Raw genomic sequence first — 57,092 nt, 5'->3', positions numbered from 1 at the left:
GGAGACGGCCAGTGTGGTGGAATCCGCCTTGGTATCATTCAGATCGGTACGTTTCACCCCGCCCTGCAGCAGATAATATTGCTCCAGCGGACTTTTCAGCAGCGGCACCTTGTAGCTGAAATCGAGTTGCTGTTCCGGTGCCGAGATATTGGCGCTGGTGGCGAAGCTATGGCCGCGCGAGTTGACCCACGGCTTTTTCCAGGTGGCTTTAACGCGCGGGCCGACGTCAGTGGAGTAGCCGACACCGGTTTCAATGGTGTTTTCGGTACGTGGCGAGACCACGCCATTTAGTGGCAACACTTTGCTTTCACGCGCCTTTGCAAACTCAGGCGCGACCACGACGGAGTTAAACCAGCCGGTCGCGGATAAGCGGCGATTCAGTTCGGCCAGATCGCGCGAGCTGTAGTAATCGCCTTTTTTAAACGGCACCAGATTTTGCAAATACTCTTCGCGGATCTGCGAGCCTTCAAAACTAACATCGCCGAAGCGGTAACGCTGACCGCTGTCATAATCTATATCCCAGAATGCTTCGTGGCGCTCTGGCGAGACGCCCAGCTGGCTTTTGCGGAAGTCGCCATCAAAATAGCCATTACGCAGCGCGAGATTGGTGAAGTTACTTTTGAAGCTGTCGTATTTACCGTGATTTAAAATAGTGCCGTTGGCGGGTTTACCCTCGCGCACCATTTTCTGGTAATCCTCATCATTACGCGCGTCACCGCGCACAATTACCGTCGTCCCGGCGATTTTCACCGGTTCCCCCGCTTTAACCCGGGCGATCAAAACCGGACGGCCGCCCCCCGCAGGCGCGGGACGCATTTCAAAATCGATATCGGGTTCGTAGTAACCCAACGCGCGCAGCCCCTCCTGAATCGCATTCGAGACGCGTGCACGAAAGCGCCCGTCAGCCGTCACTTCATCGGTGCTGATAGTCGAAAGACGCGCTCTGACGTTTTTTTGTAAATCCCCGGTTAAACCTTCAACCTGCAAGCGGATATTCGCGGCCTGTGTTACAGGCGCGACAATCAGCAGACAGTACATGCAGTACACATGAATTCGTGGCACGCTTACTCCTGTTTCTCTTGCCAGCCCTTGTTCCAGATGGGCGAATCGTTTTTTATGAATAGCAAACCCTTGTACTGCCGGGATAAATTGAGAAAGACGTATCATTTCTTTCCGATCCCGTGCAGCTAACTATTCGCTAAAATGCAGCATAAACTCAAATTTTACGCTTTATTGTCTGAAAACTCATGACAGTACACAACAGCGGATCGCAAACCGCAACCCACAGGAGTGTAACGTGCGAATGTCATTAGACAAGGCTGAAAGTAGAGCGTAAAGCGATACGTTGATGAGGCAATAACATTATTGTCTAATTTCTCACCACACGCGTAACCACTAGCCGCCCGATATCGCCTGCTGCTATAATGCACACCGAAGATCAGACCAGTGTCTGATATAAATTCTGCCCCGACCGTACCACGTCTGTTATGGTCGTACTGGCGCAGACATTTTTGGCATGGATAGCCCTTTACTTAATGACATGTACAGGACGTACGTGGAATCCCGCGCTACACCACGCCAAAAATGACAAGAGAAACAAACCTACGGAAAATCTATGCTAGATAGCCTGCTTGTCATATTACTGTTAATCGCGATCAGCGCCTTTTTCTCCCTGTCGGAGATTTCGTTGGCTGCAGCCCGAAAAATTAAACTTAAACTGTTGGCCGATGAGGGCAACATCAACGCGCAACACGTGATGAAAATGCAGGAAACCCCTGGCATGTTCTTTACCGTGGTGCAGATTGGCCTGAATGCGGTAGCGATTCTCGGCGGTATTGTCGGTGATGCGGCTTTCTCCCCCGCTTTCCGCACGCTGTTTGAGCGGGTGGTCGCGCCGGAACTGGCGGAACAGCTCAGCTTTATCTGCTCGTTTACCCTTGTAACCAGCTTCTTTATCCTGTTTGCAGATTTAACCCCAAAACGTATCGGCATGATTGCGCCGGAAGCTATTGCGCTGCGCATTATCAATCCGATGCGCTTTTGCCTGATGGTTCTTCGTCCGCTGGTGTGGTTCTTTAACGGCATGGCAAATATGATTTTCCGCCTGTTTAAGATCCCGATGGTACGTAAGGATGACATTACTTCTGATGATATCTATGCGGTCGTGGAAGCCGGCGCGCTGGCCGGGGTGCTGCGTAAGCAGGAGCATGAACTGATTGAGAACGTGTTTGAGCTGGAATCGCGTACCGTTCCCTCTTCCATGACCTCACGCGAAAATATTGTCTGGTTTGATCTGCATGAAGACGAAAACAGTCTGAAAGAGAAAATTGCCCGCCATCCGCACTCGAAGTTTCTGGTCTGTAATCAGGATATTGACCATATCGTGGGTTATGTGGACTCGAAAGAGCTGCTGCTGCGCGTGCTGGGCAATCAAAGCATGACGCTGAGCAGCGGCGTGCAGATCCGCTCGGCATTAATCGTGCCGGATACCCTGACGTTGTCTGAAGCGCTGGAGAGTTTTAAAACCGCCGGTGAAGACTTCGCGGTGATCATGAACGAATATGCGCTGGTGGTAGGGATTATCACGCTGAATGACGTGATGACCACGCTGATGGGCGATCTGGTCGGTCAGGGCATGGAAGAGCAAATTGTTGCCCGTGACGAGAACTCCTGGCTGGTAGAAGGCGGCACGCCGATTGATGACGTGATGCGCGTGCTGGATATCGATGACTTCCCGCAGTCCGGTAATTACGAAACCATTGGTGGGTTTATGATGTATATGCTGCGCAAAATCCCGAAACGTACCGATTTCGTGAAGTTTGCCGGCTATAAATTTGAAGTGGTCGATATCGACAGCTATCGCATCGATCAGCTGCTGGTGACACGTATCGTGGAACGCCCTGTTTCTACCATCACGCTGCCAAAAGCACTTGAAACAGAAGAGTAAATCGGGCGGGGATAAAACACTAAGGGAGCCGATAATGGCTCCCCTGGGGTAGTTCAAAAACCCGTTTGCAGTGGCGGCATCATTGCCGCCGGTCTTAGTTAAACTCAGTCTGTAATCTCAGTACCTGGCGGTTAACTTCTGACATAACACTATAATGCTGCTTATCCTTGATGCGCGGGATAAGAATTTTGCCCTTATCAAATTCAAACGCACCCACATCCTTGATATACAACCGTCCTCTGAACAGCGTTTTTACATACTTTGCGACCTGCAATGGGTTGTAACGCTGGAATATTTTCATTCTGTACTAGCTCCTGAGAGTTAAATCCTTCACTACGCCTCGTCGCGGCCAAATTCGGTGCGAACTCCTGAAGCGCAAATTGCTGATAAACTATAGAACAAGATTGCTTGCCGTGTTTCCGAAAACCGAATTTTTTTACTGAACTGACATAACATTACAGAATAGTCTGTTAATTACGTCATGGTATTCAGTATAAACCTTCAGTCAGCAGGGATTTGTGCTGCATGCCGCAAAGCTGACAGTTCAATGCGACAGACGCATCATCCATGCTTATTATTGCAGAATCATGACCAAGTGGTCGGATCACCTGAAAAACGGAGTCGCCATGATAACTGTCCGCTGTTTAACCCTTACGCTGTCACTGTTACTGCCGCTTAGCGCTGCGGCGCATAATTTTGTTGAGGGGCAGCGCGTGGCCCCGGTCGGTATCGCCGATAAAGGCGAGCTTGTCTGGCAACAAGATCAGTTTAGCTATAAAAACTGGAACAGCGCCCAGCTCAGCGGCAAAGTGCGAGTGATCCAACATATTGCGGGTCGATCGTCAGCCAAAGAGAAAAATGCGGCGCTGATTGAAGCGATCAAAGCGGCTCAGTTGCCACATGATCGCTATCAGACCACCACGGTGGTCAATACCGATGATGCGATTCCCGGCACCGGCATGTTTGTCCGTAGTAGCATTGAGAGTAATAAAAAACAGTATCCGTGGTCGCAGTTTATTGTCGACAGCAAGGGGGCGGCAAAGCAGGCCTGGCAGCTGGCAAACGGCGGCTCGGCCGTTGTGGTACTGGATAAACAAGGAGCCGTGCGCTTCGCAAAAGATGGTGCGCTAACGCAGGATGAAGTGAAGCAGGTGATCGCGTTACTGCATAACTTGCTGAAATAAAGTGGGTTAACCAGCGACAAGAACGCCATCAACGCGGGAGCCGAAAACGGCTCCCCTGGAGTATTGCAATAATATCAGTTGTCAGAAAATCGACACCCGGAAACCCGGATTCAGGAATGACTCGCGCGGCGTATAGTCCAGCGTCTGTCCTTTCCAGTCATGCACATGCGCTCCAGCGGCAATAGCCACCGCATGACCTGCGCCGGTATCCCAGATATTGGTCGGCCCAAACCGGGGATAAAGCTGCGCTTTGCCTTCCGCCACCAGGCAGAACTTCAGCGAAGAACCGATGGCAGTGGTCTGGTGCTCGCCCATCTGGTTCAGATACTCTTTCAGTTCTTCATCAGAACTGGCATGCGAACGACTAATCACCACCAGTGGCGGGCGCGCATCGCGCACCTGAATCTGCTCCTGATGGCCGCCCTCTTCCTTCCACGCCTTGCCTTCCGCAGCGGAATACATCACGCCAATGGCTGGCGCATAGACCACGCCCAGCACCGGGATTCCCTTATCAATCAGGGCAATATTCACCGTAAACTCGCCGTTGCGTTTAATAAACTCTTTGGTGCCGTCGAGCGGATCGACCAGCCAGTAACGCTGCCAGTGCTGGCGCGCCTCCCAGCCTGCCGGATCTTCCTCCGACAACACCGGAACATCCGGCGTCAGTGAATTCAGTCCCTGCATAATAACTTTATGTGCTGCGATATCCGCCGCAGTAACCGGTGAATCATCAGACTTGTGAGAAACATCAAGCGGTGCCTGGCCATCGTATACCTGCATAATAGCCTCGCCCGCTTCACGCGCCAGCTGGCAGATTTGCTCTAACATTTTTCACCTCATGATTTCATTCGTTGTCGCGAACATTCTGCAAAGAGTAGCAGTTAGTCACTGTTAACTGGATAAACTCAGTGTATTCCGTGACGGATACCATGACATATTTTTTTGTGGCAGATCACAATATTGTGAGATTAAACGTAATGTTTTCAGCGTATTTTGAGATCCTTACTGAATGATGTCGGATGTATTTAACAGGAGAATGGAATGTTTAAGCCTTGCATGACGCTACTGGCGGTGATGGTAGCCACCACGGTCAATGCTGCGACGGTCGATCTGCGTATTCTGGAAACCACCGATCTGCACAGCAATATGATGGACTTCGATTACTACAAAGATACCCCCAGCGAGAAGTTCGGTCTGGTGCGCACCGCCACCCTGATCGAAGCAGCACGTAAAGAGAGTAAAAACAGCGTGCTGGTCGATAATGGCGACATTATTCAGGGCAGCCCGCTCGGCGACTATATGGCGGCGAAAGGACTGAAGCAGGGCGACATTCATCCGGTGTACAAAGCGATGAATACTCTCGATTACAGCGTCGGTAACCTGGGCAATCACGAATTCAACTATGGCCTCGACTATCTGCACAAAGCGATTAGCGGTGCACGTTTCCCCTATATCAACGCCAACGTGATTGATGTTAAGAGCGGCAAACCGCTGTTTACACCGTATCTGATTGAGCCGGTTGACGTCACTGACCGCGAAGGGAAAACCCATCAGCTTAAAATTGGCTATATCGGTTTTGTACCACCGCAAATCATGGTGTGGGATAAAGCCAACCTGCAAGGCAGAGTGACGGTGAACGATATTACTGAAACTGCGCGTAAGTGGGTGCCGGAGATGCGTAAACAGGGTGCGGATATTGTGGTGGCGATTCCGCACTCCGGTCTTTCCAGCGAGCCCTACAAAGCGTTAGCGGAAAACTCGGTTTACTACCTCAGCCAGGTGCCGGGCATTGATGCCATTATGTTTGGTCACGCCCATGCGGTCTTCCCCGGCGAAGATTTCGCCAACATTAAGGGTGCAGATATCAAGCAAGGCACGCTGAATGGGATTCCGGCAGTGATGCCGGGTATGTGGGGCGACCATCTCGGTGTGGTGGATATGGTGCTCGATAACCACGACGGCAAATGGCAGGTCAGCAGCGCCAAAGCTGAGGCGCGTCCGATCTATGATAAAACCGCGAAAAAGTCGCTGGCGGCCGAAGATCCGGCGCTGGTGAAAGTGCTGGCTGACGACCATCGCGCCACCCGCGAATTTGTCAGTAAACCGATCGGTAAATCGGCTGATGTGATGTACAGCTATCTGTCGCTGGTGCAGGACGATCCTACGGTACAGATCGTTAATAACGCGCAAATTGATTACGTGAAGCACTATATTCAGGGCGACCCCGACCTGGCGAACCTGCCGGTATTGTCTGCCGCCGCGCCGTTTAAAGCTGGCGGACGCAAAAACGACCCGGCCAGCTATGTGGAAGTGGAAAAGGGTCAGCTGACCTTCCGCAACGCGGCCGATCTCTATCTTTACCCGAATACGCTGGTGGTGATGAAAGTCAGCGGCAAGCAGGTGAAAGAGTGGCTGGAGTGTTCAGCCGGGCAGTTTAATCAGGTCGATGCCAGCAGCAGCAAACCGCAATCGCTGATTAACTGGAATTTCCGCACCTATAATTTCGATGTGATTGATGGCGTGAATTATCAGGTTGATATCACCCAACCGGCGCGCTATGACGATGAGTGTCAGCTGATTAATGCCCGTGCGTCACGCATCAAACAATTGACCTGGCAGGGCAAGCCGGTCGATCCGCAGGCAACTTTCCTCGTGGCAACCAACAACTACCGCGCGTATGGCGGCAAGTTTGCCGGTACCGGCGATCAATATGTGGCGTTTGCTTCACCGGATGAGAACCGCTCGGTGGTGGCAGCCTATATTAGCGCTCAGACTAAAGCGCAGGGAGAGGTGAAACCGCAGGCGGATAATAACTGGCGACTGGCCCCGATTAACAGCCAGCAGCCGCTGGATATTCGTTTCGAAACTTCACCGAGTGAAAAGGCGACGGGATTTATTCAGCAGCACGCGCAGTACCCGATGACGCAGAAAGGGAATGATGACATCGGTTTTGCCATCTGGAGTCTGGACCTTAGCCAGCGCTGACCGGGCGGTCAGCATTGTGGGGGAGCCGTTTTCGGCTCCCCCACAACATCTGGTGCCAGAAATACTTACAGAATCTCTAACAGCTCAACTTCGAACACCAGGGTGCTCAGAGGTGGGATCGATGCACCGGCACCGCGCTCGCCGTAAGCCAGGTTGTGCGGGATCACCAGTTCCCATTTGGAACCGACAGGCATCAGAGTCAGTGCTTCAATCCAGCCCGCGATCACGCCGCTAACCGGGAATTCTGCTGGCTCGCCACGCTGTACGGAGCTGTCGAACACGCTGCCATCGATCAGTTTACCGGTGTAATGCACGCGTACGCGATCCTGACGCGATGGAATCGCACCGTCGCCCTGCTTAAGCACTCTAAATTGCAGACCTGACTCGGTGCTGCTGACGCCTTCACGTTTCAGGTTCTCTGCGAGGAATTTCTGACCTTCAACCGCCATTTCCTGCTGACGTTCGCGACGGACTTCATCCGCACGCTCGTGAACTTCGCGCAGTGCACGATGTACAACATCAACCGGAACTGCTGGCGCATTCCCTTCCAGCGCATCGCGCAGACCTGCCAGCAATGCTTCTGGCTGCAGACCCTGCAGTCCAGATTCCAGCAACTGCTGGCCAACCTGTAAACCGATACCGTAACTTGCTTGCGCTTCGACGCTGTCAAAAGAAGGGGTTGTCATGGATTTTCCTTTTATCATGGATATAACTGAAGGCAGAGCATAACAGCGCAAGCTCTGAGGGTAAAATCCCACGTGTCAGTGGATGACTTTTGCCGCAGAAACAGAAACAATAGCCTCTCATATAATTAATAACGCCCACAGTGTCACGTATCTGGCTTGTGCTTTTCACATCAAACAGTTAGCAGGCTATAATTAAAGTCTGCCGTTTACTGATGCGTCAGTCTGGGGTTAACGAGGTTATTTACATGGGGAGAATTGCCCCGCGGCAAAGGAAACGCCTGCCGTTTTACCATCCGTTGTTGAAGATGTGGATGGCAAACCGCAAACCATTTGCGCGTGCTGCGCAACAGGAGGATGAAATGATACCTGAGGGTTCTTCATCACGCAGCCAGTCGGTGCTGAGCAAAATCTGGCATGTCACCGATAACCTGCGCTTTATGGATCCGTTACCGCCCGCCCATCGCCGTGGCATTATCCTGGCGCTGATCGTGATGTTGCTGGCATTTCTCTGGCCATCTTCACCCTCCGTAGGCCCGGCATCGCGCCCTGCGCAACAAGGCAGCGGCAATGAAGTGCCGTTACAGGCGGATATCTACAATAATGACAGCAATCAGAGTGATCCTTCATCCTCACCACCCGCAGCCGATTCGCAGGGTGAATGGCGCAGCTTTCAGATAGCGTCCGGCCAGACGCTGGCTCAGCTGTTCCGCGATAATAATTTGCCGGTTAATGACGTGTTCGCTATGGCGCAGGTGGAAGGCGACGACAAGCCGCTCAGCACGTTGCGTACCGGGCAGAATGTGAAAATTCGGGAAGATGATCAGGGCGTGGTAACAGGCTTAACGGTGGAAACCGACAATGGCCCGATTCTGTTTACTCGTCAGCCAGACGGTTCGTTTATTCGCGCCCGGTAGCATGCCTGTTCTGGCGGAGCAGCGCACAAACAAAAACGCCGGCACAAGGCCGGCGTTCTCGCATTACTGAATCAATTAAGCTTCAGCAACTACATTCACGATCAGTTTCGCGAATACTTCGCTGTGAACCTGGAAGTCCACTTCGTGCTCACCGGTGGTGCGCAGAACGCCGTTCGGCAGACGAACTTCGCTCTTAGCCACTTCAACGCCAGCTGCAGTTACAGCGTCAGCGATGTCGCGGGTACCGATGGAACCGAACAGTTTACCTTCGTCGCCTGCTTTAGACGCGAGGTTAACGGTGCCCAGTGCATTGATTTTCTCAGCGCGTGCATTAGCTGCAGACAGAACGTCAGCCAGTTTGGCTTCCAGTTCTGCACGACGTGCTTCGAAGAACTCAACGTTTTTCTTGGTAGCAGGAACAGCTTTACCCTGTGGTACCAGGAAGTTACGAGCGTAGCCCGCTTTAACGTTGACCTGATCACCCAGGCTGCCCAGGTTTGCTACTTTATCAAGCAGAATAACTTGCATTACCATATCCTCTTAAAGTCGTTATTGGACAGTTGCCGATTACTGATGACGATCAGTGTACGGCAGCAGAGACAGGTAACGCGCGCGCTTGATAGCACGAGCCAGCTGACGCTGGTATTTAGCGCGAGTACCGGTGATACGGCTCGGTACAATCTTACCGCTTTCAGTGATGTAGTTTTTCAGCGTTGCGATATCTTTATAATCGATCTCTTGAACGCCTTCCGCGGTGAAACGGCAGAACTTGCGACGACGGAAATAACGTGCCATTTGGCTAGTCTCCAGAATCTATCAATCTAATCTGCTCGGCATGTAACACAATCTTGCTGAGGCCATTGCGCCCTTGATGGCAACTAATGAAACCTTCCACAGTGAGTTGCGTGCCGACCGTTATACTTTGAGTAATGACCTGATGCGTCGTGCCACTTAAAATGATGGGCATACGACACCAGGCTTGCCGAACGAATCCGGCTTCTTCCTGCTGCGAGCGGTGCTCAAGCACAAACTGGCAGTGTGGAATACCTGACGGGCTAATTTTTCGAACCGGTGTCTTGCACACAGTGCCAGACAGGCGCAGTCGATTGGCCGTCACGGTTAATTACTCTTCAGAATCCCCAGCATCTGCATCATCAGAGGTTTCGTTAGCAAAATCTTCACGACGCTCACGGCGCTCGTCTTTCGCTTTAACCATCGGAGATGCTTCGGTAACCGCGTTTTTAACGCGCATAACCATGCTACGGATAACGGCGTCGTTGAAGCGGAAGTTAGTTTCCAGCTCATCGATCACAGACTGAGGAGCTTCAACGTTCAGCAGAACGTAGTGTGCTTTGTGCAGTTTGTTGATCGGGTAAGCCAGCTGACGACGGCCCCAGTCTTCCAGACGGTGAATCGTGCCTTCTGCACCAGTGATAGCACCAGTGTAACGCTCGATCATGCCCGGAACCTGTTCGCTTTGGTCAGGGTGAACCATAAAAACGATTTCGTAATGACGCATCGAATTTGCTCCTTACGGATTATTCAGCCTCCTGTCAGGGTCAACCGCGGCCCATGGAAGCAAGGAACGTTGTTTAAGTGCGGCTGAAAAATTGACGCGTAATCATACTGGCGTAGCCCTGGAAACTCAAGGCACCTGATGAATTAAATATTACGGGGGATTCGGGGATAATGACTGTTCATTTTCTGCACAGCAACTAAACTCAATAATGGAGGAATAAACGGCCCTGACCTTCGCGTCAGGTTTAGTACGCAGCAACGGATATGGTGGAGTCGATGATAAACAACATCGCCATTGCCACTTTACTCGGTCTCTTCCTGTCTACCACCGCCCTTGCCAGCACCAACGACTGTGCGCAGCAGATTAGAAGTCACGGTAGCAAAGCGGCAGCAAATTATGAGTATATCAACCGTATCGCCACGCCGACCGGTAACCATGAGCGCGCCAATATCTCCGCGCCACGCCAGTTATCGCAACAGCTGTGATCCACGGGTAACAGGGCCGGAGCCGTTTCCGGCCTTTTTTCTGCTTGCCGTTACAGATGATGCTTAAAGAAAGCGACAATCGCGGTTAACGCCGGCGGTGTAATACGATGGCCAATACCCTTTTCAGTCAGAAAGGTCAGATGCTGATCGAGCGAGGCTTCGCGTAGCGCCTTTTCCAGCCGCACGGTTTCCGCTGCCGGGACCACCTCATCCGCCTCGCCGTGCCACAACAGTAATGGACGATTCGCCAGTTTCTCCAGCTGATGACTGACATCATACTCGGCCAGCGGCGCTAACCGCTGCGCCAGCGCCTGCTTTTGCTCCGGCGAACGCGCCTCCAGCGGCGTGAACAGCGAATGGCTTAGCGAGCTGAAATAGCCCGAACCCATCATGCAGGCGACGCTGTTAATCTGCGGATAACGCGCCATTGCGCCCAGCGCCGTCATGCCGCCCATCGATGCTCCGGCAACGCCAAACTGACCTTCGGCAATCAAATCCTGCTGACGCAGCGCCGCCTCAAGCTGTGGCAGCTCGTCAATATTGCTGCGCAGAATTTCCCAGAAATGCGTCAGCCGATAGTCGGTATCACCGTCATAGCGCGCGCCATGCAGATCGGCATCAGGCAGTATCACGCGAAAACCGGCCTGTGCCAGCGCAACGGCAAAGTATGAATAGACCTCTTTCGACGAGGTAAAGCCGTGATAAAAAATGATGGTCGGCAGCGCCTGCTGTCGTTTACCGGCGGGAGTGGCATGCAGACACTCAATACCCGCCAGCGACTCGGTTCCAATCTCAATCATTCTGCCTCCGTGGTCTCAGTGACCGCACTTTAGGTTTGACCTGTTACGCAGTGTAAGTTCTCACAGCGGATTATGCGCGCCAAATGCCGTTAATTTATAAGCTGTTGCAGCAGGTGATGATTGCCAATTCAATAAAACACCTTTTCCACATGCTTTGTAGGGTAAAACTTAGCCTTTTTATGCCGTTGTAACTTGCTCCAATAAACCATCTATAAGGCAATACTATGAAACGTCTTTCACTCAGCAAATGGAGTTTGGGCGTAAAGCTGTCTGTACTGACGTCATTTAGCGTGGCAGTTCTGTTTTTCATTCTCACGCTGTCACTCACCCACAACGCCGCAAAACAGCTGGAAACCTTAACCCTGGATAATATGCAAAACCAGGTCGCAGGTATCGGCGATATGGCCGGAATGTTTAACGCCACCCTGAGCGAAGAAGTGGCCAATTACACCCGCCTGTTCCAGAGTTTTCTGCCGGAAAAATTTAGCCGTGACAGCTCACAGATGATTGCCATCGGCGACGAAAACACGCCGACCCTGCGTGCCGGACTGAAAACCCTGAACCTTGATGAAAGTGCGGTGGATGATTTTCTACAGCGCACCGGCGCGATTTCGACGATTTTTGTCCGGCGCGGTGACGACTACATCCGCATCGCCACCTCATTGCGCAAAGAAGATGGCTCACGCGCCATGGGTACCCGGCTGGATCGCAGCAGCCCGGCGTGGGCGCTGATTAATCAGGGAAAAACCTTCCGCGGCCTTGCCCCACTGTTTGGTAAACGCTATATCACCCAGTATCAGCCGGTGCAGGATGACAAAGGTGAAGTGATTGGCATCCTGTTTGTCGGCGTGGATATCACTCCGCAATTCAATATGATGCGTGAAAAAGTGCTGAATAAAACGCTGGGCGACAGCGGTTATTTCAGCGTGATTAACGGTGCCGCCGGCAAAGCACAGGGACAGTTCCTGTTCCACCGCAGTCTCGAAGGCAGTAAGCCAGCCTGGTCTGCCGCTGACCAGCAGCAGCTATTACAGCAACCGCAAGGCACGCTGGAAATCCACGACCAGCACGGCGAAAGTCAGATTATTGCCTGGCAACAACGGCCCGGCTGGGACTGGATTATCGTCGGCGAAGTCAGTCAAGCCAGTCTGCTGGCGCCAATTAACGCCACACGCAATACCTTCCTGCTGATTGGTCTGGCGCTGGTGATGGTGTTCGCGTTGAGCTTCGTCTGGATTACCCGTCGCTGGTTAAGCCAGCCGCTGCAACAGGTGATTGCCCTGGCGCAGCATTACGCCGCAGGCAACTTGCAGGCGACGCTGGCCACGCAACGCCAGGATGAAGTCGGCCAGCTGATTAGCGCGATTAACGGCATTGGTGACGGCCTGGAGCGCATTGTCTCGCAGGTACGCCACGCCGCCGAAGAGATCAGCCTCGGGACGGATGCTATCGCCGCCAGCAGCGGAAATATCAGCGAGCAGATTTCACGTCAGGCCAGCAGCGTGGAAGAGACTTCCGCCAGCATGGAGCAGCTGGGTGCGACGGTGGAACAGAACGCCGATAACGTGTCGCAAGCGCTGACGCTGGTCGCTGAAGCGGCCAATGCGGTACACCACGGTGGTGATACGGTGACCCGTTCAGTCAATACCATGTCAGCGATTAAGGTCTCGTCACAGAGCATTGCCGACATCACTCATGTAATTGAATCCATTGCCTTCCAGACCAATATTCTGGCGCTGAACGCGGCGGTTGAAGCGGCGCGTGCCGGTGAGCACGGGAAGGGTTTTGCGGTGGTGGCAGCCGAAGTGCGGGCGCTGGCGCAGCGTAGTGCGCAGGCCGCGAAAGAGATCGATGGCCTGATTGAGGATTCGATCAGCAAGGTAACGGAAGGTCATAAGCTGTCGGAACAGACGCGTGAAGCGATGGAGAATATCGTCACCCGCATTGAGCAGGTCAAAGCGCTGATGGGTGAAATCGATGTGGCATCCCATGAGCAATCGGCCGGTATCGGCCAGGTGAATATCGCCATGTCGCAGATTGGTCAGGCGACGCATCATAATACCGAAATGGTGGCGCAGTCGGAGCAGACCGCCAGCGAGCTGAGTCAGAAAGGGCATCACCTCAATCATTTAGTCAGCGTATTTACACTTAAAGGGTAAATCTTGCGCGGGAATGGCATAAACTTAATGCCATTCCCGCCGGGAGAACCCTGTATGCGTATTACGATCCACCTGTTGCTGGCGCTGTTGCTAAGTGGTTGCAGCGCCTTAAATACCACTCCGCAGCCACCGCCCGTCGCGACATCTCAGGCGCAGTCAATTACCCGCGCCCAGAGTCTCAGCCTGACCCGACTTGGCAATATTACCGCCACCGTGCGCGGCTCACCGGATGATGCCGAACGCGCCATCGCGGCAAAAGCCAATGCGCTGGGTGCCAGTTATTACTACATCATTATGGTCAGTGAAACGGTAATTCCGGCGATGTGGTACGCCACCGCGACACTGTATGGCCCGTCAGCCGCCGGTAGCACGCAGCAATAGACGTGCGCAGTTATCCTCGCTCAGGGTGCTGGTGCCGCGTCTGTCCAGCATCTGGCGGCACCAGGCATCGGCCAGCGGGGGGTCGAGGCTTTTCAGCAGCTGCGCACCCTCTGCCAGCCGCAGCAGCAGGCTGGTGATCTCCCGCGCCTGTGCTTCCTGCGGTTTGCGCAGCCGCAGTTTCAGCTGTCGCCAGCCGCTGTCGAAGTGGCGATTGACGCCTTTTACCGCGTCAAACTCGCGGTTCAGCATCTCCATCACTCCGGGCTGTTTCGCCAGCACGCGCAGCACATCGAGACACATCACATTACCCGAGCCTTCCCAGATACTGTTGACCGGCATTTCACGATACAGGCGTGGCAGTTCGTTCTCTTCGCAGTAGCCAATGCCGCCCAGCACTTCCATCGCTTCGCCAACAAAATTAATGCCGTTTTTGCAGATGACATATTTGGCCGCCGGGGTGAACAGGCGGCTGAAAGCACGCTCGCTCTCATCCGCTGGCGATGACCAGGCGCGTGCCAGCCGCAACAGCAAGGCTGTCTGCCCTTCAAGTTGTAACGCCTGTGCGCTCAATACCTGGCGCATCAGCGGCTGATCGACCAGATTTTTCCCCATCACCTGGCGCTGATGCGCATGATACAGCGCAACCGACAATGCGCGCCGCATCAGCCCATGACTTCCCAGCGCGCAGTCAAAACGGGTATAGCCACCCATTTTCAGGATCTGCCGCACACCATCGCCCTCTTCACCCAGCAGCCAGCCGGTGGCATTACAGAACTCCACTTCGCTACTGGCATTGGAACGATTGCCCAGCTTCTCTTTTAAGCGCTCGATGCGAATCGCGTTACGGCTGCCGTCCGGCAGCAGACGCGGCAGAAAGAAGCAGCTCAGCCCGCCCGGACTCTGCGCCAGCACCAGGTGTGCATCGCTTTGCGGCACCGAGAAAAACCATTTGTGGCCGGTCAGACGATAGGCTTCGCCATTACCGCGGGAAGCCAGCGGTTGCGCCGAGGTGGTATTGCTCAGGACGTCGGTTCCGCCCTGCTTCTCAGTCATTCCCATGCCAATTAACAGACCGCGTTTTTGATCGCCCGGTTGCAAATGCGCATCGTAACGATCTGACAACAGTCCCGGCAACCAGTGGTGAAACGCCGCCGGCAGGCTCTGCTGTAATAACGGAATCGCGCCAAAGGTCATGGTAATCGGGCACAGAGTACCGGCTTCAACCTGGGCATGCTGAATAAAGCGCGCGGCACGGGCAACAAACGCCCCTACACGCGCATCTGCCTGCCAGCACAGGTTGTGGACGCGATTGGCACATAATCCCTGCATCAGTAAATGCCAGGCGGGATGAAAGCGCACCTCATCAAGCCGCTCGCCACAGGCGTTGTAACGGAGCAGCTCGGGCGGCCAGGCATTCGCCAGACGCCCCAGTTCAAGCGACTCGGCGCTGCCCAGCTGCTGTCCGACCGATGCCTGTAACTCGCTGTCCCACTCCGCGCCTTCACGGATCAGGGCTTCGCGCAGCGGCGTATCGGACAGAAACAGATTACTGTTGCTGAGCGGGCGTGGTTGATTAAAAACGGTGTGGGTGTTCCACGTCATTTTTTCTCCCTCATTATCCCTGGCGGGTGCGGACGACAAAATGCGCCCCTGAAGAGAAGTATGAAGCCTGAAGAAAAATATGCCCGAAACGGGAGAGAGATTCGGGGCGTGGGTCACGCCCCGGAGAGATTACTTACTGGTGCGTTGACGCACGGCTTCAAACAGACAGATACCGGTGGCAACGGAAACGTTAAGCGAAGAGACGCTGCCCGCCATTGGGATGCTGATCAGTTCATCACAATGTTCACGCGTCAGACGACGCATACCTTCGCCTTCCGCGCCCATCACCAGCGCCATCGGGCCGGTCATTTTGCTCTGGAACACGGTGTGATCCGCTTCACCGGCGGTGCCGACGATCCAGACATTCGCTTCCTGTAGCACGCGCATGGTACGTGCAAGGTTGGTGACGCGAATCAACGGCACGTTTTCTGCCGCGCCGCTGGCCACTTTTTTCGCCGTCGCATTAAGCTGAGCAGAGCGATCTTTCGGGACGATTACCGCATGAACACCCGCAGCATCGGCGCTGCGCAAGCAGGCACCGAGGTTATGCGGGTCAGTCACGCCGTCGAGGATCAGCAGAAACGGCTGATCAAGACCGGCAATCAGGTCAGGCAGGTCGCCTTCCTGATACTGACGGCCCGGCTTAACGCGTGCGACGATCCCCTGATGAACCGCACCTTCGACTTTGCTATCCAGCCACTGACGGTTGGCTACCTGGATCACGATACCCTGAGCTTCCAGCGCCTTGATCAAAGGTTGCAGGCGACGATCATCGCGCCCTTTCAGAATAAAAACTTCCTGAAAGCGCTGTGGATCGCTATCAAGCAGCGCCTGCACGGCGTGGATACCAAAAACAATTTCACTCATGTGTTTAACTCGATAATCAATTTGCGGGCGGCTTATTCGCCGCCCTTACAGGGTTCCGGGTTATCCGGACCGCGTGTTATGCGCTGGTGTCGCTGTTCTTTTTCGCTGCGCGTTTGGCTTTTGTCGCGGCGGCGATTTTACGGGTTTTATCTGACGGAGTTTTGGCTTTTTTATCTTTTTTCGCCTTACTGCCGCTTTTCGCTTTAGCCTCGCCCTCTTTAGCCGGACGGAACGCGCTGTCAGCTTCGAAATTCGCCCCTTTACGCACTTCACGACGACGTTGGCCACCGTTCTTCGGCGCGGCCTTTTTAGCACGATCGCGTTCGGTTTTGCCTTCGCCGCGTGGTTTACGCTGGCTTGAGATCAACGCAAAATCAATTTTGCGCTCATCCATATGCACCGCTTCAACCCGCACTTCAACGGTATCGCCCAGACGATAAGTCTGACCGCCAGACTCACCAATCAGGCGCTGGCCTACCGCGTCAAAGCGATAGTAGTCGTTGTCGAGCGTCGAGACATGTACCAGACCGTCAATAAACAGATCGATCAGGCGCACGAAGAAGCCAAATCCGGTGACGCTGGCAATCACGCCGGTAAAGGTCTGTCCGACCTGATCCTGCATAAAATCACATTTCAGCCAGTCGGCAACATCACGCGTGGCCTCATCGGCACGACGTTCGGTCATCGAACAGTGCTGACCCAGCTGCAACATCTGCTGCAGATCGTAGTGGTAACCGCCGGTTGGCGTGGTGTTACCGGTCAGCGTGCCCTGCTCACGCGCCAGCAGATACTTGATCGCACGGTGCAGCAGCAGATCGGGATAGCGGCGGATCGGCGAGGTAAAGTGCGCATAAGAGGCGAGCGCCAGGCCGAAGTGACCACGGTTTTCCGGATCGTATACCGCCTGCTTCATCGAGCGCAGCAGCATGGTTTGCAGCATTTCGTGATCGGGACGATCGGCAATCTGCGTCAGCAGCTCCGCGTAGTCGACAGGCTGCGGTTTTGCGCCGCCGCTTAACGACAGGCCGAGCTCGCTCAGCACGGTACGGAAACTTTTGATGTTGTCGTCACTTGGACGATCGTGATCGCGGAACAGTGCCGGTTCGTTATGCTTTTCAACAAAACGCGCCGAAGCAATGTTGGCCAGGATCATGCACTCTTCGATCAGTTTATGCGCATCGTTACGCACCGTGTGTTCAATGCGTTCAATGCGGCGTTCAGCGTTAAAAATAAATTTCGCTTCTTCGGAATCGAAAGAGATACCGCCGCGCTGGGTACGCGCCACTTCCAGCACTTTGTACATGCTGTACAGCTCTTCCAGATGTTTAACCTGCGAATGATACTGTTCACGCAGCGCTTGTTCGCCATCAAGAATATGCCACACCTTGGTGTAGGTCAGACGCGCATGCGAACGCATTACCGCTTCGTAGTGCTTATAGCCGGTCAGTTTACCCTGGGCGGAAATCGTCATCTCACACACCATACACAGGCGATCAACCTGCGGGTTCAGTGAGCACAGACCGTTGGACAGCACTTCCGGCAGCATCGGGACAACCTGCGACGGGAAGTAAACTGACGTGCCACGGTTAACCGCTTCGGTATCCAGCGCCGTGCCAGGACGAACGTAATAACTGACGTCGGCAATCGCCACCCATAAGCGCCAGCCGCCACCGCGTTTCTTCTCGCAATATACGGCGTCATCGAAGTCACGGGCATCTTCACCATCAATGGTCACCAGCGGCAGATCACGCAGATCCACGCGGCCTTTTTTCGCCTCTTCCGGCACTTCTTCGCTCAGTCTGGCGATTTCCGCCTCAACCTGCTCCGGCCAGCCGCTCGGAATCTCATGGGTGCGCAGCGCCATATCAACGGCCAGGCTGGTGCCCATATTGTCGCCGAGGACTTCGACGATCTGACCAATGGCTTTGGTCCGACGCGTTGGGCGTTGTGCCAGTTCCACGACCACGACGGAGCCCATGCGTGCGCCCATAATCGACTCAGGCGGGATCAAAATATCAAAGCTCAGACGGCTGTCATCCGGCACGACAAATCCGGCACCGGCATCGGTAAAGTAGCGGCCAACAATCTGGTTATTGCGCGGCTCAAGCACCCGCACCATCCGCGCTTCACGGCGGCCTTTACGGTCTGCACCCATCGCCTGCGCGAGGATCACATCACCGTGCATACAGACCTTCATCTGCTCAGCAGAGAGATACAGGTCATCTTTCTGGCCTTCAATACGCAGGAAACCATAGCCATCACGATGGCCAATCACTTTCCCGCGCAGTAAATCCAGACGCTCCGGCAGCGCATAGCACTGGCGACGGGTAAACACCAGTTGTCCGTCACGCTCCATGGCGCGCAGGCGACGGCGCAGTGCTTCAAGTTGTTCTTCTCCCTCCATTCCCAGTTCATTTGCCAGCTCTTCGCGGCTGGCCGGTTTCTCACGTTTATCTAAGTGAGAAAGAATAAATTCGCGGCTGGGAATTGGGTTTTCGTATTTTTCAGCTTCTCTTTCCTGAAAAGGATCTTGTGACATATCGGTTCCTCCGTTGTCATCAGCTACTGATTGAAGATCGTTCAACCAGCAGTAATTTGTAGAGCGGGTGATTATCTTCCACGAGGTCGGCAAGGGTATATTTGTCCAGCTCCTGCAGGAAGCACTGCACCGCATCGTGCAGCGCCTTTTTCAGCCTGCAGGCCGATGTGATATGACAGAACTCACTGCTGCAATTAACCAGCTGCAAGGGTTCCATCTCACGGACTACCTCACCAATAATAATCTCTCCGGCCGGTCTTCCCAGTCGGATGCCGCCGTTTTTACCGCGTACTGCGGCAACATAACCAGAACGGCTCAGTTGATTGATGATTTTGACCATGTGATTACGTGACACTTTGTACGTTTCGCTCACCTCAGTAATGCTGGTCATTTGGTCAGCAGGCAGTGATGCAAGAAAGATCAGTGCGCGTAGGCCGTAATCTGTAAAACTCGTTAGCTGCACATTTACCTCAGTGAATCACCGGCGTGGCATCATCCGCTCTGATGCATTTTCTCTAAATGATGATAAACCAGCCCATCAAATTCAGGGCATTTTTTTAAGCAAGTATCCCCATCATACTTCCGGCTAACAATACGTTGGCAGCAAGATGAAGGTTTTTGGGTATGTCGGTTGAAATGAAAATGGCAGGAACTGCAGGCAGAAGGGAGCAACAAGCCGAATAGACAAAGGCCGGACAATGTCCGGCCGGTGCTGAGATTATGCGTCAAACGGGTCGCGCAGAATCATGGTTTCGCTACGGTCCGGGCCAGTAGAAATAATATCAATCGGCACACCGGTAACTTCTTCAATGCGTTTGATGTAGTCAAGCGCAGCTTGTGGCAGACCGTCTACGGTTTTCACGCCAAAGGTGCTTTCGCTCCAGCCTGGCATGGTTTCGTAAATCGGCTCAATGCCTTCCCAGCCTTCAGCTGCCAGCGGAGTGGTGGTCACTTCGCGGCCATCTGGCATACGGTAAGCCACACAGATTTTCACTTCTTTCAGACCATCCAGCACGTCCAGCTTAGTCAGGCAGAAACCTGACAGGGAGTTGATCTGCACTGCACGGCGTACTGCCACTGCATCCAGCCAACCGGTACGACGACGACGGCCAGTGGTTGCACCAAACTCGTTGCCCTGCTTACACAGGAATTCACCGGTTTCGTCAAACAGTTCAGTCGGGAATGGACCTGCACCGACACGCGTGGAGTAAGCTTTGACGATACCCAGCACGTAATCAACATAACGCGGGCCAAGGCCAGAACCGGTCGCCACGCCACCTGCGGTGGTGTTGGACGAGGTGACATACGGATAAGTACCGTGGTCGATATCCAGCAGCGTGCCTTGCGCGCCTTCGAACATCACCAGGTCGCCACGCTGACGCGCGCCATCCAGCAGATCAGAAACGTCAACCACCATGCCGGTCAGGATGTCGGCAATTGCCATCACATCGTTCAGCACGGTATCGTAATCAACCGCTTCTTCTTTGTAGTAGTTCACCAGCGTAAAGTTGTGATATTCCATCACTTCTTTCAGCTTAGCGGCAAAGGTTTCTTTGTTAAACAGGTCGCCAACGCGCAGACCGCGACGGGCAACTTTGTCTTCGTACGCCGGGCCAATACCGCGACCGGTGGTGCCGATAGCTTTCGCACCGCGCGCTTTTTCACGCGCCACATCCAGCGCCACGTGGTATTGCAGAATCAGCGGACAAGCTTCTGAGAGCAGCAGACGTTCACGTACCGGGATACCACGATCTTCCAGGCCTTTCATCTCTTTCATCAGCGCAGCAGGAGACAGCACCACACCGTTGCCGATGATGCTGGTCACGTTATCACGCAGGATGCCAGATGGAATTAAATGGAGGACGGTTTTTTCACCGTTGATGACTAGCGTATGGCCAGCGTTATGACCACCTTGATAACGCACAACGTATTTCGCGCGCTCAGTCAGAAGGTCAACAATCTTACCTTTACCTTCGTCACCCCATTGGGTGCCCAGTACGACTACGTTCTTACCCATTTTCTCAAAATCACCGATTGCTTAAAAATGGATTCTACCATCGTAGTTTTCGTCTTTCAGCACTTTTAGCATACGATTGCGGAGTTTTTTTTCACCAGAGAGCGGTGATTAAGAAACCCCCTGGATATGGGTACTGATCATGTAATAGACCACTATACCTGCGACCACCAGCCCACCGCCAAAACGACGCAGCAGATGATCCGGCAACCGGGTCAATGCGTGGATCATGCTGCGCCAGCCGCGCGGAAATAACATCGGGCCCAGCCCTTCCAGTACCAGCACTAAAGCCAGCGCCAGCCATATTGTCGAATTCATAGTGATTCCAATAAAAAAAGGGCCGGAATATTTTCCGGCCCACAAAGTTGTTGCAGTAACGATTAACGCGTCGCGTTAGACGGTGACTTCATAAAGCGGAAGAAATCACTGTCCGGGCTCAGCACCATCACGTCACGGTTGCCGTTGAAGCTGCTGTCGTAAGCACGCAGGCTACGAATAAAGGCGTAGAAATCCGGATCCTGACTGAATGCATTGGCAAACAGTTTAGCCGCTTCGGCATCGCCTTCACCGCGGGTAATCAGTGCCTGACGCTGCGCTTCTGCCAGCGTACGGGTCACTTCATAATCCGAGGTAGCACGCAGTTTCTCTGCCTCTTCCTGACCTTGTGAACGCTGGCTACGCGCTACCGCTTCACGTTCAGCACGCATACGGTTGTAGATCGCGTCAGAGACTTCAGTTGGCAGGTTGATCTGCTTAATGCGCACATCCACCACCTGAATACCCAGCGCCGCCATACTGTTCGGATTGATCTCAGGCTCTTTGCTGTTGGTTTCAATCTCAACGCGTGCCGCTGCCGATGCAATCGCATCATCCGCTGCCGGGGTGGCGACTTCATCATCGTTACCCGCACTACCGGTGTTCAGCGCATCACGTACGTCGGTGGTCAGACGGCCACGCGAGTCGGTGACGATATCTTTCACATCCAGACGACCCATCTCAGAACGCAGACGGTCACTGAACTTACGTTTTAACAGCACTTCCGCCTGAGAAACGTCACCACCACCGGTTGCCAGGTAGTAGCGGCTGAAATCACTGATCCGCCATTTGATATAAGAATCAACGATCAGGTCTTTCTTCTCTTTGGTAACAAAGCGATCGGCCTGGTTATCCATGGTCTGGGTACGGGCATCCAGCGTCTTCACCGATTCGATAAATGGAATCTTAAAGTGCAGACCTGGTGACACCACCAGCGGTTTGTTTTCATCATCGCGCAGAACTTTACCAAAGCGCATCACAATGCCACGCTGGCCTTCCTGCACGATATACAGTGACGCGTACAGCACCACCAGCACAACAATCAATAGTACGATTAATGGCTTACGCATCGCTTACTCTCTCCCTTCGCGCTGGGTATCGTTGCGCTGAGCATTCGCCCGGCGCTGATCCATGATGTTTTCTGGACTGAACGACGAACTGCTACTGGCGCGATCGTTACTGTTGTTCGAGGCCGGCGGCAGGCGCAACAGGCTGTTACTACTGCTGTCCTGAGTATTGGTTCCCGGCGTACCCGCGTTACCACCACGCATCAGCTGGTCGAGAGGCAACACCATCAGGTTATTACCTTTATCGTTAACCAACACTTTGCGCGTCTGACTCAGCACACGTTCCATGGTTTCGATATACAGACGTTCACGGGTAATCTCAGGTGCCGCTTTATATTCCGGCAGCAGCTTGGCAAAGCGCGCCACTTCACCCTGAGCTTCCAGTACGGTACGGGCTTTATAAGCACGCGCCTCTTCCAGAATACGCTGCGCCTGACCGTTAGCACGTGGCTGAACTTCGTTGGCGTAGGCTTCTGCTTCACGAACATACTGTTCACGGTTTTCGCGCGCCGCGATAGCATCATCAAATGCGGCTTTCACTTCTTCAGGTGGACGCGCCGCCTGGAAGTTAACATCCAGCAGAGTGATACCCATATCGTACGGACGAATGGTCTCTTCCAGCTCTCGCTGCGTCTCACTACGCACCACGGTACGGCCTTCAGTCAGGATACGGTCCATGGTGGAACGCCCGATAACGCCACGCAGGGCGCTGTCAGTCGCCTGACGCAGGCTGTCATCAGCATTGACGACGGCAAACAGGTAACGTTCCGGGTTGGTCACGCGATACTGGACGTTCATCTCAACGCGCACCACGTTTTCGTCAGACGTCAGCATCACACCGGATGCCGCCAGTTCACGCACCGCTTCGACGTTAACCGCACGCACCTGATCGATAAAGGTCGGTTTCCAGTTCAGACCCGGTTCAACCAGGTGATCAAATTTGCCGAAACGGGTAACCGCACCGCGCTCAGCTTCTTTGATGGTATAGAAACCACTTGCTGCCCAGACAACGACGGCAGCAACCGCAACGATACCGACCAGTCGACGCCCACCGCGCCCTGACGAGCGTTGGCCGCCACTGTTATCGTTGTTGTTATTTTTGCCACCGCCCAGTCCACCAAGCTTCTTGCTCAGTTTACGGAAGATATCATCAAGATCAGGAGGCCCCTTATCGCGCCCTCCCTTATTTCCCCCAGAGTTGCCGCCTTGATTATTGCTGCTTCCCCACGGGTCGCGGTCCTGTCCGTTATTCCCGGGCTGATTCCACGCCATGTTTATACTCCATTAATTGTGTGTGCGGTGGTATCCCAGGCCGGGATACGCGTTTCAGGCAAAATCAGTCAAACAATGTAATCCACCAGTGCCGGTTCCTGTTTACACAGTCGACGCCAGTCAATAATCGGCATGCGTATATGCAAACCTACGCTACCATCTTCTTCATTCCACTCTTTTTCTATCGCCTGTAGCTGATAGAAACGGCTGCGTAACCGCCCCGCTTCTGGCGGCAGACGTAAATCATACTGCGCTATCTCGCCAGCCAGACGTTCGGTCAGTGCCTGGAACAGTAGCGGCACGCCGACACCGGTTTGCGCCGATAACCAGACCCGAACCGGCATATTTTCTTCGTTGCGATCGATGCGCGGCTCAAAATCCTCCAGCATATCGATTTTATTCATCACTAATAGCTGAGGGATCGCGTCCGATTCAATCTCTTCAAGCACCACATCGACCGCTTCAATATTCTCATCGACGCGCTGATCGGCGGCATCAATAATATGCAGCAGCAGCGAGGCCTGACGCGTTTCCTGCAACGTCGCCTTAAACGCCGCAACTAAGTCATGCGGCAGGTGGCGAATAAAGCCCACGGTATCCGCCAGCACCACTTCGCCAACATCCGCGACATCAACCCGGCGCAGGGTCGGATCCAGCGTGGCAAACAGCTGGTCGGCTGCGTAAACATCGGCCGAAGTGATGCAGTTAAACAGCGTCGATTTACCGGCGTTGGTATAACCGACCAGCGACACGGTCGGTACATCGGCCTTGGCGCGGGCTTGTCTGCCCTGATCGCGCTGCTTTTCCACGCGCGCCAGACGAGAAAGAATCAGGGTAATACGATTGCGCAGTAAGCGTCGGTCAGTTTCCAGCTGGGTTTCACCCGGGCCGCGCAAACCAATACCGCCTTTCTGGCGTTCAAGGTGCGTCCAGCCACGAACCAGACGGGTTGCCAGATGGCGAAGCTGAGCCAGCTCGACCTGTAATTTACCTTCGTGGGTACGGGCGCGCTGGGCAAAAATATCAAGGATTAAACCGGTGCGATCGATCACGCGACACTCGCACAGACGCTCAAGATTTCGCTCCTGAGCCGGGGTTAAGGCGTGATCAAATAACACCACCGATGCACCGCTGGATTTTACCGCATCGGCAATTTCGACTGCCTTTCCTTCACCGACAAAATATTTGGGATGAGGTGCTTTACGGCTGCCTGTTACTACACGCAGCGCTTCGACACCCGCGGAAGAGACCAGAGTTTCAAACTCCATCAGGTCTTCCATATCTTTGTCTTGCGAGAAATAGATGTGAACCAGGACGGCCTGTTCACCGGCATCGTAACGGTCAAACAAGCGTAGGACCTCTCATTGTAAATAGAACCGAGACGGGGAACTCAGTGAAAAATGAACTCCCCGTCCAGGCAGTACGGCAAACGCGCTTACTCAGCGTTCTCACCGTCTTGTTGTGGCTGCGAAGGTGCCGCCGTATTACTACCGCCGTGATGATAGTTGCTGCTTCCGCCACCCGCATTGTTACTGTGATGGGAGACCGGACGGGACGGAACAACGGTAGAGATAGCGTGCTTATACACCATCTGGCTGACCGTGTTTTTTAACAAAATGACAAACTGATCAAAAGACTCAATCTGACCTTGCAGTTTGATACCATTCACCAAATAAATCGAAACCGGAACACGTTCGCGACGCAATGCGTTTAAGAACGGATCTTGCAATGATTGCCCCTTAGCCATTCTATCTTTTCCTTATATGCTTGTTGTTTGTTACTTAAGAACCCTGCGGTCCTGAAATACTACGTAAAAATTTGCGCACGATAACGCACCAATTGTACACAATCACCCATGCTTCGCACTAAGAACCTGTAATACCGCATCACGGGCTAATTCAGGCTGTTCGCTATCAAGCCAGTGAACATTCTGCCAGCCACGTAACCAGGTTATCTGACGCTTAGCCAGCTGCCGGGTCGCGCAAATCCCCCGATAAACCATATCGTCATAGTCGGTTTCACCCGCCAGATAAGACCACATCTGGCGGTAGCCAACACAACGAATGGAAGGCAAGTCCGTATGCAAATCTTCTCGTGCAAACAGTGCCCGAGCCTCCGCTTCAAAACCTGACGCTAACATCTGCTTAAAACGCATTTCAATACGTTGGTGCAACAATTCGCGATTCGCGGGGGCGATCGCGAACTGACTCACCTCATAAGGCAATGCTTCGCCCGATGTTTTTGTCAGCTCCGTTAAAGTTTTACCCGAAATAAAAAAAACTTCCAGTGCTCGCGAGAGTCTCTGGGGATCATTCGGATGAATACGACTACCAGCAACGGGATCTATTTCACATAATTGACGGTGCAAGGCTTCCCAACCCTGGTCACTCGCCATCTGCTCAATACGCTGGCGCACCTCCGGGTCAGCCGAGGGCAACGGCGACAACCCATCCAGTAACGCCTTGTAGTAGAGCATGGTACCACCAACAAGCAACGGAATTCGGCCTTCACGGCTAATATCCGCCATTTCTGCTAATGCATCACGGCGAAACTCCGCCGCCGAGTAGGCTTGCGAAGGATCGCGAATATCCAGCAGACGATGAGGCGCCTGCGCTAACTCTTCCGCAGAAGGCTTGGCAGTGCCAATATCCATTCCGCGATAAATCAGTGCTGAGTCAACGCTGATCAACTCTACCGGCAGATGTTTACGTAGCTCAATGGCTAACGCGGTCTTACCGGAAGCCGTTGGCCCCATCAAAAAAATTGCCTTAGGCCGGCCAGCCATTGTTCTGTCACTCATGCTTCAGGGCGGTCAACGCCGTATCAATATCGATCGGTTGCACTAATCCAGAAGGTGGCGATTTGATCAGTGCCGGACAAAGTCGTTCGACTTCCGCCAGCAGTGCAATCGCCTGCGAGTGATTCCAGTGCGGATGTTCTGCCATTGCGTGGCGTGCCAGCCATTGTGCAACCGAGGCTGGCGAGGCATCCTGCTGCCGGGCGAGATAGCCTAACAGTTCTGGAATCAAGTTTTGTAAATTTTGTTGGCGTAATGGTAAAGGGACCGCGCGAAGCGTCACATGCTGGGCGTCCAGCTGCAGATCAATGCCCAGCCGGGTCAGTAACTCAGCAAAACGCCCCATAGCCTCACGCTCCGGCTTATCTACTTTTAATCTTACCGGAATCAACAGCGGCTGCGGTTTTAGTCCTTCGTCAGCGGGGTCGAGCTGAGTCTGTTTCAGCCAGCGGTCGGCGACCGGCAAGGCAATCAGCGCCAGACCGGTGCCGCGCTCAATCAGCGCATAATGCTCACGCACCACCGTCAGCACGCGACCAAAGCTCTGGCTGTGCGCATGCAGTGGCTCTTCCGGTTTCTGCGCAGGTGTAACGGCCGGGGCCGCTTCGCGCGCGCGCGGCGGTTCCGGGGTTTTCAGCAATTGCTGATACGCCTTACCTTCACGCGGCTGATAGCCGGGTTCCTTGCGCTGCCAGTTGCTGTTTCCGCCGCCGCCTGAACCTGAAGAGACTCCCGACGCAGAGGTGGGCGCAGCAGGCGTGGCAAAATGGTTAGCCCCGGCCGCCTGACGGTTTTCCGGCTGCCAGCGTTCGGCTGGTGCTTCCGGCGTGGCAAGTTCGGCTAACGTTTCCGCCCCGGTTTCCTGTAGCGCACTCAGCACCCCTTGATAGATAAAATCATGTACCAGCCGCGACTGATGGAAACGCACTTCATGCTTGGCCGGATGGACGTTAACATCCACCTGGTGCGGATCAATTTGCAGGTACAGCACATAGGCGGGCTGATGATCATCGCCCAGTTTATCCTGATAGGCCTGACGAATCGCGTGGTTGATCAAACGATCGCGCATCATGCGACCATTCACATAGCAATATTGCAGCTCCGTCACCTGACGTGAACCGGCAGGATCGGCGACCCAGCCACGTAAATTAAGATCGCCATGCTGCCACTCAATCGCCAGCGCATGGGTCATAAAGGCGCTGCCGCAAATTGCGCCCAGTCGACGTTCCTGCTGGCTGCTTTCGCTGACACCACGGTACTGGCGTACCATTTTACCGTTGTGGGTCAACGAAATGGCGACATCAAAGCGCGCCAGCGCAATGCGGCGTATCACTTCATCAATATGGGTGAATTCGGTTTTTTCGGTGCGCATAAATTTGCGCCGCGCCGGCGTGTTATAAAACAGGTCGAGCACTTCCAGCGTGGTACCCACCGGGTGCGCGGCAGGTTTTACCGTCACCGTCATATCGCGCCCTTCCGCATAGGCTTGCCAGGCTTCGTTTTGCGCTTCGGTACGCGAGGTCAGCGTCAGGCGGGAAACCGAGCTGATACTGGCGAGGGCTTCACCGCGAAAGCCAAGACTGACAATCGCTTCCAGATCGTCAAGGGTGGTGATTTTGCTGGTGGCATGACGCGCCAGTGCCATGGCCAGTTCGTCTTTATTAATGCCACAGCCATTGTCACGGATACGAATCAGTTTTGCGCCACCCTTTTCGATATCTATATCGATGCGAGTCGCGCCAGCATCCAGGCTGTTCTCCACCAGTTCCTTGACCACCGACGCGGGTCGTTCAACCACTTCACCGGCCGCGATTTGGTTAGCCAGTTGGGGTGGTAACACCTGAATGGGCATGGTTAATCCTTGTATGTTGAGACGCCGCTTTTTCCGTAGGGGCAGCGTTTTCACCGCCCGTGCCGAAAGTTTGCCTCCGGCACGCCATCAGAAGGGGAGCCGAAAACGGCTCCGTTGGACTGATCAGGATGCCGGGATGGTTAGGGTTTGCCCCAACATCACATTCGAACTTTTCATATTGTTCGCCTGCATAATGGCTTTCGAGCTGACGCCATAATGAACGGCAATGGCTGTCAGAGAGTCGCCGCGCACCACTTTATGCTTCTTCGGTTTATTGCTGGCGGCTGCTGTAGTGGTGGCGCTCGCCGGAACTTTCAAGCGCTGCCCGACCCAGACGCCATCTTTTTTAAGCTTGTTGAGCGAACGCAACGTTGCCATGCTGACACCATACCGTGACGCAATACCCGACAGCGTTTCACCACGCTGCACGACATGGCGTTTGGTGGCACCGGTATACAGCGTCGCCGTCGGTGAACTGTTTGCCTCTGTGTTAACCGCCGCTGTGGACTCCAGCGGTCGGTTTTCCTGCTTTGGGCCGGATTGTAGCGGATGCGTCAGGAAGTAGTTGCGCAGTCCTTTATAAATCGACTGGGCAATCTTCTCCTGGTACGCGCTACTGCCAAGCAGTCGCTCCTCCGCAGGGTTACTGATAAAGCCGGTTTCCACTAGCAGTGACGGAATATCCGGCGAACGCAGCACGCCAAGGCTGGCATGTTCCGGGCGACGCTTATGCAGCGAACCCACATGCTGCAACTGGGCAATCACTTTCATCGCAACGTCATAGCCGACGCGCTGCGAGTGACCAAACTGCAAATCCAGCACGGCCTGGCTCAGATAGGGATCGGCCTGACTGTTGGCCAGCAAATCACCTGCGCCGCCCAGCAGTTCCGACTGTTTCTCGTGCTGCTCCAGCCAGTTAGCCATTTCACTGTTGGCGCGACGGTTAGAAAGCACCCAAACTGACGCCCCTGATGCGCTGCGATTTGGCGCGGCGTCGGCGTGGATCGAGATCAGCACATTGGCATTTTGCTTACGCGCCACGTCAGAGCGGCCCATTACCGAAATAAAATAGTCGCCATCACGGGTCAGCACGCCTTTGAACATCGGGTCGTCATTCAGCAACGCCTTAAGCTTGCGCGCGATGGCAATGGTGACATTTTTCTCTTTCAGACCATCACGACCAATGGCACCCGGATCCTGGCCGCCATGTCCGGCATCGATGGCGACTACGACGGTATCATTGGCGCTGGTGCTGTTGCGTCCCGGAGCCACGCGCGTATTGCCGCTGGTCACCGCCGTCACTTTATTGCCATCAAACGGATTACGCTCCGGTTTCGCTGGCGCAGTGGCGGTTACCGGATTGCTGCGCGTGGCGCTGCTCACGGCTGCCGGGCGCGCGCTGCTGCGGTTAGCGGTTTGCGTGCCGGTAATAGTGAACACCACATCATAATTGTTGCCATTGCGCTGAGTCACCGCACGGGTGCGCCCGGCCTGAGTCAATTCAAAGACCAGCCGGATACTCTGGCTGTCTTTCGGCTGGCTGGAACGAATACGTTTGACGATATTATCACCGCTAAAGGTCAGCGGCAGCCCCTGGATCACACCACTCTGGCGAATATCCAGCACCACCCGCTCCGGGCTGTGCAGCGGGAAAAAACCGTAAACCGGCTGACCGTTAAAGCTCAGGGTGACCGTAGCTTTGTTGTCACCATTGGAAACTTTAATATCAGACAGATTCGCTGCCAGCGAGGAAAATGAAACCAGACAACATGCCAATATCAACGCTAATTTAACGCGAAACATCATGGGCGATCCTTGTTCGCGGTGAACTGCTGCAACATACGTTCTCCTGCAGTAGAAAGTGCGGTGATTTCAGCCCGACGCGCCTGTGCCTGATAGTGCAGATGCAGCGCTAAGTCAGGCGGCGGCAATACGCCTTCGCCCTGTTGCGGCCACTCCACCAGACAAATCGTATCGTCAGCAAAATAGTCACGAATTCCCATAAATTCCAGCTCTTCAGGATCGGCCAGACGATAGAGATCAAAATGATAAACCGTGCGACCAGGCAGCGTATAGGGTTCGACCAAGGTATAAGTCGGGCTTTTGACATTACCCTGATGACCCAGCGCCTGTAAAAATCCGCGACTAAAGGTGGTTTTGCCAGCACCTAAATCGCCATAAAGATGGATGACCGCCGCGCTGTCGCAAGCGCGGGCCACTTTGGCACCCAGTTCAAGGGTTGCTGCCTCATCGGGCAATGCGATTACACTGGTATTCATGCTTTAGTATTCGAGATCTCAGGATTGACAAACAGATACAGCTCGGAAAACAGATCGGTTGCTAACATCCCGCGAGTGCCATAGCGTGCAGCTATCGCATCGGCGGTCGCGCCATGTACCACACAGCCGGCACAGGCAGCATCATACAATGAGAGTTTTTGCCCTGACAGTGCGCCGATAATACCAGAAAGCACATCGCCCATGCCGCCAGAGGCCATACCGGCATTGCCGACATCCGCAAACGCCAGTTCGCCTTGCTGACTGGCGATAATGGTGCCAGCACCTTTCAGTACCACCACTCCGCCATAGCGTTTTACCAGGCGCTGCGCTGCATGTAAGCGGTCACTCTCAATTTCAGCGGTTTTAATATTCAGCAACCGTGCTGCTTCGCCAGGATGCGGCGTAATAATCCGATTCTGACGTTTCTCAGGGCTGATTGCCAGCAGGTTAAGCGCATCTGCGTCCCAAAGCATCGGTTTCTGACTGTTTTCAACCTTTTTCAGCGCCTTCTTACCCCAGTCCCCCTGACCCAGGCCGGGGCCGATCACAATCACATCGGCCCATTCCAGTCCGTCATCCAGCGCTTCGGCGGTCAGTTCCTGCACCATCAGTTCCGGGCGGGCGGTCAGCAGGGAAGCAATATTTTGTTTGTGAGTAAGTACTCGCACTAAGCCAGCACCACTGCGCAGCGCCGCCTCACTGGTCATGCGTATGGCGCCGGCGGTGCCATGATCGCCACCAATAACCAATAAACGCCCGTTATCGCCTTTATGTGAGGTTGCACGGCGGGGTGTTAGCCACCGGGATAAATCACTGGCGTCATAGCGCATCATCGGAGCCTGTTGGCCCGCCAGCCAATTCTCCAGCCCGAGCGCGTGATAGTTCAGTTTGCCAACATAGTCGCGGGCTTTCCCGGTCAGCAGACCGGGTTTCAAAGCGATAAAGGCCAGGGTTTCTGCCGCTTCGATGACATTTCCGGGGGCAGTTCCGTTAGCTGCCTGCAAACCGGAAGGAATATCGACGGCAAAAATTGGCGCATGATGCTGATTGGCCTTAGTAATTAACGCATCATATGGCGCGTGTGGCGGACGGTTTAATCCGGTGCCCAGCAGAGCATCGATAATCACGTCCACTTTTTCCGGCCAGGCGGCATCGGCAGCGTGAATCAAACCACCTGCCGCCAGCCAGCTATCACGTGCGGTCTGCGCCTCTTCCGCGAGTGGTTTACTGCCTTCACACGCCAGCAGCGTCACCTCAAACCCCACCGCCTGCGCCAGTCGCGCGACAATATAACCGTCACCGCCATTATTGCCGTGGCCGCATAAAATCAGCCAGTGGCGGGCATCCGGCCAGCGCCGGGTGAGATGTTCAAATGCCGCCCCACCCGCACGCTGCATCAGTTCGAACAGCGAAATACCGAGGCTGTCGGCGGCGGCAGTTTCCAGTTGGCTTATCGCCTCCGCAGGCCATACAGAGTGTGGTAAACTAGCCGGGTTTTCTCTTAGGTTATGGTCAGTCATGTCGCACCCTCTCGATCTCCATCAGCTTGCCCAGGATATTAAACAGTGGGGACTGTCGCTCGGTTTTCAGCAGGTCGGTATTTGCGATACCGATTTAACGCCGGAAGAGCCGCGGCTACAGGCATGGCTGGACAAACAATACCATGGCGAAATGGACTGGATGGCGCGTCATGGCATGATGCGCGCCCGTCCGCATGAACTGTTGCCCGGCACACTGCGCGTGATCAGCGTGCGGATGAACTATCTTCCTGCCAAAGCGGCGTTTGCCAGCACGCTGAAAAATCCCCGTCTGGGATATGTTAGTCGTTATGCACTGGGACGTGATTACCACAAAGTATTACGCAATCGACTGAAAAAGCTCGGCGATATGATCCGCGAGCGCTGTAGCGACACGCAATACCGTCCGTTTGTCGACTCGGCTCCACTGCTGGAGCGCCCGCTGGCAGTTAAAGCCGGACTGGGCTGGACCGGTAAACACTCTTTGATTCTGAATCGCGAAGCAGGTTCGTGGTTTTTCCTCGGCGAGCTGTTAATTGATATTCCATTACCGGTGGATCAACCGCAGGAAGAGAACTGTGGACGCTGCGTGGCTTGTATTACTACTTGCCCGACCGGCGCGATTGTCGAACCCTATGTGGTCGATGCGCGGCGCTGTATTTCTTATCTCACTATCGAGCTGGAAGGCGCTATTCCCGAGGAGTTCCGGCCGCTGATTGGCAACCGGATTTACGGTTGCGACGACTGCCAGTTAATTTGTCCATGGAACCGTTACGGCCGGCTTACCGACGAAGACGATTTTAGTCCGCGTGCGGTGCTGCATGCCCCGCCGCTGAACGAACTTTTCGCCTGGGATGAAGCAAAATTTTTACGGATTACCGAAGGCTCGGCGATTCGCCGCATTGGTCATCTGCGCTGGTTACGTAATATTGCGGTGGCGATGGGCAATGCGCCCTGGGATACAGAAATTGTGGCGGCACTGACCGCGCGGGAAGGTGAAAATGCCATGCTGGACGAGCATATTCACTGGGCACTGGCGCAACAGCAGAGTAAACGCGCCGAACAGGTGATTGAGGTTCAACGCCCTCAGCAAAAACGACTGGTGCGGGCGATCGAGAAGGGATTACCGCGTGATGCATAAGCGTACAATTTATTGCCGCACTAATCACCGCAACTTTTCCACACGCTGTGAATAAAAATAAAAAAGCGTTGCCATTCAACTGTAACAGGCACTGACCGCGATCGGCGTAATAAACCATACCAATTTTTTATCTTTTTAAATCACATACTTATATTTTATATGTAAAAATCAGCTGCGGCTATTCACGGCCTGAGAAAATAGCAAACCTGTGGATAACTCTGTTTAAAAGATTTTGGCAATCCGGAGGCAAAACAAAACGCAGTCGACTTATCGCTGTGGATAATTCATCTGAGAAAGGGGGATTTAAAAATTTGGAGCGGGAAACGAGACTCGAACTCGCGACCCCGACCTTGGCAAGGTCGTGCTCTACCAACTGAGCTATTCCCGCATAAGAACTGGTGTGCTGTAAACAGCGAAATCAAATTTTGGAGCGGGAAACGAGACTCGAACTCGCGACCCCGACCTTGGCAAGGTCGTGCTCTACCAACTGAGCTATTCCCGCTTTGGAACTGGTGTACTGCAATACTGCAAAATCAATTTGGAGCGGGAAACGAGACTCGAACTCGCGACCCCGACCTTGGCAAGGTCGTGCTCTACCAACTGAGCTATTCCCGCTCTGCGTAACGAATTAAATTCTTCATCGGTACGGGGTGCGCATTATACGAGAAATCTTTTTCTCCGCAAGACTCTGAAAGCAAATATTTTCGCTTTTGGTGCGAATGCTGATTAAATCGCCATAATGATGTTTTATTATACCATGGCTGTGCAAATTATTAGCACGGGCGGCGAGAAGCCCGCCCGCAAAAATGATTAGCGTTTTCAGGACTGAATAAAATGTTCGCGGTAATAAGCCAGTTCGGCCACTGATTCGCGGATATCATCCAGCGCCTGGTGGGTGCCCTGCTTTTTAAAGCCCGGCAGGATTTCCGGTTTCCAGCGGCGCGCCAGCTCTTTCAACGTGCTGACATCGAGGTAACGATAGTGGAAGTAGGCTTCCAGCTGCGGCATATACTTAAACAGGAAACGGCGGTCCTGACCCACGCTGTTGCCGCAAATCGGCGACGTGTTGGCTGGTGCCCACTGTTGCAGAAACTCGATGGTCGCCAGCTCCGCAGCGTGATCGTCAAACTGGCTGGCTTTAACTCGCTCGACCAGTCCACTGCCGGTGTGGGTGCGCACATTCCAGTCATCCATCAGCGCCAGCTGTTCATCGCTCTGATGTACCGCGATGACCGGGCCTTCCGCCAGAATATTCAGGTTGGCATCCGTCACCAGCGTGGCGATCTCAATAATGCGATCGCGCTCAGGATCGAGGCCGGTCATTTCGAGGTCGATCCAAATCAGGTTATTTTCATTTCCGCTCATGTTTAATCCCGCAGTAGCCAAAGTCGTCATAACAACGAATAAGGGTGTATCATAGACGTTTTGCCCGATATGGGCGAACAGCCGTCAGTCCTGTGAGGTAGAGTGAGCAAAAATAAACTGTCCAAAGGTCAACAACGTCGCGTCAGCGCCAACCATGATCGCCGCCTGAAACAACGTGAAGGCAAACCTGAGCCCGACGACAGCCTGTTTGGTGAAGCGCGCGATGGCGTAGTGATCAGCCGTTTTGGCATGCACGCCGACGTCGAGGATGCTGATGGAACGGTGCATCGCTGCAACATTCGTCGCACTATCCGCTCGTTGGTTACCGGCGACCGCGTCGTCTGGCGTCCAGGCCAGGAAGGCGGCGCAACGGTGAAAGGTATCGTTGAAGCGGTACATGAGCGTACCTCGGTACTGACGCGCCCGGATTTCTATGACGGCGTCAAACCCATCGCTGCCAATATCGATCAAATCGTTATCGTGTCGGCGATTCTGCCCGAGCTGTCACTGAATATTATCGACCGCTACCTGGTGGCCAGCGAAACACTGGATGTCGAGCCGTTGCTGGTGCTGAATAAAACCGATCTGTTGGATGACGAAGGCCGTGCCTTTGTGGATCAGCAGATGGATATCTATCGCCAAATTGGTTATCGGGTGCTGATGGTTTCCAGCCATGAAAAGCAGGGGCTGAAAGAGCTGGAAGAAGCACTGACTGGCCGTATCAGCATCTTTGCCGGGCAATCTGGCGTGGGTAAGTCCAGCCTGCTTAATGCCCTGCTCGGCCTCGATCTGGGTCGCGATGAGATTCTGACTAACGACGTATCTGATGTTTCCGGCCTCGGCCAGCACACCACCACTGCCGCACGTCTTTACCACTTCCCGCATGGCGGCGATGTGATTGACTCCCCCGGCGTGCGTGAATTTGGTCTCTGGCACCTTGAGCCGGAACAAATCACCCGTGGATTTGTCGAATTCCGTGAGTTTCTCGGCGACTGTAAATTCCGCGACTGTAAGCACGATACCGATCCAGGCTGCGCCATTCGTGAAGCGGTGGACAACGGCACCATCAATGAATCGCGCTTCTACAACTATCATCGCATTCTGGAAAGCATGTCACAGGTTAAGACGCGTAAAAACTTCGCCAGTGATGACTAATCTGTACACCAACAGGCAGTGATGTCGGGTACATAGCCTAAAGAAACGGGCGCTGCTACAATTCGCCCCCTTTTTCTCTCAACGTCGTGTATTAAGCCAGGAGGCTAACGTGTTGGATCGTATTAAACTCGGCCTGAATTATCTGCTGCCAAAGAAGTGGTTAACTGAATTAGCCGGATGGGGCGCCAGTAAACGCGCAGGCTGGCTGACCAAAGCAGTTATCGACAGCTTTGTCTGGTTCTACAAGGTCGATATGTCCGAAGCTCAGAAAGCGGATACTGCGACCTATCGCACCTTCAATGACTTTTTTGTCCGCCCACTGCGTGACGACGTGCGCCCAATTGATACAGACCCGAACCTGTTGGTACTGCCTGCCGATGGCGCTATCAGCCAGCTGGGTCATATCGATGGCGACAATATTTTCCAGGCTAAAGGGCATCACTACACGCTGGAAGCGCTGCTGGCCGGTAACTATCAAATGGCTGACCAGTTCCGTGACGGCGAGTTTGTCACCACCTACCTTGCGCCGCGCGACTATCACCGCGTACATATGCCGTGTAACGGTATCCTGCGCGAAATGATCTATGTGCCGGGCGATCTGTTCTCCGTTAATCCGCTGACCGCGCAAAACGTGCCGAACTTGTTCGCGCGTAATGAACGCGTCATCTGTTACTTCGATACTGAATTCGGCCCAATGGCGCAGATTCTGGTGGGCGCGACCATTGTCGGCAGCATCGAAACAGCCTGGTCAGGCACCGTAACGCCGCCGCGTACCGGTGTGATTAAGCGCTGGACCTGGCCGGGTGCCGATGAAGACGGTTCCGTGGTATTGCTGAAAGGCCAGGAGATGGGTCGCTTTAAGCTTGGCTCAACGGTGATCAACCTGTTTGCGCCTGGCAGAGTTAAGCTGGCAGAAAGCCTGACGCCGGAAACCAAAACCCGCCTCGGTCAGCCGCTGGCAATCGCATTGCAGAAAACCGATGCAGAAACCGTGTTACATCACCAATAGCAGAACTTAACGTGCGCCTGATTCTTACTCTATTGCTGGGCTGTTGTTTAAGCTGGCCCGTATTCGCCGCCAGTGTTCCTGATAACGGACTGCTTAAGCAAGAGCTTGAGCAGGCCAAGTCTGGCAAAAATACGCCGAATCAGGCGGAACTGGTTCAGACACTGGAAACCGCGCTTAACTGGCTGAATGAACGTAAAGCCTCCCTTGACCTGACCGAACAATACCAACAGGTTATCGACGACTTTCCGAAACTGTCGCGCGAGCTGCGCCAGCAAATTGCCGGCCTGACCGACAGCACTAAGTCAGTCCGCAGCACCCTGACCAGCACCGAACTGGATCAGGAGATCCTGCAAATCAGCAGTCAGCTGCTGGAAGAGGGTCGCCAGGCTCAGCAGGAGCAGGATCGCGCACGTGAAATCAGTGATTCACTGTCGCAACTGCCGCAGCAGCAGACTGAAGCACGGCGTGCATTAAGTGAAGTTGAGCGTCGGTTACAGGCGCAACCCAGTGCCACTACGCCCATGGCGCAGGCGCAAATTTACCTGCGTCAGGCAGAGTCAGCCGCACAGAAAGCGCGGGTTGACGAGCTGGAACTGGCGCAACTGTCGGCCAATAATCGTCAGGAACTGGCGCGGATGCGCGCTGAAGTACATCAGAAAAAAGCCGCCCAGCTGGATAACTATTTGCAGGCGCTGCGCAATCAGCTGAACAGCCTGCGTCAGCGTGAAGCAGAACTGGCGCTGGAACGCACCGAACAACTGGCAGAAAATAGCGGCGATCTGCCGCCGGGCATCACCGAGCAGTTCCGCGTCAACCGCGAGCTGTCAGGGGCGCTGAATCAGCAGGCGCAACGGATGGACCTGGTGGCCTCGCAGCAACGTCAGGCCACCAACCAGACCATTCAGGTACGCCAGGCATTAAGCACAATTCGTGAGCAATCGCAGTGGCTGGGTGCCTCCAACCTGTTAGGCGAAGCGCTGCGTGCCCAGGTCGCTCGCCTGCCGGAAATGCCAAAATCTCAGCAACTTGACAGCGATATGGGGCAGTTGCGGGTACAGCGTCTGTATTACGAAGATCTGCTAAATCGCCAGCAACAGCTTAAACAGCAGAAGCAGGAAAATGGCGATGATCTGACCAATGAACAGAAACGTATTCTTGATGCCCAGTTGCGCACCCAGCGCGAACTGCTCAGCTCGCTGATTTCAGGTTGTGACACCTTAATTCTCGAAGTCACCAAGCTGAAAGTGGCTAACAGCCAGCTTCAGGATGCGTTAACGGAAATTAATGAGGCCGCGCACCGTTATCTGTTCTGGACGGCGGATGTCAGTCCGGTTGGCCTGAAATATCCGATCGATGTCGCACACGCGCTGAATCGTCTGTTGTCCCTGGATACCTTAGGCCAGCTCGGCGGCGCGTTTGTGATGATGCTGACCAGCCGCGAAACCGTGGTGCCGATTATTGCGGCGCTGCTGTTAGTTGGTATCAGCATCAGTTCACGCCGTCACTATCATGCGTTCCTTGAACGCGCCACCAGCCGCGTCGGTAAAGTGACGCAGGACCAGTTCAGCCTGACGCTGCGTACCGTGTTCTGGTCGATTGTGGTGGCCTTACCGCTACCGGTGTTATGGGCGGCGCTGGGCTACGGTTTACAGCATGCCTGGCCCTACCCTATTGCCGTTGCCATTGGCGACGGCGTAACGGCGACGCTACCGGTGCTGTGGGCGTTTATGATCAGTGCTGCATTTGCCCGGCCACAAGGTCTGTTTGTGGTGCATTTCCGCTGGCCACAACAACGGGTGGCACGCGCCATGCGTTACTACTCGTTGTCGATTGGCTTTATTGTGCCGCTGATCATGCTGTTGATCGCTTTCGATAATCTGGAAGAGCGTCAGTTTTCTGCCACCCTTGGCCGCCTGTGCTTCGTGCTGATCTGCGGTGCACTGAGTCTGGTTACCGTCAGCCTGAAGCGCGCCGGGCTGCCGCTGTACCTCGATAAAGAGGGCAACGGCGAAAATATTATCAACAAGATCCTGTGGAATCTGATGATCTGTATTCCGCTGATTGCCGCACTGGCTTCCTGCATTGGCTATCTGGCGACGGCACAAGCGCTGCTGGCAAGGCTGGAAACGTCAGTCGCTATCTGGTTCCTGCTGCTGATTATCTACCATATTATCCGGCGCTGGATGCTGATTCAGCGTCGTCGTATTGCCTTTGATCGCGCACGTCAACGCCGTGCCGATATGCTGGCGAACCGCGCACGCGGTGAAGAAGAAGCCCAACAAAACAGCGACAGCGTCGAACTGGATGAACCGGTGATCGATCTTGATGCCATCAGCGCCCAGTCGCTGCGGCTGGTGCGCTCAATCCTGACGCTGATTGCGCTGGTTTCGGTAATTGTGTTGTGGTCTGAGATCCATTCCGCTTTCGGCTTCCTGGAAAATATCAAACTGTGGGACGCCAGTACCACAGTACAAGGCGTGGAAAGCATTGAGCCGATTACCCTTGGTTCGGTATTGATCGCCATCCTGGTGCTGATTATTACCACCCAGTTGGTGCGTAATATGCCTGCACTACTGGAGCTGGCGCTGTTACAGCATCTGAGCTTAACCCCCGGCACCGGTTATGCGATTACTACCCTGACCAAATATGTGCTGCTGTTGATTGGTGGTCTGGTTGGCTTCTCGATGATTGGTATTGAGTGGTCGAAACTGCAATGGCTGGTAGCCGCACTGGGTGTCGGGCTGGGTTTTGGTTTGCAGGAGATCTTCGCCAACTTTATCTCTGGCCTGATCATTCTGTTTGAGAAGCCGATTCGTATTGGCGATACCGTCACCATTCGTGATCTGACCGGGAGCATTACCCGCATCAACACGCGCGCCACCACCATTACCGACTGGGACCGTAAAGAGATTATTGTGCCGAACAAGGCGTTTATTACCGAACAGTTCGTCAACTGGTCGCTCTCTGACTCCGTCACCCGTGTGGTACTGACCATTCCGGCACCGGCCGCCGCGAACAGTGAAGAGATAAACACCATCCTGTTGCAGGCGTCAGAGCGCTGTAGCTGGGTGCTGGATACGCCGCAGCCGGAAGCTTTCCTGGTGGATTTACAACAGGGGATTCAGCTGTTTGAGCTGCGTATTTATGCCGCTGAGATGGGTCACCGAATGCCGCTGCGCAATGAACTGCATCAGCTGATTCTGCAAGGTTTCCGTGAGCACGGTATTGAGATGCCGTTCCCGCCATTCCAGGTGCGCATGGAAACACTGGGGCAAAAAACGCCCGCCAGCAATGGCGCACCAGCGGCGAGAACGTTTAAATCGGGTGGGTTGTAACTCACTGAAACGGGCGGCGTGTTTGCCGCCCGTTTGTTTAGCAGCGATCAACCGGGAAGGCGATCACATCACTTAAACGCTCGGCTTTTAATGCCAGCATCACCAGACGATCGACGCCCAACGCCACACCAGAGCTGGCTGGCATACCGTGCGCCAGTGCATCCAGTAAGTTGGTATCAATCGGTTGTTGTGGCAAGCCGCGTGCCGCACGACGGCGATTATCCTGCTCAAAACGCTGACGCTGTTCACGGCCATCGGTCAATTCACGGAAACCATTCGCCAGCTCAATGCCTTTGTAATAGACCTCAAAACGTTCGGCGACACGGTGATCTTCAGTACTGATTTCAGCCAGCGCCGCCTGCGATGCCGGGAAGTGATAAACAAAAGCCGGCTTATCCTGTCCAATCTTTGGTTCAACACCCAGCATAAACAGCAGTTGCAGCAGGGTATCGCGATCTTCTTCTGCATTCGCCAGGTCGCCCACGCCAAGTTTATCCGCCACTTCACGCAGTTGGGTTTTATCAGCCGATAACGGATCGACTTCCAGATGACGAATAAACGCCTGCTGATAAGAGAGCGTCTCTGCGCTGTCACACTCCAGCACCTGCTGCAGCAAATCATCCACTTCGTTCATCAGGCGATACATATCGTAATGCGGGCGATACCACTCCAGCATCGTGAACTCAGGGTTATGATGACGCCCGGCTTCTTCATTGCGAAAGCTTCGACCCAGCTGATAAATCGGGCCGCTACCGGCCGCCAGCAGGCGTTTCATATGGTATTCCGGGCTGGTCATCAGATAGAGATCCAGCCCCGCAGCTGCCCCCGGACCAACAAAGCGCGTCTTAAACGGGAACAGATGAATATCAGTGACTGTTGCCTGACTCATTGCCGGAGTTTCTACCTCCAGCACGCCACGATCGGCAAAGAAACGTCGAATTTCAGCCAAAATCGCTGCACGTTTCAACAAATTGGCAATGGGTGCGCTCGGCTGCCAGCTTGCCGTATCGCTCATGATATGTACTCCGAAGTCAAACAGGGGGATGAAGTCTACCCGTATCGCCGTGAGCAGACAAACTTCTGAGCAATTTCCCAGCCAAATAACCGAATACTTCAAAATTACTCATTTCACCTCGCGGATAGCGACACAGGCAATTTATCGGGCAGTGATCCGCCGCGTGACGATTATCGCCTATACTCAAGCTATTCATCTGTAAAGGAATAGCTTATGCAATTGTGGAAAACACTGGTAGCCGTAGCCGGCGCCTTACTCTCTGTCGCCTGCTCCACCACTCCGCCGAAAAATGTCACGGTGATTGAAGGCTTTAATGCCGAGCGCTACCTCGGAAGCTGGTATGAGATCGCGCGTCTCGATCATCCTTTTGAGCGCGGACTCGATCACGTCACCGCGACCTACAGCAAACGCGATGATGGTGGCCTGAAAGTGGTCAATCGTGGCTTTAATGTCAAAAAACAGAAATGGCAGGAAAGCATCGGTAAAGCCTACTTTACCGGTGACAGCCAGCGTGCAGCGTTGAAAGTGTCATTCTTTGGCCCGTTTTACGGCGGCTATAACGTGATTGCACTGGATGATAACTATCAGCATGCCCTGGTCTGCGGGCCTAATCGTGATTATCTGTGGATTCTATCGCGAACGCCGAAACTGGATGAGACGGTGAAGCAGCAGCTGGTCGAAAAAGCGCGTCAGGCCAACTTCCCGGTAGAGAAATTAATTTGGGTCAATCAGGGCTGATTGAGGAGCCGGTACGGCACAAAGCCGTACCGGATACGGATTACTGAGTGCTCTTCTGAATCGCCTGACCACCTGCTTCAACATCTTCACCAACACCACGCGTGGTATTACAGGCAGACAGCAGGGAAGAAAGGATCAGTACGGAAAAAATGGTAGCAATACTCTTCTTAAACATAGCAATTTCCTTTTAACAGAAGTTTTTTTGTACAGCGTTGTAAGCATAGGCGGTGAATCGACACTCTGCTTATTTCACACTGTTAAAAGAAGATATTTTCAGAAGAAAAGAGAATCAGCTCGCAGCGCGAGAAATGGCCCCGCCAAGATGACGTACATCTTCGCCAAAACCATGGAAAGTATTACAGGCGCTTAGTGCACCCGTCATCAACAACGCGATGGCGACCAATTTAGCAAGCTTAATCATTCGGTTCTCACATTGAATTGAGAGGCGTACAGAAGTACGCCTTCGACACACTTATTTTACGCGTGACACGTATTCGCCAGAGCGAGTGTCAACTTTGATCACTTCGCCGATCTGTACGAACAATGGCACTTTAACTGTTGCGCCGGTAGACAGTTTAGCTGGCTTGCCGCCGGTACCTGCGGTGTCACCCTTCAGACCAGGATCGGTATCAACGATTTCCAGTTCAACGAAGTTTGGCGGTAATACCTGAATCGGACGGCCGTTCCACAGCGTCACGATACATTCAGCATTATCCAGCAGCCATTTCGCTGCATCACCAACGGCTTTCTCTTCAACCTGATGCTGTTCGAAAGTTTCCGGATGCATGAAGTGGTAGAATTCACCGTCGTTGTACAGGTAGTTCAGGTTAGTATCCACAACGTCTGCGCCTTCAGCGGAGTCGGTAGATTTGAAGGTTTTCTCAACGCGACTTCCGGTCAGCAGGCGGCGCATTTTGACGCGTGCGAAGGCCTGGCCTTTACCTGGTTTAACGAACTCGCTGGATTCGATAGCGTAAGGTTCGCCTTCGAACATGATTTTGAGACCGGGACGGAAATCGTTGCTAGAATAAGTCGCCATAAAGGCCCTCTAATATTAATACTGGTACTTAGCCAAAAAAATGGCACACATTGTAACCCTAAATACCCCTTCCAGAGAAGATTGGTTGCAGCAACTTGCTGATGTAATCACTGAACCAAATGAATTACTGCAACTTTTAGCTCTGGATTCGCATCCCGAACTGGTTGCAGGCCGTGACGCGCGCCGACTTTTTGCTCTGCGCGTGCCGCGTGCCTTCGTCTGGAGGATGAAAAAAGGCGATCCGCAAGATCCGCTGCTACTGCAAGTTCTGACAGCTCAGCAGGAATTTGTCGATGCACCAGGTTATAGCACTGACCCGCTCGATGAGCAAAGCAGTGTCGTACCTGGCTTACTGCATAAATACAAAAATCGTGCGCTGCTGCTGGTAAAAGGTGGCTGTGCGGTCAACTGTCGCTACTGTTTCCGCCGCCATTTTCCTTATCAGGATAATCAGGGCAACAAGCGCAACTGGCAAAACGCTATCGACTATATTCGTCAGCATCCGGAACTGGATGAGATTATCTTTTCCGGTGGCGACCCGTTGATGGCGAAAGATCATGAGCTGGACTGGCTGATCGGCGAGCTTGAGGCAATTCCGCACCTGAAACGCCTGCGCATTCACAGCCGCCTGCCAGTTGTGATTCCGGCACGCATCACCGAAGGTCTGTGCCAGCGTCTGGCGCGATCGCGTCTGCAAGTGTTGCTGGTGACCCATATTAACCACGCGCAGGAAATTGATGATGCGCTGCGTCACGGTATGCAGATGTTAAAACGTGCCGGGGTTACGCTGCTGAATCAGAGCGTGCTGCTGCGCGGCATTAATGATAATGCCACCACGCTGGCGGCGCTGAGCAATGCGCTGTTTGATGCCGGTGTGCTGCCCTACTATCTGCACGTGCTGGATAAAGTCCAGGGCGCGGCGCACTTCTTTGTGCCGGATGATGAAGCTCGCGCTATTGTGCGGGAATTGTTGTCGAGGGTATCGGGTTATATGGTGCCGAAGCTGGCGCGCGAAATTGGCGGTGAGCCAAGTAAAACGCCGCTGGATTTGCAGTTACGCCAGGAGTAATGCCCTCCCGAATTGATGAAATTCGCCAGGAGTGCCAACCCTTGGCACGGGCGGCGAAAACGCCGCCCCTACAAATGATTATTTCTTAAGGGCATTTATAAACCTGGCCGCTCATCTTGCTATCCAGCGGTGCAAAGCTGGACCAGATGTTCTGCGTCGGGCTGGTCGCGCCGTAAATCACGTTGCCGCCCATTTCAGCCGCACGGTTACGCAGATCGTTGGCCGCGCCACGCAGTGAGCTGCCCTCGCCGCCGGAACCGTTCAGCCAGTTGCTTTGCGAGCCGGTGACATTACCCAGCAGCTGACAGTTAGCCGCCGGTTGTTGATCGGTAAAAGTCACGCGTTGACCGGCTGAATCCAGTTCTTTCGTGGTGCTACAGCCTGCCAGCAGCATCGCCGCGACAGAGAGTCCCAGCAAGACGTTAATCCGCATTTTAATCCCCATTTATTATCATCAGAGTCAGGCAGAAGCGTACCAGAAAACCGTGGGTTTTCTTAAACATCCCTTGCCACTTAATCTGTTCATTATCAGACCCGCGCCACTACTTATACTATTTTCCCCCACAAAAGAAAAACCCCCTGCCATTACTGACAGAGGGTTTCGCTTCATGACGAGAGGGGGATTACATCATTCCGCCCATACCGCCCATGCCGCCCATACCACCAGCAGCACCCATATCAGGCGCATCGCCTTTCGGCAGGTCAGTGACCATACATTCGGTGGTGATCATCAGGCCAGCAACAGAGGCCGCGTACTGCAGTGCAGAACGGGTCACTTTAGTTGGGTCGAGGATACCGAAGTCGATCATGTTGCCGTACTCTTCGGTCTGCGCGTTGTAACCGTAGTTACCTTCGCCCGCTTTCACGTTGTTAGCGACAACAGATGGCTCTTCACCGGCGTTAGAAACGATCTGACGCAGTGGAGCTTCCATCGCACGCAGTGCAACTTTGATACCGACATTCTGGTCTTCGTTCTGGCCTCGCAGCTCAGTCAGTTTAGAGGCAACACGTACCAGCGCTACGCCACCACCCGCAACCACGCCTTCTTCAACCGCAGCACGGGTCGCGTGCAGGGCATCTTCAACGCGGGCTTTCTTCTCTTTCATTTCAACTTCAGTTGCTGCGCCAACTTTCAGTACGGCTACGCCGCCTGCCAGTTTAGCCACACGCTCCTGCAGTTTTTCTTTATCGTAATCAGAGGTCGCTTCTTCGATCTGCTGACGAATCTGAGTCACGCGACCGGCGATAGCAGTCTCTTCACCCACGCCATCGATGATGGTGGTGGTGTCTTTGTTGATAACCACGCGTTTTGCCTGGCCCAGATCTTCCAGTGCCGCTTTCTCCAGCTCCATACCGATCTCTTCAGAGATAACGGTACCACCGGTCAGGGTCGCGATATCCTGCAGCATCGCTTTACGACGATCGCCGAAACCAGGTGCTTTAACCGCAGCCACTTTTACGATGCCGCGCATGGTGTTCACCACCAGGGTAGCCAGTGCTTCACCTTCAACATCTTCAGCGATGATCAGCAGTGGTTTGCCGGCTTTAGCCACGGCTTCCAGTACTGGCAGCATTTCGCGGATGTTGGAGATTTTTTTGTCAGCCAGCAGAATGAATGGCGTTTCCAGTTCTACTGCGCCAGTTTCTGGTTTGTTGATGAAGTACGGGGACAGGTAGCCACGGTCAAACTGCATACCTTCAACCACGTCCAGCTCGTCCTGCAGGCCGGTGCCTTCTTCAACGGTGATAACACCTTCTTTACCCACTTTTTCCATCGCCTGAGCGATCAGAGTCCCGACGGTTTCATCAGAGTTAGCGGAGATGGTACCAACCTGAGCAATCGCTTTAGAGTCAGAGCAAGGCACAGACAGCGTTTTCAGCTCGGCAACCGCAGCGATAACCGCTTTGTCGATGCCGCGCTTCAGGTCCATTGGGTTCATACCGGCGGCAACAGCTTTCAGGCCTTCGTTAACGATGGACTGTGCCAGTACGGTAGCGGTAGTGGTGCCGTCGCCCGCAGCGTCGTTCGCTTTAGAGGCAACTTCTTTCACCATCTGTGCACCCATGTTTTCGAACTTATCTTCCAGTTCGATTTCACGTGCGACAGAAACGCCATCTTTAGTGATGGTCGGTGCACCAAAAGATTTATCCAGAACCACGTTACGGCCTTTCGGGCCCAGGGTAACTTTTACTGCATCTGCCAGTACGTTAACGCCACGCAGCATTTTTACGCGTGCGTCATTACCGAATTTTACGTCTTTAGCTGCCATTTTAAATTCCCTTGAATTGGTTACGTTCAGTGAGGTACGTGTAAATTACGCTTCAACAATTGCCAGAATGTCGCTTTCAGAGATGATCAGCACTTCTTCATTGTCGATTTTTTCAGTTTTAGCGCCGTAGCCTTCGCTGAAAATGACGACATCACCCACTTTCACGTCCAACGGCTTAACATCACCGCTTTCCAGGATGCGGCCATTGCCCACCGCCAGAACTTCACCACGGGTCGATTTCGCCGCAGCTGAGCCGGTCAGAACGATGCCGCCAGCAGATTTGGATTCAACTTCTTTACGCTTAACAATTACACGATCGTGCAATGGACGAATTTTCATGTGATAGCTCTCCTTTGAGAAGTCCAATCAATTTTGGGATGAAAGCCGGTCATATTGGCTGCCGGCCTCGTGACGGAAGAGATAGGGCCAGGGAGGGATGCTTTCAAGGGCAAAAAATTAATTTTTTTTACTTGCCAATGATTCGCCTTAAGTTTCCGTCTTCAGGCCGATAAAAAAATGGGTGGAGCTGGCTCCACCCATTAGTGATAAACGTGGTTTTAGCGATCTTTATGATCGTCGTGCTCAATGCGATCGATATCTTTGCGTTCGTACTCACCGTCGAACGTCTGACCGCTATCCGGCCCGGCCGTTGAGCCACGCCACACCTTCAGATGCGGCATCAGTTTTAAGGTCAGATGCTTCTGAACCGGCGGCAGCAACAGCAGCAGACCGATAAAGTCGGTAAAAAAGCCAGGCAACAACAGCAGGAAGCCCGCAAGGATCAGTGAAACGCTTTTCACCATCTCCACCGCCGGACTTTCGCCCGCCGCCAGCTTCTGCTGCATCAGCATAAAGTTTTTGACGCCCTGGTTTTTCACCAGCGACACACCGATGCAGGAGGTGAAAATCACCAGCAGCATCGTCAGCAACACGCCCATCACGTGCGCCACCTGAATAAAGATGGAAATTTCTATCCAGGCCAGCAGAAAAAACACTAAAAACGGTAACCAGCGCACCGCATTCTCCTATCTGTAGAGGCCACCTCGCAAAAGTCGCGGCGGCAGAAAATGGCGATCATGATGATCGTAGTTACAGAGATGGGAACGGTCAGGCACTTTTTCAACCTGAAATGCCGAATTTACTCCACGGGGTTAATTTTGCGACTACGATCACATATTGTTAACACCGTTTCGTTAGTAAATTGTCGTTAAGTGATCTGTGTTGCGGCATTTCTGACATAACAGCATATGATCGTGCTCGCCTGGTCGATAACGGATAAAATATCGGCGCTGGCATTCCACGACGAAATAATCACATCATTTGTGATGACTTAACCGGTAGCAATAACAAGAAGGTTCCCATGGTAAATAACATTCGTATCGAAGAAGACCTGTTAGGTATGCGGGAAGTTCCGGCTGATGCCTACTACGGTGTTCATACTCTGCGTGCGATTGAAAATTTCTATATCAGTAACAACAAAATCAGTGACATTCCTGAGTTTGTTCGCGGCATGGTAATGGTGAAAAAAGCAGCAGCAATGGCGAATAAGGAACTTCAGACCATTCCTCGCAATGTCGCCAATGCCATTATTCAGGCTTGTGATGAAGTTCTGAATAACGGCAAATGCATGGACCAGTTCCCGGTTGATGTTTATCAGGGCGGTGCCGGCACCTCGGTTAACATGAATACCAATGAAGTGCTGGCCAATATCGGTCTGGAGCTGATGGGCCATCAGAAAGGTGATTATCAGTTCCTTAATCCCAACGACCACGTCAATAAATGCCAGTCGACCAACGATGCCTACCCTACCGGTTTCCGTATCGCGGTTTACAGCTCAATTCTGAAACTGCTTGATGCCATTGGTCAGCTGGGCGAAGGCTTCCAGCGTAAGGCCGTAGAGTTCGAATCCGTCATCAAAATGGGCCGTACCCAGTTGCAGGATGCGGTTCCGATGACCTTAGGCCAGGAATTTCACGCCTTTAGCGTGCTACTGAATGAAGAGATCAAAAGCATTCTGCGTACCGGTGAACTGCTGCTGGAGGTGAATCTGGGTGCCACCGCTATCGGTACCCGTCTGAATACGCCGGAAGGCTATCAGCAGCTGGCAGTACAGAAACTGGCGGAAGTCAGTAATTTGCCTTGTGTACCGGCAGAAGATTTGATCGAAGCGACCTCCGACTGCGGCGCTTACGTGATGGTTCACTCCTCGCTGAAACGCCTGGCGGTGAAAATGTCCAAGATCTGTAACGACCTGCGCCTGCTCTCCTCTGGCCCGCGCGCCGGTCTGAATGAGATCAATCTGCCAGAGTTGCAGGCCGGTTCTTCCATCATGCCAGCCAAAGTGAATCCGGTGGTGCCAGAAGTGGTCAACCAGGTCTGCTTTAAAGTGATCGGCAACGACACCACCGTCACCATGGCGTCAGAAGCCGGTCAGTTGCAGCTGAACGTAATGGAACCGGTTATCGGTCAGGCGCTGTTTGAATCGATCCATATTCTGACCAATGCCTGTTATAATCTGCTGGAAAAATGCGTTAACGGCATTACCGCCAACAAAGCAGTTTGTGAAGCTTACGTATTTAACTCAATTGGGATCGTCACTTATCTGAACCCGTACATTGGTCACCATAACGGTGATATCGTCGGTAAGATCTGTGCCGAAACCGGTAAGAGCGTGCGTGAAGTGGTGCTGGAGCGTGGTCTGTTGACCGAAGCGGAACTGGATGACATCTTCTCAATCCAGAACCTGATGCATCCGGCGTATAAGGCAAAACGCTATACCGATGAAAACGAACAATAAAATCCAGACCGGTTAAATTTTTTCAAGGCACGTCAGTTCTCAGAACGACGTGCCTTTTTCATGTCTGCAGCAAACAAATTATTAACGGTTAGTTTTCAATAAAACATCAAGGAGTACAGTATGATCACAGTTGAGCTGATCATTGTCCTGTTAGCCATCTATTTAGGGGCGCGACTGGGCGGGATTGGCATTGGGTTCGCCGGTGGATTCGGCGTGCTGGTATTGACGCTGGGCTGCCAGATTAAGCCCGGAGCCATTCCCTTCGACGTGATTGAAATCATTATGGCGGTGATTGCCGCCATCGCTGCGATGCAGGTCGCGGGCGGGATGGATTACCTGGTCAGCCTCGCCGAGCGTCTGCTGCGTAAACACCCACGCCATATCACCTTTCTGGCACCACTGGTGACTTACCTGATGACGCTGCTGGCCGGTACCGGTCACACCGCGTTTTCTACCCTGCCGGTGATTGCCGAAGTAGCAAAAGAGCAAGGCGTGCGCCCTTCTCGCCCACTGTCGATTGCCGTGGTTGCCTCACAGATTGCCATTACCGCTTCACCAATCTCTGCGGCGGTGGTGTTTTTCGCCGGTATTCTCGAGCCAAAAGGCATCAGCTATCTTGGCCTGCTGGCGGTCGCCATCCCTTCAACCATGGTGGCGATATTTATTGCCGCGCTGATTACCAATTTCCTCGGTAAAGAGCTGAAAGACGATGCGATTTACCAGGCAAAGCTGGAAAAAGGTGAAGTGACGCTGCGCGGTGCTAACGTATTTGAAGAAAAACCCGGTGCGAAGCGCTCGGTATTGCTGTTCCTGCTGGGTATCGTCGCGGTGGTCTTTTATGCTACTGCCATCAGCGATACCGTCGGCCTGATCAGTAATCCGCTGCTGCCGCGCAATGAAGCTATCGTGGTGTTTATGCTGACGGTTGCCACGCTCATCTGCGTCAGTTGCAAAGTGGATACCAGCGAAATTCTGTCTGCCAGCACTTTTAAATCGGGGATGAGCGCCTGTATCTGTGTGCTCGGCGTTGCCTGGCTCGGCGATACCTTTGTTAAAGCCCATATCGACGATATTCAGACCGTCGCTGGCGATCTGCTGCAAAGCTATCCGTGGATGCTGGCAGTGGTGCTGTTTTTTGCCTCGACCCTGCTGTATTCCCAGGCCGCCACGGCCAAAGCACTGATGCCTGCCGCCTTAATGCTTGGCGTCTCTCCGGTCACGGCGGTGGCGTCATTTGCGGCGGTATCGGCGCTGTTTGTGCTGCCGACCTATCCGACCCTGCTGGCCGCGGTGGAAATGGATGATACCGGCTCAACGCGTATCGGTAAGTTCGTCTTTAACCACTCTTTCCTGATTCCCGGCGTGATTGCCATTGTGCTGTCCGTACTGGCTGGCTTTATCTTTGGCCATCTGATTTTATAAGCCCGCCGCAGCCCTCTCCCGATTCTGTGGGGCGGGCTGCACGCTTCGCCACTGTTGTTTACATCCTGTCAAAGCCTGCGCTAACGCTGCGTGATATAATTCGCGCTTTCCCCTGAAGGAGTGCCCTATGAGCCAGTCCACCGCCATTGTGGTGCTGTGCACCGCCCCTGATGAAGATTGTGCTGAAGAGCTGGCAGGTCAGGTGCTGGCAGCCAGACTCGCGGCCTGTGTCACTATGCTGCCTGGTGCCACCTCCTGGTACTACTGGGAAGGAAAACTTGAGCAGGCATCCGAAGTTCAGCTGCTGCTGAAAAGTGACGTCGCCCACCAGCAGCAGCTAATCGATCTACTCAAAACCGCCCATCCTTACCAGACACCGGAACTTCTGGTCCTGCCCGTACAACATGGAGAGAGTGAATACCTGTCATGGCTCAGCGCATCTTTAAGCTAGTTCTTATTCTGCTGGTCGGCCTGTTCAGCATTCAGGCTAATGCCTCGCTGTTCGGGCAACAAAACACCAGTCAATTTGTGCCGGTGGATCAGGCTTTTGCTTTCGATTTCAATCAGAAAGATCATCAGCTCACCCTCAGCTGGCAGGTAAAACCCGGCTATTATCTTTATCGTCAGCAGATCACTATCGAACCGCACGCTGCGCGGCTGGCGCAATTTAGCCTGCCGCAAGGTCAGCCGCATGAAGATGAATTTTATGGCAAAACTGAGATCTACCCTGACGATTTGCACTTGCCCCTGACACTACTTCAGGCCGATGGCGATGCCACGGTGCGCGTCACTTATCAGGGGTGTGCCAGCGCGGGATTCTGTTATCCGCCGGAAACACGCGATATTCCGTTGAGCAAGGTCGCTGCCCGTGCTGCCGCTGATACAGCGAACACGGCTATTAGCCAGCAGCCAGCACCGACCACTGAAACCAATTTGCCATTCTCCCCACTCTGGGCGTTACTGATTGGCATCGGCGTCGCTTTCACCCCTTGCGTATTACCGATGTATCCGTTGATCTCCGGCATCATTCTTGGCGGCAGTAAACGCCTGTCGTTTGGACGCCTGCTGGCGCTGGCGCTGGTGTATGTGCAGGGAATGGCGCTGACCTATACCCTGATGGGCGTGGTGGTCGCCGCCGCGGGCTTACGCTTTCAGGCCGCGCTGCAACACCCTTATGTGCTGATTGGCCTGTCGGCACTGTTTGTGTTGCTGGCACTGTCGATGTTTGGCCTGTTCTCGCTGCAACTGCCTTCTGCGCTGCAAACCCGGCTGACGCTGTGGAGTAACCGCCAGCAAGGGGGTTCGCTGTTCGGCGTATTCCTGATGGGGGCGCTGGCCGGATTGATTTGTTCGCCCTGCACCACCGCCCCGCTCAGCGCTATTCTGCTGTATATCGCCCAGAGCGGAAATATGCTGGCCGGCGCTGGTACACTGTATCTGTATGCGCTGGGTATGGGTTTGCCGCTGATCGCCATCACGCTGTTTGGCAATAAGCTGCTGCCAAAAAGTGGACCCTGGATGCAGACGGTGAAACAGGGCTTTGGCTTTGTCATCCTCGCGTTGCCGGTCTTTTTGCTGGAACGCGTGATTGGCGAGCTATGGGGGCTGCGCCTCTGGAGTCTGCTGGGTGTCGCCTTCTTTAGCTGGGCGTTTATTACCAGCCTTGGCTCTGGTAAAGGCTGGCTGCGAGTGTTACAGGTCATCCTGCTGCTGGCGGCGCTGGTCAGCGTGCGCCCGTTGCAGGACTGGGCATTTGCTCCGCCAGCTACCGCTACCACTGCGGCACATCTTGATTTTGCTCGTATCGCCAGCAGTGACGATCTCACTCAGGCACTGAAAAATAATCGGCACAAAATCAGCATGCTTGATCTCTATGCTGACTGGTGTGTAGCTTGTAAAGAGTTTGAAAAATACACCTTCAGTGATGCCCTGGTGCAAACGTCTCTGGCGGATGTGCAGCTAATACAGGCTGACGTCACGGCTAACAGCGCCACAGACAGTGCGCTGTTACAGCGATTACAGGTGCTGGGGCTGCCCACCATCCTGTTTTTTGATGCCAGCGGTAACGAGATCCCGGGATCGCGCATTACCGGCTTTATGAATGCCGCCGCTTTTAAGGCGCATTTGCAGAAAGTCATCCCGTAAACGACACTTGTTTCCAGAAACCGCCACCGTGAATCCCGGCCTGCCGCCGGATGAGGAACGCATACAAGAGGAGCTTCACTTGCAACGTGAACAAGTACTCGAGCATGCGCTAAACGTGCTTGAGCAGAACGGACTGGCCGCCACCACATCATTAGCGATGCTGGCTGGCAACGTGGATATCCCGCAGGAACAGTTGCAGCGCTTCTGGCCCGACCGCGACGCCCTGCTGTACGACGCGTTACGCTTTCATGGTCAGCAGATTGATAACTGGCGTCGTCAGCTACTGCTGGATGAAACGCTCAATGCTGAAGATAAGCTGCTGGCACGCTATAAAGTGCTGGAAGAATCGGTCAGCAATGGGCGCTTTCCTGGTTGCCTGTTTATCGCCGCCTGCAGTTTTTACCCGCAGACTGACCATCCGATTCATCAGCTTGCCGAACAGCAAAAACGCGCCTCCTGGCAATATACCCATCAATTGCTGAGCGAGCTGGAGACCGATAATCCCACGCTGGTTGCCGAGCAGATGGAACTGATTCTCGAAGGCTGCCTGAGTAAGCTGCTGGTGAAACGCAACGTGCAGGATGTGGCCACCGCTTACCGTCTGGCGGAAGATGTGCTGCGTTTTGCTCTGTGCCGCAAAAATGGGGCACTAACTTGATTGATATTCAGCCCAAATGAATGAAAATCAGCCAGTCAGCGTATTTTTCGCAGAAAGCCGTTGACGCCACACGGCCTTTACGGTTTAATGCGCCCCGTTGCCCGAATAGCTCAGTCGGTAGAGCAGGGGATTGAAAATCCCCGTGTCCCTGGTTCGATTCCGGGTTCGGGCACCATATTTAAAGAAACCCGCCTCTGGCGGGTTTTTTGCTTTCCGGGGTTGAGAATTGACTCCGCACCCGCCGCCGTCGCTCTCTCTGAGTGGAAAAAAACTCACTCCTGGATATTTCTACGACCCATCGCACACTCCACAGAAATAGTTCGCGTCTGTTATTCATTATGTGCGTCACTGCAAAGCCTGTTGTGACTATTCCCAGATATCCGTGTTAATCGCGCCGCTAATTTCACCATTCGCACAATGACCATTCATTAACCTGCTAACTATATTTCGTTAACAAAGGAACGTCTGCGGTATTCCTTAAGATGACCAAACCATCAGCTCTGTCTGCTATGTAAGGAGTCCGCGCGATGTTGACCAATCAGTTAGCCAGTAAAAACAGCCATGTCAGGGTCCGGATATTAATGCTGATCCTGCTGCTTTCCGCCGTGGCCTATGCCGATCGCTCGATCCTTTCTATGTCCGGCTCGGCGATGAAAGAGGAGTTTGGCCTGTCAGCCATTCAACTGGGTTTTGTGTTGTCTGCCTTTAGCTGGGCCTATGTTCTCGGGCAAATTCCCGGCGGGTTGTTCCTTGATCGTTTTGGCACCAAAAAAGTGTATGGCATCACGCTGGGACTGTGGTCGCTGGCCACACTGGCGATGGGGTTTGTTGGTGAGTTTGCCAGCGGACTGAGTAGCGCGCTGATACTGATGTTCGGCCTGCGTTTTGCGCTCGGCCTGATCGAAGCACCAGGCTTTCCGGCCAATGCCCGCGTCACCATTATGTGGTTTCCCAGCGCCGAACGAGGCCGCGCCTCATCGCTGTTCAGCTCGGCACAATATTTTGCCGTCGCCATTTTCTCACCGCTGTCCGGCTGGCTGGTTTCCCGGTTTGGCTGGGAATGGCCGTTCTTTGTGCTGGGTGCGATCGGGCTGATCGCCCTGCTGTTCTGGCTTGGGTATATGCATGAGCCGCGCAAGCATCCTGGCGTCTCCGCCCAGGAACTGCGCCATATCGTCGACGGTGGCGGGCTGGTGGAAATCGATTCATTGCAGGAGCGAAAAACGAAACCCCGCGTCTCACGCCAGCTGGTGAAAAAGTTATTAACCAACCGCATGTTATGGTGTGCCTATATTGGCCAGTACTGCGTAATCGCCCTGAGTTATTTCTTTATTACCTGGTTCCCGATTTATCTGGTGCAGGCGCGTGGCATGAATATTCTTGATGCCGGTTTTGCCACCGTGGCACCGGCGTTATTTGGTTTTCTCGGCTCGATTTCCGGCGGTTTTATTTCTGACCGGCTTATTCAGCGCGGCTGGAGCCTCTCCTGGGCGCGTAAAACGCCTTATATCGTGGGTATGCTGATGGCAGCTTCACTGATTATTGCCGCCGGACTTAACAGCAATTTCTGGATTATTGCGGTGATGTCTTTTGCCTTTTATGGTAAAGGGGTGGCAGCCGGTGCCGGAACCTGGGCAATTATCGCCGATACCGCACCGAAAGAGGCCGTCGGGCTGGCGGGCGCATTTTTTAACGGCTTCGGCAATATTGCCGGTTTCTCAACACCGATTCTGTTTGGCGTGATTGTCGCACTGACCGGCAGTTATAGCATCGGGCTGATTTTTGTCGGCGCGCACTGCGTGGTTGCCGCGCTGCTGTTCCTGTTTGTGATGGGCCCGATTGAGCGCGTCGGTGAGCAGCAGCAGTCGGCAGAGTCTGATTATGCGCAACAGGAAACCCAGCCTGGCATTAAACCAGTGTAAGGTGCCGATCAAAGACGGCGGAGCACCCACGTGCATGCCCCGCCGTCCCTTACGCTTACACCTTTACCGTCCTCAGCATATAATCCGCCAGCCGCAGACTCAGTGCCGCACCGGTCAGCGTCGGGTTCATACAGGATGCGGAAGGCATCACGCTGGTGCCGGCAATAAACAGATTAGGATGATCGTGACTCTGGCAGTTGCGATCCACCACCGATTGCCGCGGATCGTCGCCCATTATCGTGGTGCCCATAATATGCTGACGATCCTGATAGCCGGTATCGATCTTCGACACTTCGGCATTCAGCAGCCGGGCAAAATTATCGAAGTCCTTCAGCCCCTGCTCTTTCCCCGCATGCCAGTAGTCGGTAACACTGTAGTAAATCTCCGGCAGCGGAATACCGATGGCATCTTTCTTCGTTTTGCTCGGCACGATGCGGTTTTCCGCAAGCGGCAGCGTTTCAAAATCGATGGCAAAGTTGAGCGAACGCGCCGACATGCGGTGCAGCTCCTGATCCAGCTTCGAACCCAGCACCCCTTTCTGAATTAATGACGCGGCATAATCGGCGGTCGGAACCGTATTACGTACTTTAATTTTATAGCTGGGAAAATCCTTGCGGAATGCGCCGTCACGGTTGTTCAGATAGACCAGCAGTTCAGTCGGCCCCTGACCCGGCCAGACATCCTCATTCATCATCACATTCATACTGATGCCGGTATGCCCCATCAGGTTACGCCCCACCTGATCCGAACCATTGGCGATGCCGTTGGGATAGCGTTCAGAAGTCGACATCAGCAGCAGTTTCGGTGATTCGATGCCGTAGGCTGCCAGCACAAAGTGTTTAGCCGTCAGATGATGCTGTGAACCGTCCGGTTTTTTGTACCAGACACCGGTGATTTTGCCGCTGTCATCCGCTTCAATTCGGTATACCACCGAGTTATCCAGCAGCCGGGCACCGTGTCGTTCGGCCTCATCAATATGCATTGAGCCATCATACTTGGCGGCAATGGGGCAGACCGGGTTGCAGTTATTATTGCCGGCACAGACTGGTCGTTTACCGTAAGGGCGCGTGGCGCGGCCATTCGGTTCCATTACCGGGTTATAACCGCCTTTGCCCAGCAATACCGACAGGCGTTTAAACAGATAGCTCGGCTCCAGCCCTTTCATCGGAAATGGCGTTGAGCGCGGCGGGCAAGCGGCACCGCCCTGACCACTCTCATCCTGACCATCGACGCCGGAAACCCCCAGCTCGCGTTCAGCTTCGCCATACCAGGCTTCCAGCTCGTCGTAACCAAATGGCCAGTCGCGGCCACGGCCATACAGCGTGTTCAGACGGAAATCATTGGGGATCATCCGCCACAGCGCCGAACCAAAATGCCAGGTGGTGCCGCCAACCACGCGCAGATATTTGGTCGGGTATTTTACCGGGCCACTCTGTTGCAGATAATCACCATAGGTAGAGGGCACATGCGGCAGGTCGGGATACGGTGAGCCAACCCCCTGCAATTTCATATTGGTCAGCGACATTTTGAACGGCGAATTACGGAAGCGTTCGACAATATCCTGGCGTTTAATGCGCGGACCCGCCTCAAGGATAATCACCGATTTACCGGCTTTTGCCAGCTGGGTGGCGACCAGCCCGCCCATTACCCCGGAGCCAATAATAATTACGTCGGCATCGACTTGTTTGCTCATGCTTCCCGTCCTTGCTCTGTTAGTCGTTCGACCGGTTGATTTCCCCAACTGTCGGGGCCAATGCCGTAACTGGGTACGATAAGAATGCCTTTGGTTGGCAGGTACATCATGGCGTCGGCATAGGCAATCAGTTCAATG

General features: G+C 53.8%; 54 protein-coding genes and 4 tRNA genes (1 of these 58 running past the window's edge). 20 read left to right on the top strand and 38 right to left on the bottom strand.

The genetic code is table 11. From position 1 onward, the window contains the following. Nucleotides 1-1,038, bottom strand: partial view of an autotransporter assembly complex protein TamA gene (gene tamA, locus NG42_RS08340; protein WP_173581493.1) — the 5' portion only. It extends 678 nt beyond the left edge of the window; only the first 1,038 of its 1,716 coding nucleotides appear in the window; it begins with the start codon at nucleotides 1,036-1,038; the stop codon falls past the left edge of the window. A gap of 577 nt (nucleotides 1,039-1,615) precedes the next feature. Here tamA and paeA point away from each other — a divergent pair. Continuing rightward, nucleotides 1,616-2,947, top strand: coding sequence for a polyamine export protein PaeA (gene paeA / locus NG42_RS08335; protein WP_052898850.1), 1,332 nt, complete (start codon nucleotides 1,616-1,618; stop codon nucleotides 2,945-2,947). A gap of 94 nt (nucleotides 2,948-3,041) precedes the next feature. Here the strand turns inward: paeA and NG42_RS08330 are convergent, their stop codons facing one another. Next, on the bottom strand, nucleotides 3,042-3,248 hold the full coding sequence (locus NG42_RS08330) for a DUF1107 domain-containing protein (RefSeq protein WP_052898849.1): 207 nt from the start codon (nucleotides 3,246-3,248) through the stop codon (nucleotides 3,042-3,044). A gap of 325 nt (nucleotides 3,249-3,573) precedes the next feature. Here NG42_RS08330 and NG42_RS08325 point away from each other — a divergent pair, with 325 nt between their 5' ends. Continuing rightward, the gene (locus tag NG42_RS08325; RefSeq protein ID WP_162231022.1) at nucleotides 3,574-4,131 is read left to right on the top strand and encodes a YtfJ family protein; all 558 of its coding nucleotides are present in this window, start codon (nucleotides 3,574-3,576) and stop codon (nucleotides 4,129-4,131) included. Between the two features lie 81 nt (nucleotides 4,132-4,212). Here the strand turns inward: NG42_RS08325 and cysQ are convergent, their stop codons facing one another. Then, entirely contained in the window at nucleotides 4,213-4,959 is a 747-nt protein-coding gene (gene cysQ, locus NG42_RS08320) for a 3'(2'),5'-bisphosphate nucleotidase CysQ (RefSeq protein WP_052898848.1), read from the bottom strand. A 213-nt stretch (nucleotides 4,960-5,172) separates the two neighbouring features. On the opposite strand from cysQ, the gene NG42_RS08315 reads away from it, so the two are divergent. Continuing rightward, complete coding sequence (locus tag NG42_RS08315; protein WP_052898847.1) at nucleotides 5,173-7,116, top strand: bifunctional 2',3'-cyclic-nucleotide 2'-phosphodiesterase/3'-nucleotidase; 1,944 nt, start codon at nucleotides 5,173-5,175, stop codon at nucleotides 7,114-7,116. Nucleotides 7,117-7,181: 65 nt separating this feature from the next. Here the strand turns inward: NG42_RS08315 and fklB are convergent, their stop codons facing one another. Then, entirely contained in the window at nucleotides 7,182-7,802 is a 621-nt protein-coding gene (gene fklB, locus NG42_RS08310; protein ID WP_052898846.1) for a BamJ family beta-barrel-assembly machinery protein, read from the bottom strand. 245 nt (nucleotides 7,803-8,047) lie between these two features. Here fklB and NG42_RS08305 point away from each other — a divergent pair, with 245 nt between their 5' ends. Then, the gene (locus NG42_RS08305; protein ID WP_082203851.1) at nucleotides 8,048-8,716 is read left to right on the top strand and encodes an OapA family protein; all 669 of its coding nucleotides are present in this window, start codon (nucleotides 8,048-8,050) and stop codon (nucleotides 8,714-8,716) included. A gap of 75 nt (nucleotides 8,717-8,791) precedes the next feature. Here NG42_RS08305 and rplI read toward each other — a convergent pair whose 3' ends face one another. From rplI to rpsF, 4 genes are read right to left on the bottom strand one after another with little or no spacing between them, the layout of a single operon-like run. Next, on the bottom strand, nucleotides 8,792-9,244 hold the full coding sequence (gene rplI, locus NG42_RS08300; protein WP_052898845.1) for a 50S ribosomal protein L9: 453 nt from the start codon (nucleotides 9,242-9,244) through the stop codon (nucleotides 8,792-8,794). Nucleotides 9,245-9,283: 39 nt separating this feature from the next. Continuing rightward, entirely contained in the window at nucleotides 9,284-9,511 is a 228-nt protein-coding gene (rpsR, locus tag NG42_RS08295) for a 30S ribosomal protein S18 (RefSeq protein WP_000135199.1), read from the bottom strand. Nucleotides 9,512-9,515: 4 nt separating this feature from the next. Then, nucleotides 9,516-9,833, bottom strand: a complete 318-nt coding sequence (gene priB / locus NG42_RS08290; protein WP_052898844.1) for a primosomal replication protein N — start codon at nucleotides 9,831-9,833, stop codon at nucleotides 9,516-9,518. Between the two features lie 6 nt (nucleotides 9,834-9,839). Further along, nucleotides 9,840-10,235 carry a 30S ribosomal protein S6 gene (gene rpsF / locus NG42_RS08285; protein WP_052898843.1) on the bottom strand — a complete coding sequence of 132 codons (396 nt, stop codon included), beginning with the start codon at nucleotides 10,233-10,235 and terminating at the stop codon, nucleotides 9,840-9,842. A gap of 275 nt (nucleotides 10,236-10,510) precedes the next feature. On the opposite strand from rpsF, the gene NG42_RS08280 reads away from it, so the two are divergent. Beyond that, nucleotides 10,511-10,720 (top strand): hypothetical protein, encoded by a 210-nt coding sequence (locus NG42_RS08280; RefSeq protein WP_052898868.1) that lies wholly within the window; start codon nucleotides 10,511-10,513, stop codon nucleotides 10,718-10,720. A gap of 50 nt (nucleotides 10,721-10,770) precedes the next feature. Here the strand turns inward: NG42_RS08280 and yjfP are convergent, their stop codons facing one another. Further along, nucleotides 10,771-11,520, bottom strand: coding sequence for an esterase (gene yjfP, locus NG42_RS08275; RefSeq protein WP_052898842.1), 750 nt, complete (start codon nucleotides 11,518-11,520; stop codon nucleotides 10,771-10,773). 224 nt (nucleotides 11,521-11,744) lie between these two features. Between yjfP and NG42_RS08270 the strand changes: the two genes are divergently transcribed. Further along, nucleotides 11,745-13,679, top strand: coding sequence for a methyl-accepting chemotaxis protein (locus tag NG42_RS08270; protein ID WP_052898841.1), 1,935 nt, complete (start codon nucleotides 11,745-11,747; stop codon nucleotides 13,677-13,679). A gap of 54 nt (nucleotides 13,680-13,733) precedes the next feature. Further along, nucleotides 13,734-14,060 carry a biofilm peroxide resistance protein BsmA gene (gene bsmA, locus NG42_RS08265; protein ID WP_052898840.1) on the top strand — a complete coding sequence of 109 codons (327 nt, stop codon included), beginning with the start codon at nucleotides 13,734-13,736 and terminating at the stop codon, nucleotides 14,058-14,060. Here bsmA and NG42_RS08260 read toward each other — a convergent pair. The 15 genes from NG42_RS08260 to nnr form a co-directional block, all read right to left on the bottom strand. Further along, the gene (locus tag NG42_RS08260) at nucleotides 14,034-15,662 is read right to left on the bottom strand and encodes an isovaleryl-CoA dehydrogenase (RefSeq protein WP_052898839.1); all 1,629 of its coding nucleotides are present in this window, start codon (nucleotides 15,660-15,662) and stop codon (nucleotides 14,034-14,036) included. The genes bsmA and NG42_RS08260 overlap by 27 nt on opposite strands. Nucleotides 15,663-15,791: 129 nt before the next feature. After that, nucleotides 15,792-16,529 (bottom strand): 23S rRNA (guanosine(2251)-2'-O)-methyltransferase RlmB, encoded by a 738-nt coding sequence (gene rlmB / locus NG42_RS08255; RefSeq protein ID WP_052898838.1) that lies wholly within the window; start codon nucleotides 16,527-16,529, stop codon nucleotides 15,792-15,794. A 76-nt stretch (nucleotides 16,530-16,605) separates the two neighbouring features. Continuing rightward, on the bottom strand, nucleotides 16,606-19,068 hold the full coding sequence (rnr, locus tag NG42_RS08250; RefSeq protein WP_052898837.1) for a ribonuclease R: 2,463 nt from the start codon (nucleotides 19,066-19,068) through the stop codon (nucleotides 16,606-16,608). 19 nt (nucleotides 19,069-19,087) lie between these two features. After that, on the bottom strand, nucleotides 19,088-19,531 hold the full coding sequence (gene nsrR / locus NG42_RS08245; protein ID WP_052898836.1) for a nitric oxide-sensing transcriptional repressor NsrR: 444 nt from the start codon (nucleotides 19,529-19,531) through the stop codon (nucleotides 19,088-19,090). 255 nt (nucleotides 19,532-19,786) lie between these two features. After that, entirely contained in the window at nucleotides 19,787-21,085 is a 1,299-nt protein-coding gene (locus NG42_RS08240) for an adenylosuccinate synthase (protein ID WP_052898835.1), read from the bottom strand. 108 nt (nucleotides 21,086-21,193) lie between these two features. Continuing rightward, complete coding sequence (locus NG42_RS08235; protein ID WP_052898834.1) at nucleotides 21,194-21,400, bottom strand: DUF2065 domain-containing protein; 207 nt, start codon at nucleotides 21,398-21,400, stop codon at nucleotides 21,194-21,196. Nucleotides 21,401-21,462: 62 nt separating this feature from the next. Next, a complete protein-coding gene (hflC, locus tag NG42_RS08230) occupies nucleotides 21,463-22,467 on the bottom strand; it encodes a protease modulator HflC (RefSeq protein WP_052898833.1) in 1,005 nt (334 codons plus the stop codon). Between the two features lie 3 nt (nucleotides 22,468-22,470). Next, the gene (gene hflK / locus NG42_RS08225; protein ID WP_052898832.1) at nucleotides 22,471-23,736 is read right to left on the bottom strand and encodes an FtsH protease activity modulator HflK; all 1,266 of its coding nucleotides are present in this window, start codon (nucleotides 23,734-23,736) and stop codon (nucleotides 22,471-22,473) included. 68 nt (nucleotides 23,737-23,804) lie between these two features. Further along, nucleotides 23,805-25,085 carry a ribosome rescue GTPase HflX gene (gene hflX / locus NG42_RS08220; RefSeq protein ID WP_052898831.1) on the bottom strand — a complete coding sequence of 427 codons (1,281 nt, stop codon included), beginning with the start codon at nucleotides 25,083-25,085 and terminating at the stop codon, nucleotides 23,805-23,807. A gap of 86 nt (nucleotides 25,086-25,171) precedes the next feature. Further along, a complete protein-coding gene (hfq, locus tag NG42_RS08215) occupies nucleotides 25,172-25,483 on the bottom strand; it encodes an RNA chaperone Hfq (RefSeq protein WP_052898830.1) in 312 nt (103 codons plus the stop codon). A 102-nt stretch (nucleotides 25,484-25,585) separates the two neighbouring features. Further along, nucleotides 25,586-26,536 (bottom strand): tRNA (adenosine(37)-N6)-dimethylallyltransferase MiaA, encoded by a 951-nt coding sequence (gene miaA / locus NG42_RS08210; RefSeq protein WP_052898829.1) that lies wholly within the window; start codon nucleotides 26,534-26,536, stop codon nucleotides 25,586-25,588. Beyond that, nucleotides 26,529-28,385, bottom strand: a complete 1,857-nt coding sequence (mutL, locus tag NG42_RS08205) for a DNA mismatch repair endonuclease MutL (protein WP_052898828.1) — start codon at nucleotides 28,383-28,385, stop codon at nucleotides 26,529-26,531. Before mutL ends, miaA begins: the two co-directional genes overlap by 8 nt. Nucleotides 28,386-28,508: 123 nt before the next feature. Next, complete coding sequence (amiB, locus tag NG42_RS08200; RefSeq protein ID WP_052898827.1) at nucleotides 28,509-30,191, bottom strand: N-acetylmuramoyl-L-alanine amidase AmiB; 1,683 nt, start codon at nucleotides 30,189-30,191, stop codon at nucleotides 28,509-28,511. Beyond that, nucleotides 30,188-30,664, bottom strand: coding sequence for a tRNA (adenosine(37)-N6)-threonylcarbamoyltransferase complex ATPase subunit type 1 TsaE (tsaE, locus tag NG42_RS08195; RefSeq protein WP_052898826.1), 477 nt, complete (start codon nucleotides 30,662-30,664; stop codon nucleotides 30,188-30,190). Before tsaE ends, amiB begins: the two co-directional genes overlap by 4 nt. Then, a complete protein-coding gene (gene nnr, locus NG42_RS08190; protein ID WP_052898825.1) occupies nucleotides 30,661-32,184 on the bottom strand; it encodes a bifunctional ADP-dependent NAD(P)H-hydrate dehydratase/NAD(P)H-hydrate epimerase in 1,524 nt (507 codons plus the stop codon). The genes tsaE and nnr overlap by 4 nt, the downstream gene beginning before the upstream one ends. Here nnr and queG point away from each other — a divergent pair. Continuing rightward, on the top strand, nucleotides 32,183-33,322 hold the full coding sequence (queG, locus tag NG42_RS08185) for a tRNA epoxyqueuosine(34) reductase QueG (protein WP_052898824.1): 1,140 nt from the start codon (nucleotides 32,183-32,185) through the stop codon (nucleotides 33,320-33,322). The two genes, nnr and queG, sit on opposite strands and share 2 nt — an antisense overlap. Before the next feature lie 312 nt (nucleotides 33,323-33,634). Here queG and NG42_RS08180 read toward each other — a convergent pair. From NG42_RS08180 to orn, 4 genes are all read right to left on the bottom strand, one after another. After that, a tRNA-Gly gene (locus tag NG42_RS08180) sits at nucleotides 33,635-33,710 on the bottom strand. Between the two features lie 38 nt (nucleotides 33,711-33,748). Next, nucleotides 33,749-33,824, bottom strand: a tRNA-Gly gene (locus NG42_RS08175). 37 nt (nucleotides 33,825-33,861) lie between these two features. Next, nucleotides 33,862-33,937, bottom strand: a tRNA-Gly gene (locus tag NG42_RS08170). A 204-nt stretch (nucleotides 33,938-34,141) separates the two neighbouring features. Beyond that, the gene (gene orn / locus NG42_RS08165) at nucleotides 34,142-34,687 is read right to left on the bottom strand and encodes an oligoribonuclease (protein ID WP_052898823.1); all 546 of its coding nucleotides are present in this window, start codon (nucleotides 34,685-34,687) and stop codon (nucleotides 34,142-34,144) included. Between the two features lie 102 nt (nucleotides 34,688-34,789). Here orn and rsgA point away from each other — a divergent pair, with 102 nt between their 5' ends. From rsgA to mscM, 3 genes are all read left to right on the top strand, one after another. Beyond that, complete coding sequence (gene rsgA, locus NG42_RS08160) at nucleotides 34,790-35,842, top strand: small ribosomal subunit biogenesis GTPase RsgA (protein WP_052898822.1); 1,053 nt, start codon at nucleotides 34,790-34,792, stop codon at nucleotides 35,840-35,842. Between the two features lie 109 nt (nucleotides 35,843-35,951). Further along, entirely contained in the window at nucleotides 35,952-36,851 is a 900-nt protein-coding gene (asd, locus tag NG42_RS08155) for an archaetidylserine decarboxylase (RefSeq protein WP_052898821.1), read from the top strand. Between the two features lie 11 nt (nucleotides 36,852-36,862). Then, nucleotides 36,863-40,186 (top strand): miniconductance mechanosensitive channel MscM, encoded by a 3,324-nt coding sequence (mscM, locus tag NG42_RS08150; RefSeq protein ID WP_052898820.1) that lies wholly within the window; start codon nucleotides 36,863-36,865, stop codon nucleotides 40,184-40,186. 37 nt (nucleotides 40,187-40,223) lie between these two features. Here mscM and epmA read toward each other — a convergent pair whose 3' ends face one another. Further along, the gene (gene epmA / locus NG42_RS08145; protein WP_052898819.1) at nucleotides 40,224-41,201 is read right to left on the bottom strand and encodes an elongation factor P--(R)-beta-lysine ligase; all 978 of its coding nucleotides are present in this window, start codon (nucleotides 41,199-41,201) and stop codon (nucleotides 40,224-40,226) included. A gap of 213 nt (nucleotides 41,202-41,414) precedes the next feature. On the opposite strand from epmA, the gene NG42_RS08140 reads away from it, so the two are divergent. Beyond that, nucleotides 41,415-41,939, top strand: coding sequence for a lipocalin family protein (locus NG42_RS08140; RefSeq protein ID WP_052898818.1), 525 nt, complete (start codon nucleotides 41,415-41,417; stop codon nucleotides 41,937-41,939). Nucleotides 41,940-41,979: 40 nt separating this feature from the next. On the opposite strand, the gene NG42_RS08135 is transcribed toward NG42_RS08140, so the two are convergent. The 3 genes from NG42_RS08135 to efp all read right to left on the bottom strand — a co-directional run bounded on the left by NG42_RS08135 (nucleotide 41,980) and on the right by efp (nucleotide 42,978). Then, nucleotides 41,980-42,114, bottom strand: coding sequence for an entericidin A/B family lipoprotein (locus NG42_RS08135; protein ID WP_052898817.1), 135 nt, complete (start codon nucleotides 42,112-42,114; stop codon nucleotides 41,980-41,982). A 114-nt stretch (nucleotides 42,115-42,228) separates the two neighbouring features. Beyond that, nucleotides 42,229-42,360: an entericidin A/B family lipoprotein gene (locus NG42_RS21915; RefSeq protein ID WP_072133238.1), complete on the bottom strand. Its 132-nt coding sequence runs from the start codon at nucleotides 42,358-42,360 to the stop codon at nucleotides 42,229-42,231. Nucleotides 42,361-42,411: 51 nt separating this feature from the next. Continuing rightward, nucleotides 42,412-42,978, bottom strand: coding sequence for an elongation factor P (efp, locus tag NG42_RS08130; RefSeq protein WP_052898816.1), 567 nt, complete (start codon nucleotides 42,976-42,978; stop codon nucleotides 42,412-42,414). A gap of 40 nt (nucleotides 42,979-43,018) precedes the next feature. Between efp and epmB the strand changes: the two genes are divergently transcribed. After that, a complete protein-coding gene (gene epmB / locus NG42_RS08125) occupies nucleotides 43,019-44,047 on the top strand; it encodes an EF-P beta-lysylation protein EpmB (RefSeq protein ID WP_052898815.1) in 1,029 nt (342 codons plus the stop codon). An 85-nt stretch (nucleotides 44,048-44,132) separates the two neighbouring features. On the opposite strand, the gene NG42_RS08120 is transcribed toward epmB, so the two are convergent. The 4 genes from NG42_RS08120 to NG42_RS08105 form a co-directional block, all read right to left on the bottom strand. Beyond that, nucleotides 44,133-44,480 (bottom strand): DUF4156 domain-containing protein, encoded by a 348-nt coding sequence (locus NG42_RS08120; RefSeq protein WP_052898814.1) that lies wholly within the window; start codon nucleotides 44,478-44,480, stop codon nucleotides 44,133-44,135. A 190-nt stretch (nucleotides 44,481-44,670) separates the two neighbouring features. Beyond that, nucleotides 44,671-46,317, bottom strand: a complete 1,647-nt coding sequence (gene groL, locus NG42_RS08115; protein WP_052898813.1) for a chaperonin GroEL — start codon at nucleotides 46,315-46,317, stop codon at nucleotides 44,671-44,673. Between the two features lie 45 nt (nucleotides 46,318-46,362). Further along, nucleotides 46,363-46,656 (bottom strand): co-chaperone GroES, encoded by a 294-nt coding sequence (locus NG42_RS08110; protein WP_052898812.1) that lies wholly within the window; start codon nucleotides 46,654-46,656, stop codon nucleotides 46,363-46,365. A 218-nt stretch (nucleotides 46,657-46,874) separates the two neighbouring features. Next, nucleotides 46,875-47,333: an FxsA family protein gene (locus NG42_RS08105; RefSeq protein WP_052898811.1), complete on the bottom strand. Its 459-nt coding sequence runs from the start codon at nucleotides 47,331-47,333 to the stop codon at nucleotides 46,875-46,877. A 344-nt stretch (nucleotides 47,334-47,677) separates the two neighbouring features. Between NG42_RS08105 and aspA the strand changes: the two genes are divergently transcribed. The 7 genes from aspA to NG42_RS08070 all read left to right on the top strand — a co-directional run bounded on the left by aspA (nucleotide 47,678) and on the right by NG42_RS08070 (nucleotide 55,261). Further along, nucleotides 47,678-49,114: an aspartate ammonia-lyase gene (gene aspA / locus NG42_RS08100; protein WP_052898810.1), complete on the top strand. Its 1,437-nt coding sequence runs from the start codon at nucleotides 47,678-47,680 to the stop codon at nucleotides 49,112-49,114. A 120-nt stretch (nucleotides 49,115-49,234) separates the two neighbouring features. After that, nucleotides 49,235-50,536, top strand: a complete 1,302-nt coding sequence (locus tag NG42_RS08095; RefSeq protein WP_052898809.1) for an anaerobic C4-dicarboxylate transporter — start codon at nucleotides 49,235-49,237, stop codon at nucleotides 50,534-50,536. 127 nt (nucleotides 50,537-50,663) lie between these two features. Beyond that, on the top strand, nucleotides 50,664-50,987 hold the full coding sequence (gene cutA / locus NG42_RS08090) for a divalent cation tolerance protein CutA (RefSeq protein ID WP_052898808.1): 324 nt from the start codon (nucleotides 50,664-50,666) through the stop codon (nucleotides 50,985-50,987). Next, nucleotides 50,963-52,681 (top strand): protein-disulfide reductase DsbD, encoded by a 1,719-nt coding sequence (locus NG42_RS08085; RefSeq protein ID WP_052898807.1) that lies wholly within the window; start codon nucleotides 50,963-50,965, stop codon nucleotides 52,679-52,681. Before cutA ends, NG42_RS08085 begins: the two co-directional genes overlap by 25 nt. 79 nt (nucleotides 52,682-52,760) lie before the next feature. Beyond that, nucleotides 52,761-53,339 (top strand): division control transcriptional repressor DicD, encoded by a 579-nt coding sequence (gene dicD / locus NG42_RS08080; protein ID WP_052898867.1) that lies wholly within the window; start codon nucleotides 52,761-52,763, stop codon nucleotides 53,337-53,339. 99 nt (nucleotides 53,340-53,438) lie between these two features. After that, nucleotides 53,439-53,514 (top strand) — tRNA-Phe (locus NG42_RS08075). Between the two features lie 352 nt (nucleotides 53,515-53,866). Beyond that, nucleotides 53,867-55,261 carry an MFS transporter gene (locus tag NG42_RS08070; protein WP_052898806.1) on the top strand — a complete coding sequence of 465 codons (1,395 nt, stop codon included), beginning with the start codon at nucleotides 53,867-53,869 and terminating at the stop codon, nucleotides 55,259-55,261. 55 nt (nucleotides 55,262-55,316) lie between these two features. Here NG42_RS08070 and NG42_RS08065 read toward each other — a convergent pair whose 3' ends face one another. Then, nucleotides 55,317-56,954, bottom strand: coding sequence for a GMC family oxidoreductase (locus NG42_RS08065; protein ID WP_052898805.1), 1,638 nt, complete (start codon nucleotides 56,952-56,954; stop codon nucleotides 55,317-55,319). Continuing rightward, entirely contained in the window at nucleotides 56,951-57,061 is a 111-nt protein-coding gene (locus NG42_RS23430) for a hypothetical protein (protein ID WP_277619650.1), read from the bottom strand. Before NG42_RS23430 ends, NG42_RS08065 begins: the two co-directional genes overlap by 4 nt. Nucleotides 57,062-57,092: the final 31 nt, after the last annotated feature.

The sequence above is a fragment of the Winslowiella iniecta genome (assembly GCF_001267535.1).
Lineage (GTDB): Bacteria > Pseudomonadota > Gammaproteobacteria > Enterobacterales > Enterobacteriaceae > Erwinia > Erwinia iniecta.
Note: the sequence above shows the minus strand (reverse complement) of the source record. Positions and strands in the feature narration are given on the sequence as shown.

What these genes read in the sequence shown, in the direction of transcription:
- paeA (WP_052898850.1), top strand. Translation starts at nt 1,616, where the DNA reads ATGCTAGATAGCCTGCTTGTCATATTACTGTTAATCGCGATCAGCGCC.
- NG42_RS08330 (WP_052898849.1), bottom strand. Translation starts at nt 3,248, where the DNA reads ATGAAAATATTCCAGCGTTACAACCCATTGCAGGTCGCAAAGTATGTA.
- NG42_RS08325 (WP_162231022.1), top strand. Translation starts at nt 3,574, where the DNA reads ATGATAACTGTCCGCTGTTTAACCCTTACGCTGTCACTGTTACTGCCG.
- cysQ (WP_052898848.1), bottom strand. Translation starts at nt 4,959, where the DNA reads ATGTTAGAGCAAATCTGCCAGCTGGCGCGTGAAGCGGGCGAGGCTATT.
- NG42_RS08315 (WP_052898847.1), top strand. Translation starts at nt 5,173, where the DNA reads ATGTTTAAGCCTTGCATGACGCTACTGGCGGTGATGGTAGCCACCACG.
- fklB (WP_052898846.1), bottom strand. Translation starts at nt 7,802, where the DNA reads ATGACAACCCCTTCTTTTGACAGCGTCGAAGCGCAAGCAAGTTACGGT.
- NG42_RS08305 (WP_082203851.1), top strand. Translation starts at nt 8,048, where the DNA reads ATGGGGAGAATTGCCCCGCGGCAAAGGAAACGCCTGCCGTTTTACCAT.
- rplI (WP_052898845.1), bottom strand. Translation starts at nt 9,244, where the DNA reads ATGCAAGTTATTCTGCTTGATAAAGTAGCAAACCTGGGCAGCCTGGGT.
- rpsR (WP_000135199.1), bottom strand. Translation starts at nt 9,511, where the DNA reads ATGGCACGTTATTTCCGTCGTCGCAAGTTCTGCCGTTTCACCGCGGAA.
- rpsF (WP_052898843.1), bottom strand. Translation starts at nt 10,235, where the DNA reads ATGCGTCATTACGAAATCGTTTTTATGGTTCACCCTGACCAAAGCGAA.
- NG42_RS08280 (WP_052898868.1), top strand. Translation starts at nt 10,511, where the DNA reads ATGATAAACAACATCGCCATTGCCACTTTACTCGGTCTCTTCCTGTCT.
- yjfP (WP_052898842.1), bottom strand. Translation starts at nt 11,520, where the DNA reads ATGATTGAGATTGGAACCGAGTCGCTGGCGGGTATTGAGTGTCTGCAT.
- NG42_RS08270 (WP_052898841.1), top strand. Translation starts at nt 11,745, where the DNA reads ATGAAACGTCTTTCACTCAGCAAATGGAGTTTGGGCGTAAAGCTGTCT.
- bsmA (WP_052898840.1), top strand. Translation starts at nt 13,734, where the DNA reads ATGCGTATTACGATCCACCTGTTGCTGGCGCTGTTGCTAAGTGGTTGC.
- NG42_RS08260 (WP_052898839.1), bottom strand. Translation starts at nt 15,662, where the DNA reads ATGACGTGGAACACCCACACCGTTTTTAATCAACCACGCCCGCTCAGC.
- rlmB (WP_052898838.1), bottom strand. Translation starts at nt 16,529, where the DNA reads ATGAGTGAAATTGTTTTTGGTATCCACGCCGTGCAGGCGCTGCTTGAT.
- rnr (WP_052898837.1), bottom strand. Translation starts at nt 19,068, where the DNA reads ATGTCACAAGATCCTTTTCAGGAAAGAGAAGCTGAAAAATACGAAAAC.
- NG42_RS08240 (WP_052898835.1), bottom strand. Translation starts at nt 21,085, where the DNA reads ATGGGTAAGAACGTAGTCGTACTGGGCACCCAATGGGGTGACGAAGGT.
- NG42_RS08235 (WP_052898834.1), bottom strand. Translation starts at nt 21,400, where the DNA reads ATGAATTCGACAATATGGCTGGCGCTGGCTTTAGTGCTGGTACTGGAA.
- hflC (WP_052898833.1), bottom strand. Translation starts at nt 22,467, where the DNA reads ATGCGTAAGCCATTAATCGTACTATTGATTGTTGTGCTGGTGGTGCTG.
- hflK (WP_052898832.1), bottom strand. Translation starts at nt 23,736, where the DNA reads ATGGCGTGGAATCAGCCCGGGAATAACGGACAGGACCGCGACCCGTGG.
- hfq (WP_052898830.1), bottom strand. Translation starts at nt 25,483, where the DNA reads ATGGCTAAGGGGCAATCATTGCAAGATCCGTTCTTAAACGCATTGCGT.
- miaA (WP_052898829.1), bottom strand. Translation starts at nt 26,536, where the DNA reads ATGAGTGACAGAACAATGGCTGGCCGGCCTAAGGCAATTTTTTTGATG.
- mutL (WP_052898828.1), bottom strand. Translation starts at nt 28,385, where the DNA reads ATGCCCATTCAGGTGTTACCACCCCAACTGGCTAACCAAATCGCGGCC.
- amiB (WP_052898827.1), bottom strand. Translation starts at nt 30,191, where the DNA reads ATGATGTTTCGCGTTAAATTAGCGTTGATATTGGCATGTTGTCTGGTT.
- tsaE (WP_052898826.1), bottom strand. Translation starts at nt 30,664, where the DNA reads ATGAATACCAGTGTAATCGCATTGCCCGATGAGGCAGCAACCCTTGAA.
- queG (WP_052898824.1), top strand. Translation starts at nt 32,183, where the DNA reads ATGTCGCACCCTCTCGATCTCCATCAGCTTGCCCAGGATATTAAACAG.
- nnr (WP_052898825.1), bottom strand. Translation starts at nt 32,184, where the DNA reads ATGACTGACCATAACCTAAGAGAAAACCCGGCTAGTTTACCACACTCT.
- orn (WP_052898823.1), bottom strand. Translation starts at nt 34,687, where the DNA reads ATGAGCGGAAATGAAAATAACCTGATTTGGATCGACCTCGAAATGACC.
- epmA (WP_052898819.1), bottom strand. Translation starts at nt 41,201, where the DNA reads ATGAGCGATACGGCAAGCTGGCAGCCGAGCGCACCCATTGCCAATTTG.
- NG42_RS08140 (WP_052898818.1), top strand. Translation starts at nt 41,415, where the DNA reads ATGCAATTGTGGAAAACACTGGTAGCCGTAGCCGGCGCCTTACTCTCT.
- NG42_RS08135 (WP_052898817.1), bottom strand. Translation starts at nt 42,114, where the DNA reads ATGTTTAAGAAGAGTATTGCTACCATTTTTTCCGTACTGATCCTTTCT.
- NG42_RS21915 (WP_072133238.1), bottom strand. Translation starts at nt 42,360, where the DNA reads ATGATTAAGCTTGCTAAATTGGTCGCCATCGCGTTGTTGATGACGGGT.
- efp (WP_052898816.1), bottom strand. Translation starts at nt 42,978, where the DNA reads ATGGCGACTTATTCTAGCAACGATTTCCGTCCCGGTCTCAAAATCATG.
- epmB (WP_052898815.1), top strand. Translation starts at nt 43,019, where the DNA reads ATGGCACACATTGTAACCCTAAATACCCCTTCCAGAGAAGATTGGTTG.
- NG42_RS08120 (WP_052898814.1), bottom strand. Translation starts at nt 44,480, where the DNA reads ATGCGGATTAACGTCTTGCTGGGACTCTCTGTCGCGGCGATGCTGCTG.
- groL (WP_052898813.1), bottom strand. Translation starts at nt 46,317, where the DNA reads ATGGCAGCTAAAGACGTAAAATTCGGTAATGACGCACGCGTAAAAATG.
- NG42_RS08110 (WP_052898812.1), bottom strand. Translation starts at nt 46,656, where the DNA reads ATGAAAATTCGTCCATTGCACGATCGTGTAATTGTTAAGCGTAAAGAA.
- aspA (WP_052898810.1), top strand. Translation starts at nt 47,678, where the DNA reads ATGGTAAATAACATTCGTATCGAAGAAGACCTGTTAGGTATGCGGGAA.
- NG42_RS08095 (WP_052898809.1), top strand. Translation starts at nt 49,235, where the DNA reads ATGATCACAGTTGAGCTGATCATTGTCCTGTTAGCCATCTATTTAGGG.
- cutA (WP_052898808.1), top strand. Translation starts at nt 50,664, where the DNA reads ATGAGCCAGTCCACCGCCATTGTGGTGCTGTGCACCGCCCCTGATGAA.
- NG42_RS08085 (WP_052898807.1), top strand. Translation starts at nt 50,963, where the DNA reads ATGGCTCAGCGCATCTTTAAGCTAGTTCTTATTCTGCTGGTCGGCCTG.
- NG42_RS08070 (WP_052898806.1), top strand. Translation starts at nt 53,867, where the DNA reads ATGTTGACCAATCAGTTAGCCAGTAAAAACAGCCATGTCAGGGTCCGG.
- NG42_RS08065 (WP_052898805.1), bottom strand. Translation starts at nt 56,954, where the DNA reads ATGAGCAAACAAGTCGATGCCGACGTAATTATTATTGGCTCCGGGGTA.
- NG42_RS23430 (WP_277619650.1), bottom strand. Translation starts at nt 57,061, where the DNA reads ATGTACCTGCCAACCAAAGGCATTCTTATCGTACCCAGTTACGGCATT.